At 41.4% G+C, this 57,671-nt stretch carries 49 protein-coding genes (2 of these 49 cut by a window edge); 33 read left to right on the plus strand and 16 right to left on the minus strand.

Annotation, left to right across the window (positions count from 1 at the left end; translation table 11 throughout):
- Together P2G54_RS07435 and P2G54_RS07440 are read left to right on the plus strand one after the other, a co-directional pair.
- Positions 1-671, plus strand: the 3' portion of a protein-coding gene (locus P2G54_RS07435; protein ID WP_275869757.1) for a DUF5777 family beta-barrel protein. 292 nt of this gene lie to the left of the window's left edge; only the last 671 of its 963 coding nucleotides appear in the window; the start codon falls outside the window, past its left edge; its stop codon occupies positions 669-671.
- Positions 668-1,216, plus strand: coding sequence for a YceI family protein (locus tag P2G54_RS07440; RefSeq protein WP_275869758.1), 549 nt, complete (start codon positions 668-670; stop codon positions 1,214-1,216). The genes P2G54_RS07435 and P2G54_RS07440 overlap by 4 nt, the downstream gene beginning before the upstream one ends.
- Positions 1,217-1,266: 50 nt before the next feature.
- On the opposite strand, the gene P2G54_RS07445 is transcribed toward P2G54_RS07440, so the two are convergent.
- On the minus strand, positions 1,267-2,484 hold the full coding sequence (locus P2G54_RS07445; protein WP_275869760.1) for a serine hydrolase: 1,218 nt from the start codon (positions 2,482-2,484) through the stop codon (positions 1,267-1,269).
- A 206-nt stretch (positions 2,485-2,690) separates the two neighbouring features.
- On the opposite strand from P2G54_RS07445, the gene P2G54_RS07450 reads away from it, so the two are divergent.
- A complete protein-coding gene (locus P2G54_RS07450; RefSeq protein WP_275869761.1) occupies positions 2,691-3,938 on the plus strand; it encodes an NAD(P)/FAD-dependent oxidoreductase in 1,248 nt (415 codons plus the stop codon).
- A gap of 98 nt (positions 3,939-4,036) precedes the next feature.
- Complete coding sequence (locus P2G54_RS07455) at positions 4,037-4,381, plus strand: zinc ribbon domain-containing protein YjdM (protein WP_275869763.1); 345 nt, start codon at positions 4,037-4,039, stop codon at positions 4,379-4,381.
- Between the two features lie 70 nt (positions 4,382-4,451).
- On the opposite strand, the gene P2G54_RS07460 is transcribed toward P2G54_RS07455, so the two are convergent.
- Complete coding sequence (locus tag P2G54_RS07460) at positions 4,452-5,378, minus strand: ThuA domain-containing protein (RefSeq protein WP_275869765.1); 927 nt, start codon at positions 5,376-5,378, stop codon at positions 4,452-4,454.
- An 82-nt stretch (positions 5,379-5,460) separates the two neighbouring features.
- On the opposite strand from P2G54_RS07460, the gene P2G54_RS07465 reads away from it, so the two are divergent.
- The 4 genes from P2G54_RS07465 (at position 5,461) to P2G54_RS07480 (ending at position 10,393) form a co-directional block, all read left to right on the plus strand.
- The gene (locus P2G54_RS07465; RefSeq protein ID WP_275869767.1) at positions 5,461-6,429 is read left to right on the plus strand and encodes a PmoA family protein; all 969 of its coding nucleotides are present in this window, start codon (positions 5,461-5,463) and stop codon (positions 6,427-6,429) included.
- A 29-nt stretch (positions 6,430-6,458) separates the two neighbouring features.
- Positions 6,459-7,829, plus strand: coding sequence for a Gfo/Idh/MocA family oxidoreductase (locus P2G54_RS07470; protein WP_275869769.1), 1,371 nt, complete (start codon positions 6,459-6,461; stop codon positions 7,827-7,829).
- Positions 7,830-7,885: 56 nt separating this feature from the next.
- Positions 7,886-9,271, plus strand: a complete 1,386-nt coding sequence (locus P2G54_RS07475) for a putative oxidoreductase C-terminal domain-containing protein (protein ID WP_275869771.1) — start codon at positions 7,886-7,888, stop codon at positions 9,269-9,271.
- 171 nt (positions 9,272-9,442) lie between these two features.
- On the plus strand, positions 9,443-10,393 hold the full coding sequence (locus P2G54_RS07480; protein ID WP_275869772.1) for an aldo/keto reductase: 951 nt from the start codon (positions 9,443-9,445) through the stop codon (positions 10,391-10,393).
- 33 nt (positions 10,394-10,426) lie between these two features.
- On the opposite strand, the gene P2G54_RS07485 is transcribed toward P2G54_RS07480, so the two are convergent.
- Complete coding sequence (locus P2G54_RS07485) at positions 10,427-11,092, minus strand: phosphoribosylanthranilate isomerase (protein WP_275869774.1); 666 nt, start codon at positions 11,090-11,092, stop codon at positions 10,427-10,429.
- A 45-nt stretch (positions 11,093-11,137) separates the two neighbouring features.
- Between P2G54_RS07485 and P2G54_RS07490 the strand changes: the two genes are divergently transcribed.
- From P2G54_RS07490 to P2G54_RS07535, 10 genes are all read left to right on the plus strand, one after another.
- Entirely contained in the window at positions 11,138-11,845 is a 708-nt protein-coding gene (locus tag P2G54_RS07490; RefSeq protein ID WP_275869775.1) for a hypothetical protein, read from the plus strand.
- Positions 11,832-13,487 carry a S8 family serine peptidase gene (locus P2G54_RS07495; protein WP_275869777.1) on the plus strand — a complete coding sequence of 552 codons (1,656 nt, stop codon included), beginning with the start codon at positions 11,832-11,834 and terminating at the stop codon, positions 13,485-13,487. The genes P2G54_RS07490 and P2G54_RS07495 overlap by 14 nt, the downstream gene beginning before the upstream one ends.
- Before the next feature lie 55 nt (positions 13,488-13,542).
- The gene (gene rpe / locus P2G54_RS07500) at positions 13,543-14,202 is read left to right on the plus strand and encodes a ribulose-phosphate 3-epimerase (RefSeq protein ID WP_275869779.1); all 660 of its coding nucleotides are present in this window, start codon (positions 13,543-13,545) and stop codon (positions 14,200-14,202) included.
- 112 nt (positions 14,203-14,314) lie between these two features.
- Complete coding sequence (locus tag P2G54_RS07505; RefSeq protein WP_345795465.1) at positions 14,315-14,836, plus strand: hypothetical protein; 522 nt, start codon at positions 14,315-14,317, stop codon at positions 14,834-14,836.
- Between the two features lie 96 nt (positions 14,837-14,932).
- Positions 14,933-15,952, plus strand: a complete 1,020-nt coding sequence (locus P2G54_RS07510) for a hypothetical protein (RefSeq protein ID WP_275869780.1) — start codon at positions 14,933-14,935, stop codon at positions 15,950-15,952.
- A 96-nt stretch (positions 15,953-16,048) separates the two neighbouring features.
- On the plus strand, positions 16,049-18,568 hold the full coding sequence (gyrA, locus tag P2G54_RS07515; protein WP_275869783.1) for a DNA gyrase subunit A: 2,520 nt from the start codon (positions 16,049-16,051) through the stop codon (positions 18,566-18,568).
- Positions 18,569-18,596: 28 nt separating this feature from the next.
- Positions 18,597-19,808 carry a tetratricopeptide repeat protein gene (locus tag P2G54_RS07520; RefSeq protein WP_275869785.1) on the plus strand — a complete coding sequence of 404 codons (1,212 nt, stop codon included), beginning with the start codon at positions 18,597-18,599 and terminating at the stop codon, positions 19,806-19,808.
- Between the two features lie 161 nt (positions 19,809-19,969).
- Entirely contained in the window at positions 19,970-21,085 is a 1,116-nt protein-coding gene (locus P2G54_RS07525) for an acyloxyacyl hydrolase (protein WP_275869787.1), read from the plus strand.
- A 94-nt stretch (positions 21,086-21,179) separates the two neighbouring features.
- On the plus strand, positions 21,180-23,642 hold the full coding sequence (locus P2G54_RS07530) for a PIG-L family deacetylase (RefSeq protein ID WP_275869789.1): 2,463 nt from the start codon (positions 21,180-21,182) through the stop codon (positions 23,640-23,642).
- Between the two features lie 102 nt (positions 23,643-23,744).
- Positions 23,745-25,448: a sodium:solute symporter gene (locus P2G54_RS07535; RefSeq protein ID WP_275869791.1), complete on the plus strand. Its 1,704-nt coding sequence runs from the start codon at positions 23,745-23,747 to the stop codon at positions 25,446-25,448.
- 69 nt (positions 25,449-25,517) lie between these two features.
- Here P2G54_RS07535 and P2G54_RS07540 read toward each other — a convergent pair whose 3' ends face one another.
- Positions 25,518-26,366, minus strand: coding sequence for a DUF2911 domain-containing protein (locus P2G54_RS07540; RefSeq protein ID WP_275869793.1), 849 nt, complete (start codon positions 26,364-26,366; stop codon positions 25,518-25,520).
- Positions 26,367-26,539: 173 nt separating this feature from the next.
- On the opposite strand from P2G54_RS07540, the gene P2G54_RS07545 reads away from it, so the two are divergent.
- Positions 26,540-27,460 (plus strand): glyoxylate/hydroxypyruvate reductase A, encoded by a 921-nt coding sequence (locus P2G54_RS07545; RefSeq protein ID WP_275869795.1) that lies wholly within the window; start codon positions 26,540-26,542, stop codon positions 27,458-27,460.
- Between the two features lie 9 nt (positions 27,461-27,469).
- The gene (locus tag P2G54_RS07550; RefSeq protein ID WP_275869797.1) at positions 27,470-28,312 is read left to right on the plus strand and encodes a universal stress protein; all 843 of its coding nucleotides are present in this window, start codon (positions 27,470-27,472) and stop codon (positions 28,310-28,312) included.
- Between the two features lies 1 nt (position 28,313).
- Here the strand turns inward: P2G54_RS07550 and P2G54_RS07555 are convergent, their stop codons facing one another.
- On the minus strand, positions 28,314-28,997 hold the full coding sequence (locus P2G54_RS07555) for a tetratricopeptide repeat protein (RefSeq protein ID WP_275869799.1): 684 nt from the start codon (positions 28,995-28,997) through the stop codon (positions 28,314-28,316).
- A gap of 123 nt (positions 28,998-29,120) precedes the next feature.
- Here P2G54_RS07555 and holA point away from each other — a divergent pair, with 123 nt between their 5' ends.
- From holA to trmB, 9 genes are read left to right on the plus strand one after another with little or no spacing between them, the layout of a single operon-like run.
- Positions 29,121-30,143 carry a DNA polymerase III subunit delta gene (gene holA / locus P2G54_RS07560; RefSeq protein WP_275869801.1) on the plus strand — a complete coding sequence of 341 codons (1,023 nt, stop codon included), beginning with the start codon at positions 29,121-29,123 and terminating at the stop codon, positions 30,141-30,143.
- Between the two features lie 16 nt (positions 30,144-30,159).
- Positions 30,160-33,147: a tetratricopeptide repeat protein gene (locus P2G54_RS07565; RefSeq protein WP_275869803.1), complete on the plus strand. Its 2,988-nt coding sequence runs from the start codon at positions 30,160-30,162 to the stop codon at positions 33,145-33,147.
- A gap of 2 nt (positions 33,148-33,149) precedes the next feature.
- The gene (locus tag P2G54_RS07570; RefSeq protein ID WP_275869805.1) at positions 33,150-34,850 is read left to right on the plus strand and encodes a TonB-dependent receptor; all 1,701 of its coding nucleotides are present in this window, start codon (positions 33,150-33,152) and stop codon (positions 34,848-34,850) included.
- Between the two features lie 58 nt (positions 34,851-34,908).
- Positions 34,909-35,820 (plus strand): SPOR domain-containing protein, encoded by a 912-nt coding sequence (locus tag P2G54_RS07575; protein WP_275869807.1) that lies wholly within the window; start codon positions 34,909-34,911, stop codon positions 35,818-35,820.
- A gap of 1 nt (position 35,821) precedes the next feature.
- Positions 35,822-36,511, plus strand: a complete 690-nt coding sequence (locus P2G54_RS07580; protein WP_275869809.1) for a MotA/TolQ/ExbB proton channel family protein — start codon at positions 35,822-35,824, stop codon at positions 36,509-36,511.
- Positions 36,511-36,900 (plus strand): biopolymer transporter ExbD, encoded by a 390-nt coding sequence (locus P2G54_RS07585; protein WP_275869811.1) that lies wholly within the window; start codon positions 36,511-36,513, stop codon positions 36,898-36,900. Before P2G54_RS07580 ends, P2G54_RS07585 begins: the two co-directional genes overlap by 1 nt.
- A gap of 3 nt (positions 36,901-36,903) precedes the next feature.
- Entirely contained in the window at positions 36,904-37,860 is a 957-nt protein-coding gene (locus P2G54_RS07590) for an energy transducer TonB (RefSeq protein WP_275869813.1), read from the plus strand.
- Positions 37,860-39,146 (plus strand): folylpolyglutamate synthase/dihydrofolate synthase family protein, encoded by a 1,287-nt coding sequence (locus tag P2G54_RS07595; protein ID WP_275869815.1) that lies wholly within the window; start codon positions 37,860-37,862, stop codon positions 39,144-39,146. Before P2G54_RS07590 ends, P2G54_RS07595 begins: the two co-directional genes overlap by 1 nt.
- On the plus strand, positions 39,146-39,808 hold the full coding sequence (gene trmB / locus P2G54_RS07600) for a tRNA (guanosine(46)-N7)-methyltransferase TrmB (RefSeq protein WP_275869817.1): 663 nt from the start codon (positions 39,146-39,148) through the stop codon (positions 39,806-39,808). The genes P2G54_RS07595 and trmB overlap by 1 nt, the downstream gene beginning before the upstream one ends.
- Here the strand turns inward: trmB and P2G54_RS07605 are convergent.
- Together P2G54_RS07605 and P2G54_RS07610 are read right to left on the minus strand one after the other, a co-directional pair.
- Positions 39,805-42,186: a hybrid sensor histidine kinase/response regulator gene (locus tag P2G54_RS07605; protein WP_275869819.1), complete on the minus strand. Its 2,382-nt coding sequence runs from the start codon at positions 42,184-42,186 to the stop codon at positions 39,805-39,807. The genes trmB and P2G54_RS07605 overlap by 4 nt on opposite strands.
- A gap of 304 nt (positions 42,187-42,490) precedes the next feature.
- Positions 42,491-43,258 (minus strand): glucose 1-dehydrogenase, encoded by a 768-nt coding sequence (locus P2G54_RS07610; protein WP_275869821.1) that lies wholly within the window; start codon positions 43,256-43,258, stop codon positions 42,491-42,493.
- Positions 43,259-43,381: 123 nt separating this feature from the next.
- Here P2G54_RS07610 and P2G54_RS07615 point away from each other — a divergent pair, with 123 nt between their 5' ends.
- Together P2G54_RS07615 and P2G54_RS07620 are read left to right on the plus strand one after the other, a co-directional pair.
- Positions 43,382-44,350 carry a zinc-dependent alcohol dehydrogenase family protein gene (locus P2G54_RS07615; RefSeq protein WP_275869823.1) on the plus strand — a complete coding sequence of 323 codons (969 nt, stop codon included), beginning with the start codon at positions 43,382-43,384 and terminating at the stop codon, positions 44,348-44,350.
- 81 nt (positions 44,351-44,431) lie between these two features.
- Positions 44,432-44,854, plus strand: coding sequence for a hypothetical protein (locus P2G54_RS07620; protein ID WP_275869825.1), 423 nt, complete (start codon positions 44,432-44,434; stop codon positions 44,852-44,854).
- Between the two features lie 142 nt (positions 44,855-44,996).
- On the opposite strand, the gene P2G54_RS07625 is transcribed toward P2G54_RS07620, so the two are convergent.
- From P2G54_RS07625 to trpS, 7 genes are all read right to left on the minus strand, one after another.
- The gene (locus P2G54_RS07625) at positions 44,997-45,584 is read right to left on the minus strand and encodes a tetratricopeptide repeat protein (protein ID WP_275869827.1); all 588 of its coding nucleotides are present in this window, start codon (positions 45,582-45,584) and stop codon (positions 44,997-44,999) included.
- A 71-nt stretch (positions 45,585-45,655) separates the two neighbouring features.
- Positions 45,656-47,008 carry a hypothetical protein gene (locus P2G54_RS07630; protein WP_275869829.1) on the minus strand — a complete coding sequence of 451 codons (1,353 nt, stop codon included), beginning with the start codon at positions 47,006-47,008 and terminating at the stop codon, positions 45,656-45,658.
- Complete coding sequence (locus P2G54_RS07635; RefSeq protein ID WP_275869831.1) at positions 46,990-49,170, minus strand: urea transporter; 2,181 nt, start codon at positions 49,168-49,170, stop codon at positions 46,990-46,992. Before P2G54_RS07635 ends, P2G54_RS07630 begins: the two co-directional genes overlap by 19 nt.
- A gap of 19 nt (positions 49,171-49,189) precedes the next feature.
- Complete coding sequence (locus P2G54_RS07640; protein ID WP_275869832.1) at positions 49,190-50,548, minus strand: alanine racemase; 1,359 nt, start codon at positions 50,546-50,548, stop codon at positions 49,190-49,192.
- An 18-nt stretch (positions 50,549-50,566) separates the two neighbouring features.
- Positions 50,567-51,607: an ATP-grasp domain-containing protein gene (locus P2G54_RS07645; protein ID WP_275869833.1), complete on the minus strand. Its 1,041-nt coding sequence runs from the start codon at positions 51,605-51,607 to the stop codon at positions 50,567-50,569.
- On the minus strand, positions 51,600-51,857 hold the full coding sequence (locus tag P2G54_RS07650) for a PqqD family protein (protein WP_275869834.1): 258 nt from the start codon (positions 51,855-51,857) through the stop codon (positions 51,600-51,602). The genes P2G54_RS07645 and P2G54_RS07650 overlap by 8 nt, the downstream gene beginning before the upstream one ends.
- Before the next feature lie 330 nt (positions 51,858-52,187).
- On the minus strand, positions 52,188-53,162 hold the full coding sequence (trpS, locus tag P2G54_RS07655; protein ID WP_275869835.1) for a tryptophan--tRNA ligase: 975 nt from the start codon (positions 53,160-53,162) through the stop codon (positions 52,188-52,190).
- 70 nt (positions 53,163-53,232) lie between these two features.
- Between trpS and P2G54_RS07660 the strand changes: the two genes are divergently transcribed.
- The gene (locus P2G54_RS07660) at positions 53,233-54,324 is read left to right on the plus strand and encodes a DUF1573 domain-containing protein (protein WP_275869836.1); all 1,092 of its coding nucleotides are present in this window, start codon (positions 53,233-53,235) and stop codon (positions 54,322-54,324) included.
- 58 nt (positions 54,325-54,382) lie between these two features.
- Here the strand turns inward: P2G54_RS07660 and P2G54_RS07665 are convergent, their stop codons facing one another.
- Positions 54,383-55,588 (minus strand): acyl-CoA dehydrogenase family protein, encoded by a 1,206-nt coding sequence (locus tag P2G54_RS07665; protein WP_275869837.1) that lies wholly within the window; start codon positions 55,586-55,588, stop codon positions 54,383-54,385.
- 116 nt (positions 55,589-55,704) lie between these two features.
- Between P2G54_RS07665 and P2G54_RS07670 the strand changes: the two genes are divergently transcribed.
- Complete coding sequence (locus P2G54_RS07670) at positions 55,705-56,667, plus strand: tryptophan 2,3-dioxygenase family protein (protein ID WP_275869838.1); 963 nt, start codon at positions 55,705-55,707, stop codon at positions 56,665-56,667.
- A 13-nt stretch (positions 56,668-56,680) separates the two neighbouring features.
- Here P2G54_RS07670 and P2G54_RS07675 read toward each other — a convergent pair whose 3' ends face one another.
- On the minus strand, positions 56,681-57,671 hold the 3' portion of the coding sequence (locus P2G54_RS07675; RefSeq protein WP_275869839.1) for a membrane dipeptidase. Its footprint extends 632 nt past the window's final position; the window shows 991 of its 1,623 coding nt (coding positions 633-1,623); its start codon lies beyond the right edge, outside the window; the stop codon is at positions 56,681-56,683.

The raw sequence follows: 57,671 nt of genomic DNA on the forward strand, positions 1-57,671 counted from the left end.
TCAGGTTGGGGCTGGAATATGGGATTACGGATCGATGGTTGGTGGGTGCAGGTAGAAGTTCAGTGGAGAAGACCTATGATTTCTATACCAAATACAAAGTGCTGAGACAGTCCAATAAAATGCCAGTAACTGTTACCGGGCTGGCAGGTATGGGGATCAATACCATGCCTACGGGTTATGTGATGGAATCCGGTGCTGAGATGAAATTCTTCTCCAATCCGGAGCGCTATTCATACTGGGGACAGGTCTTGATTGCCCGAAAGGTCAATGAAAACCTCTCTGTTCAGGTGATGCCTACTTTGGTTTATTACAACAAAGTTGAATCCCCGGCCATGTCAAACTCCCTGCCTGCAATTGGAATTGGGGGAAGGTATAAACTGACCAAGAGGTTTACGCTTTCCGGAGAATATTACAAGGCTTTTGCAGATCAGAAAGCTTATGAAAACCAAACAGGAAATCCCTATCCATACCATGACGCCATAGCAATCGGAGTGGATATAGAGACAGGTGGACATGTGTTTCAATTGCACTTCACCAATTCCCGTGGCATGATTGAAAAACATGTAATAGGTCAGACTACGGGGAATTGGATGGATGGAGATATTTATTATGGATTTAATATTTCAAGAACCTTCAGCTTTGAAAAAGACGCTAAATACAAGGACAAATGAGAGCCAAAAAGACCCTTTTATTAACCTATCTGTTCCTGTCTTCAGGACTGATCTTTGGGCAGAAACTATTGGGAACAAGTAGCGGAGAGGTACATTTCTATTCTGATACACCGCTCGAAACTATACAGGCGACGAATAAAAAGACTGCTTGTCTGGTAAATACAGAGTCAGGGGAAATTGCCGTACAGATGCGGATTGTGGATTTCATTTTTCCCAACAAACTGATGCAGGAACATTTCAATGAGAATTATCTGGAAAGCGAAAAATACCCAACCGCTCAATTTAAAGGGATAATTGCTGGTATTGAAGCACTTCAGGTCAATGGAATTCATGCCTTGCTTGCAGAGGGGAATCTGACCATCCATGGAGTAAGCCAGCCTGTAAAAGTCAAAGGAACCATTGAGAAATCTCAGGACCGGTATGAATTGAAATTCAGTTTTTTGGTCAGGCCGGAAGACTATAAAGTAGAAATCCCCAATTTGGTTTTAACCAAAATAGCAGAGGAAATAGAAGTCTCGGGTACCATGAATTTGACGGAGAGATGAAACAAAAAAGGAAGCCATGTAGCTTCCTTTTTTTTTGGTTTTGAATTATTCTATTTCGGAAGGCTTTCCAAAATCAGTTTCACCAATTCGGCCTTGTCACCATTTGGAATCCATCTGGCTACAATGACTAAGTCGTTTTCCTGATCCACATAGATCATGTTTGTGCCGGCTCCAATATGTAAAAATGCAGTTTTTGGGGCAGCGGGGACTTGTTTTAGATCCTCATTCAGGAAATAGTTCATAAATCCATAGCCCGGATTGGCTGGTGTAGGAGTTCGGGATTTCGCAATCCAACTTTCCGGGATCAACTGTTTTCCATTCCATTTTCCATTTCTTAGAGTCAAGTATCCAAATCGGGCCTGATCCCATGCAGAGAGCATCATTCCACCTCCCCAGTGGGAGCCGCCGCTGACAGATTGAACGATTTGACCATCCAATATCACGAAGGAATTTTCATACCCTGTCCATCTCCAGGTATCACTCGCTCCGATAGGGTCCATGATTTTTTCTTTCAATACTATAGGTAGGGGTTTTCTCCAGACATTCAGCAAGGCTAGAGCCAGGACATTTACCCGGGTATCATTGTATTCATAAACCGATCCTGGTTCGTTCTGGGCTCTTGCTCTCTTTTGAGCTACGCCTTCAGCCGGACGGTCGGCCCAATCGGGTTTTCCCCAAAGGGTTCCTTCCCAATCTGATGTTTGACGAAGCAAGTCATACCATCTGATTTTTCGGTTGTGCTCTGTGTCAAACAATTCAAAAACATCTTCCTGGTCCAAATGATCTGCTTTGTTCATCATGGCTTTGATCGGATCATAAGGATAAATAGGAGCCATATAAGGGTAGACCAAGTCCATTTCGTCTTTGATCAGACCTTCTTCCACCGCTAATCCAGCAGTAGTGGATAGAAAGCTTTTCGCTACACTGAAAGTCAAATCCACACGCTCAGGCTCTCCCCACTGTCCGACTACATAGCCTTTATAAATGATCAAACCAGTAGCAGGTCCCCTTCTTTTCATCGGGCCAACAGGATATCCAAAAGGCTCTCTTCCAAAGGCACTTTCGTAGTGGGCGATTTTCAAGTTGGGGTTTTGATCACTTTCATGGGTTTTCGCAAAGTCAATAGCCTGCTGGAGTTTAGAAGCGTCCATTCCCAGTTCCTCCGGAGTTTTTTGTTCCCAAGAGTTTTTTGCAGGAAAGTAAGTTTGTGCGGATACCGTGCTAGAAATAAGTAGGGTGAAAATCCAGAGTAAATTGAAATTTTTCATGATGGAATGATTTTGTGCGAGTTTAAGAATTAAATAAAAAATAGGGCAACCGCTAATGGATTTAAGCCAAAGAATCTTCATTTCCCTGTTTGATTTGATAAATTATTGCAAACTCTTTTGAAGATTCGTAGTTATCAAGGGTAATAAAAGCCAATACTTCGAATTATTGTGGCACGGCTTTTTTTACCCAGCAGCAAGTACACATTATGGAAGAAAAGAAAATTTATATTATAGGAGCAGGGATAGCTGGTCTGATTTCAGCCTTAGAGTTAGAAAAAGCCGGTTTTTCACCCATTATTTTAGAATCCACAGACAGAGTTGGAGGAAGGATGAAAACGGATGAAATGGATGGTTTTTTGTTGGATCATGGATTTCAGGTTTTAAATACGGCCTATCCCGAAGCACATAAATACTTGGACCTACAGGCCCTTAATTTACGGACCTTTGATCCGGGAGCTGTGATTTTTGACGGAAAAGAGTCTTACATTATTACCGACCCGATGAGAAATCCACTTAAAATTGTGGGAATGGCCTTCTCCAAGGTGGGTACTTTTTTGGACAAGGTGAAAATGTTTTCTCTAACCCAGGAATTGAAGAAAAAATCTTTGGAGGATATTTTCAATGAGCCTTCAAAACCAACACTCCAATATTTGAAAGAATATGGTTTTTCAGACTTAATTATTTCAAACTTTTTTAAGCCCTTCTTTAGGGGCGTTTTTCTTGAAAAACATCTAAACACCTCCAGTAGGATGTTTGAATATGTTTTCAAAATGTTTGCAATTGGTCAAGCCGCCATTCCAGAAAAGGGAATGGGGCAGATCCCGGAAATGATTCGCAGACAATTGAGCAAAACCCAAATTTATTTTAATTCCCCGGTCAAAGAGGTAAGGGGAAATGTAATCTATATGGAAAGCGGGGAAACTGTCGAGGCTGACAGAATAATCATAGGAGTGCAGCCAGACCGGGTTATGAAACAGCTGCAGGGACAATTTGCTCCTCCAAAATCAGTGACCAATCTATATTTTTCCCTTCAAAAATCCTTCATGGCTAGACCTATGCTCGGCTTAGTGACTGGAGACCATTTGGTGAACAATTTGGTGTTTATGGATGATGTCTCTAGAGCATATTCCTCTAGTGGCAAGTCCTTACTGTCTGTCACGGTTCTGGACTCTGATCTTGCTGAAAAGGAGCTGATTGCTAAAGTCCAGGAGGAACTGGAAGAGATTTCAGGAATTAAAGCAGGGTTTTTCAAACCGGTTAAAACCTATCATATTCCTTTTGCTTTACCAAATTCGGAAGATCTCAGATATAGTATTCCCATGACAGAGTGCAGGATTACCGATCAGGTTTTCTTGGCTGGAGATTATTTGCTCAATGGTTCCATCAATGCTGCTATGACTTCGGGAAGAATTGCGGCTGAAGCTGTAGTACATTCCTTTATGCCTACCTATTGATTGGAATAGATTCATTTGGGCGGCAGGCCATTAGTTAGTAATACTAATTTTAAACCCGATTTCCCCTGAAAAATAGAGGAAAAGGGCTATTTTTGCGCATGGAAAAATTACCACCTTGCCCAGCCTGCAACTCTCCCTATACCTATGAAATGGACGAAAAATTAGTTTGTCCTGAATGTGGGTTTGAATGGGTTGCAGAATCTGAAAATGAAGAGACTGCCGAAGAAGGTCTGATTGTAAAAGATTCAAATGGTGCTATCCTACAGGATGGTGATGCCGTAGTAATCATCAAAGACCTGCCAGTAAAAGGAGCTCCAAAACCAATCAAAGCGGGTACCAAAGTAAAAAGTATCCGATTGGTAGAAGGGGATCATAACATTGATTGTAAGATTGATGGATTCGGGTCCATGGCCCTAAAGTCTGAGTTTGTCCGAAAAGCCTAATCCTATTCGGGATAAAAAAAGCGGTTTGTGATTCACAGACCGCTTTTTTATGGGTGGTTAGCTGGCTCCCTTATTTTATTGGACTTTCATCACAAGCTACATCTCCGACAACATACTGCATTCCATCAAGGAAAAACCTGAGTAAATCAGGGTTTTCAAAACTTTGTGCATTATGGGAAGGGGAGGAGTACATGACTCTACCTTTGCCCTCGGCTCGAATCCAAGCTACGTAGGTTTTACCTTCTGTCAGGTTTTGGTTTTTTCTTTGTTGGCTGATTTCTGAATTATTGAAATAAAGCAAGGGATGGAAGTTCAATTCTCCATAAGCGTTTTTGTAGAAATAGGGCTCATCCACATGGTTGAATCCTTCTGCTGGGAAAGCCTGAACCAAAGGATGCTCAGGATCTGCCAACCGGACTTGAATGGCCTGCTGAGGTGGGTGATAGTCAAAACTAGCCCCAACCAATCTGCTGAAATCCCAGGAATTGTTTTGTGTAGTAACTGCCCCATGAAGCAACAATAATCCTCCTCCTTTTTTCACATAGTTCAATAGATTGGCTTCAAATTCCTGTGCCTTTTTCATCAAGGAGACTGAATCAGCATCGGATTCAGCTCTTAATTTATCCCAGAAAAGATTCCGGTGATCTGGCTTTGAACAGGTGTTGTTCAGAACAATAGCATCGTATTTCTTGAGATTTTTTGCTTCAAATTCCCGAATGTCGGTACTTGCCGAAACCTGAAAGGCTCCGCTTTTATCTCCCAAAATTTTGACCATTTCCTCTGTATGGGGAATCACCCAATGCTCAAATCCTGTAAATAGGGAAAAGACCAGTATATTTTTCTTTTTGCTTGAAGTTGGAAAAGTTGGCTTTTTGGGTGCCAGTGATCTGATTTTGTCTTTCCACTCCTGATTCAATTCTACTTCAGGCAAGCTTTGAGCCTGTGCAAACTGCAGGGAAATTAAGAAAACGATTCCGTAGAAAAACTTCTGTTTCATAGGTTATTGGGTTGAGCGGTTAAAGGGTTTCTGATGGATTTTGATAATTTCAAAAGTACAAGTCCAATAACCTGAATTTTCCATGAGTTTCAAAAGAAAATTATTTCTCCTGGTATTTGCCATTATTTTGAATTTCCCTGCTTTTTCCCAAAATGTTTCCTTAAAAGAAACTTCTAATGGGGTGGATTTTGTAATTGGAAATCAGCGAGTTTTGACCTATCAAACTGCAACAGCAGATGTGCCGGAAGGAATTAAAGCTGCATTCAAAAAATCGGGATTTATTCATCCTCTTACTTCTCCAAGCGGTCAGGTTTTGACCAGGATTCAGCCGCCGGACCACTATCATCACTATGGAATCTGGGGACCGTGGACAAGAGCTACCATAAATGGAAGAGAGGTGGATTTTTGGAATTTGGGAGATGGTAAAGGAAGAGTGGACTTCTCCCACATCATCTCCAAAAAACAAGCTGGTGGGGCTGCTGAACTCAATGTCAGACAAAATCACCTGGATCTAAAAGCTCCGGAAGCAGAACGCCTGGCAATATCTGAAGACCTGAGGATCAAAGTAAAGCCAGCTGACAAAGGACGATATATGGTGGATTATACCACAACAATATTTACCAGTTTGGAAAAAGGGATTTTATTGGATGATTATCGCTATGGAGGAGGAATTGGATTTAGGGCTACAGAAATGTGGGATCCAAGCAATAGTTCGGTTTTGACTTCTGAAGGAAAAAACCGGGTAGAGGCAGACGGAACCAATGCCAAATGGATTATTGTGAAAGGAAAGACAGCGGATAAATCAGGGCAAAGCGGGATTCTTTTAATGAGCCACAATACCAATAAATCACATCCAGAACCTCTTAGGGTTTGGCCTGAAGATTCAAATGGCGGCAAGGAGAATGTATTCATCGAGTTTTGCCCAATCCGTCATGAATCATGGGAGATCCTTCCCAATAAAAGGTACAGCCTCAAATATCGAATGATTGTTTTTGACGGAGAACTCAGTGCAGGAGAGGCGGAAGCCTATTGGAGAGCATTTGTAAAATAATAGACCCAGAATAAACCAGTTCTTATATCATGGAAAGAAGAGACTTTATGAAAAAAACTGCTTTGGCAGGAGCTGCTTTTGGAATTCCTACCATTGTCCCCTCCTCAGTTTTTGGTAAAAATGCCCCGAGTAACAAAATCAATATTGGCCAGATTGGATGCGGTAGAATAGCCCGGGAACATGACTTGCCAGGTACCTGGCGACATGATATTGCAAGGATTGTGGCTGTCTCAGATGTAGACAGCAAACGTATGGCAGATGGTAAAAAGCTCATTGAAGCTCATTACACCCAAAAAATGGGGCGTCCCTATTTGGATGTGAAGCAATATGGTGATTATCGGGAAATGCTTTTGGATAAGGATATAGACGCTGTGATTATTTCAACGCCTGACCATTGGCATTCTCAACCAGCAATGGAAGCAGCATTGGCGGGGAAGCATATTTATGTGCAGAAGCCGACCTCTCTGACAATCAAGGAAGGGAGACAATTGGTAGAAGTAGTCAACAAAACCGGGGTGGTGCTTCAGCTTGGGACCCAACAGCGATCCAGTGAGCAATTCCGGGTTGCCGCAGAATTGGTGAGAAACGGAAGGATAGGAAAGCTTCATACGGTGAAAATTGGCCTACCCGGTGATCCTTCTGGTCCAGAGGCTACTCCAATGCCTGTCCCCGAGAATCTGAACTATGAAATGTGGCTGGGCTCTACGCCTGAAATTCCCTATTCTGAGATAGGAGTTCACCCTCAAAATGATTACAGCAGACCAGGATGGCTGCGCCATGAAAATTACGGAGCAGGGATGATCACCGGTTGGGGACAGCATCACTTTGATTCTGCAGCTTGGGGAATGGATACTGAGCTTACCGGACCACGTTATATCCAGGCCGTTGCAGATTTTCCAAAGTCAGGGTTTTGGAATGTCCATGGGGATTTTATGGTCAAAGCTGAATATGAAAATGGAGTTACTATGTTGACTTCCGGAGGGTATCCCAATGGGATTAGATATGAAGGGACTGAAGGTTGGATTTGGGTTTCCAGAGGAAGTTATGTGGCATCATCCTCAGATCCAGTGGCTCAGAGCAATAATGCCAAAGCACTAGACGCTTCCGATCCCAGAATCCTTCAGTCCGAAATTGGCGAAAACGAAATACGCCTGACCCGAAGTACCGAGCACCACGGGAATTGGCTGGATGCAATCCAAGGAAAAGGAACGTTGCTGTCTCCGGTTGAAATTGGGCATAGGGCCTGTTCAGTTTGTCTTGTGACTCACATAGCGATGAAATTGGGAAGAAAACTAGAGTGGAATCCTACCCAGGAGGTCTTTGTTAATGACGTGGAGGCAAATTCGTATTTGAGTCGACCTCAGAGAAGACCTTGGGGGACAGATTATGTCAAGGTTTAGGAGGAATGAGCAGAGGAGTTAATTTTGGATCCTAATCCCTAATGAAATCAATAATTATGTATCGTAATAAAATTCTTCTTGGAGTTGTTTCAGCTCTTTTACTTCTCTCATGTGGCCAAGAAGCGATGAAAAACACGGAAAACCTCACGTCAAATTCAGATTCAAAAGTCAGGATTATGGCTCTGGACCCCGGACATTTTCATGCAGGTTTGATCCATAAATCCATGTATCAAATTGTGGATTCGACAATTTATGTGTTTGCTCCCGAGGGTCCAGAACTGAAGGATTATCTCTCCAGGATTGAAGGCTATAATACCCGGGAGGAGTCGCCTACTGCATGGAGTTTGGAGGTCTTTGTTGGGGATGATTATCTCCAGAAAATGCTTTCCGATAAACCCGGAAATGTGATGGTGGTTGCCGGTAAAAATGACCTCAAAATCGATTACATTCTTTCAGCCATTCAAAATGGATTGAATGTGTATGCCGACAAACCATTGGTAATCAATTCCGATGGGTTTCAAAAGTTGGTAAAAGCGTTTAAGCTAGCGGAGGATCAAAATCTGCTTTTGTATGATATCATGACTGAGCGTTTTGAGATCACAACTTTGCTACAGCGTGAACTCTCCATGATTCCGGAGGTTTTTGGTCAACTTGAAGTGGGAACTCCCGAGAACCCTGCAATCACCAAGGAAAGTGTCCATTATTTCTTCAAATATGTTTCAGGAAAGCCATTGGTCCGTCCTGATTGGTTTTTTGATGTGGAAAAGGAAGGAGACGGAATTGTAGATGTGACCACCCATTTGGTGGATTTGATCCAGTGGGAAGCCTTTCCTAATCAAGTTTTGGATACCGCAGACGTGCAAATGCTTTCTGCAAGAAGATGGGCTACCCCTATGACCTTGGAGGAATTTGAAAAAGTAACAGGGAAAGCTGAATTCCCTGATTTTCTGCAGAAAGATATTGACGATGATGAGGTGCTTCAGGTTTATTCCAACGGAGAGATGAATTATACCCTTCAAGGAAAGCATGCGAAAGTAAGCGTAATCTGGGGATTTCAGGCACCTGAGGGTACTGGTGATACTCATTTCAGCATGATGAGGGGAAGTAAAGCTAATCTGATAATCCGACAGGGTAAGGAAGAAAATTATAGACCGGTTTTGTATGTAAAACTCATCGAGTCAAGTGAAGACGAATTGAGTAAAGCGGTTCGGGAAACACTTCAGGGTAAGTATCCGGGAATTGATCTGGAAAAGCTCTCCTCCGGTGAATATAGAATAAATGTGCCAGAGAAATACCACAATGGGCATGAGGCTCATTTTGGTCAAGTTACCGAACGGTATTTGGAGTTTTTCCAGGAGGGTAAAATGCCTGAATGGGAGGTGCCAAATATGATTACAAAATATTATACCACCACCCAAGCAAGAGCTTTTGCCATGAAATAATAATTTATTAGTTTATTTTGAAAAAGGCTGACGGAAGCTCAAACTTCTAACAGCCTTTTTTTTATAAACTGGAGGGGATAGTTTATTCAAAAGAAATACAAAAAATGAAAGAGTTCCGGCTCAATGTTCTTAACTTAAAGAAAAAAGAGGGTTTATTGGATCTGTGACAAAATGAAATATTTGACTTTTAAAAATGGAGATCCCATTCCGATTTTGGGATTGGGTACTTGGAAAAGTGAGCCAGGTGAAGTTCGAAATGCCGTTTTTTGGGCATTGGAAGCCGGTTACAGGCATATCGATTGTGCGGCTATTTATCAAAATGAAAAGGAAGTAGGCCAAGGGATCAAAGATGCCATGTTGGAAGGCATAGTAAAGCGGGAGGAACTCTTTATAACCTCCAAACTTTGGAATGACTCCCATAGGTATGAGGATGTCAAACCAGCTTTGGAGAAAACACTCAATGATCTTGGTTTGGATTATTTGGACTTGTACCTGATCCATTGGCCGGTGGCTTTGAAGCACGGTGTTGGTTTTGCCCAAAACAGGGAGGATTTTTATACCTATCTGGACGTTCCGCTTACTCAAACCTGGGAAGCTTTGCAGGATGTTAAGGCTGCAGGCTTATGCCGTCATATAGGAGTTTCAAATTTTAACCGAGCCAAGTTATTGGAATTGATTGAGGCAGGAGGGGAGATTCCGGAAATGAACCAAGTGGAACTCCACCCGTTTCTTCCTCAGGACAAGCTGGTGGCTTTCTGTCGGGAACACGGAATATTACTGACAGCCTATTCTCCATTGGGAACTCCGGATTCAAGAAATGAACGGCATAAAAATGACCCTAGATTGTTGGAAAATCCGGTTGTCGCCGAGATCGCAAAAAAGCATCAGGCGAGTATGGGGCAGATTTTGATTGCATGGTCAATAGCAAGAGAAATTGCAGTCATTCCAAAATCTGTCAATAAATCCAGAATTATCGAAAATTTTGCCGCTGCTCAGATTGAACTGGATGCACATGACCTCATGGAAATTCGGGATATAGGCATCAGCCATCGGTTTTTGGACGGTTCTCTGCATACCAGTCACAACAGTCCATATAAGTCAAGTGACTTTTGGGATGAATAAAAAAAAGCCCTGATTTAGCATCAGGGCTTTGATTTAATCTTCAACTTCCAGGACTTCCAATATTTCGGCAAGTTCATCGAAGTCTTTCAATCCCGGCTTGATTTCTTCTCCACCTTCCAGTGCTATTCCTTTCAAATTGAGGTCTTGGATTAGTTCCTTCACGTTGTATTGAGTCAGGCCCGTTCCTAGGATCACATCGATTTCACTGGATATTTTCTTAACTGTTTCAAGTTCGTTTTCTTGAAGTTTTTTATGGTCGGAAGTCAGATGCAATAAAACTCCATTAGCCTTCAGTTTTGCGGCAAGTTCGGGTTCTATGTGAATGATTTCCTGGATATCTGCTTTGTAAATGAGCTTCTTTCCCTGATCCTGCAGACTCAATAGAGGGGCTAACCTTCTGTGTTCGATCCAGGTGATATTTGGGTATTTTTCGAGTTTTGCCTGAATGGTTTGCAAGTCATCAGTTTCAAATTCTCCAACCAGTTCAGTTCCTGCAATCCATCCTGTGATTTCAGAGAACTGTGTTGGTGAAACAAACTTTGGGGAGTCTTCTTCCAAAGAGAAGCCTAATAGATCCACATACATTCCCGAGCAATATCTTGCATCGCTGAGGTTGGTGATCCCACCGATCTTTACAAAGGTACTGAGAGCCATTTTTAGATTTAATTGAGGCGCTAAGGTAAAAAGGAACTGAGTCATGTTCCTAGTTTTTGGGTGTTCTTCCTGAAATAAGCCAAAGGATTTTTGCTTTATTCCGTTTATTTTTATGATTTTGAAGCGTATATGAAGGGGATTTTAAAACTATTTTTCTTGGGTCTTTTATTGATGGGCTTTGCTTGCAGCAATGATGAATCTCCTGTGCCTGATGCAGGCTATGATTTCCAGCCTTTATTTATTGGTGATTTTTGGGTTTATGAAGTGGATCAAACCATTTACTTCGGAACAAATGACTCTGAGCAGTCTTTTTTTTATTTCAAGGATAAAATCCGGACGGTTTATGTAAATGATGATCTTGATCAGGTTTTTATTGTGGAGCGAAGCATTTCTGAAGATCAATTGAATTGGTTCAAATCCAAGGAATATACGCTAATGATTAAAAATAATGCCCTCATCAGGACGGTGGACAATCAGCCTCTGGTGAGTTTGGTTTTTCCTCCGCAAAAAGGCAAGTCTTGGAATGGCAATGCTTATAGGAATGAAGGATTGGATGAATTTACCATTACCGAATCTGATTTTGGAGGCACCAATGAATTTAAGGTTGTTCAGGAAGAGAGCGATGATGAAATCACTTACAGAGACATTCGGTACGAAGTATATCAGAAAGGTGTGGGGCTGATTGAGAAATATGATGAGGTGCTGACCTATTGCTCCAGAAATGATTGTTTAGGTCAACAATTGGTGGACTCTGGGAGTAGAATTCATTTAAAATTGATCAACTATGGCAGTGAATAAGCTGTTTTCTCTATTTCTTGGTTTTTTTCTTTTGAATTTGTTCCAAGGGTTTGCTCAGGATAGATATGCTGTTTATTATAAATTCAAACCTCAGAGCGTTTTTTCACTGGATCAACCTCAAGAATTTTTAACCCAAAAAGCGCTTGACCGGAGACAAAGGGAAGGGGTGAATATCGACAGCTTGGATTTGCCTGTTTCCCAAATTTATATAGATCAGGTTTCCGCCAAATCCGAATACTTATTGTACCATAGTAAATGGATGAATGCCTCTGTCTTAGTAGCTAGTGAGGTTGCCGTTCAGGAAATAGCATTATTTCCTTTTGTAGAAAAAGTGGAATTGGTCGCGCCCGGGTTTTTTCCTATACCCGATGCCCGAGTAGAAAAAGAACTACCTTCCAAATTTAGACCGATTGAGGATTCGGAGTCCCGATTGTTGTCTTCCCAGGAAAACGCCTATGATTTTCAAAATGCACTATTGGGCATTCCTGATATGCAAGAAGCGGGATTTTTGGGAGCAGGAATTACCATAGCGGTTTTTGATTCGGGATTTCCCGGAGTTAATACGGCTTCCTCCTTGAAACATCTTTTCGACAATAATCAAATCATTGCCACCCGGGATTTTGTAAGGCCCTGGAATACCAATGTTTACCAGGATTATGAGCATGGTACGAATGTCCTGTCATTGATTGCAGCCAATGAGCCTGGTGTTTTGGTTTCAGGTGCTCCTGAAGCCAATTATTTTTTGGCCATGACCGAATACGTCTACACGGAATATAAAATAGAAGAATTCAACTGGACGAGAGCAGCTGAGTTTGCGGATAGTTTGGGGGTAGATATCATCAATAGCTCTTTGGGCTATTATGATTTTGATGATGTTTCCATGAACTACGGTTTTGAAGATCTGGACGGGGCAAGCACGGTAATTACCCAGGCTGCAAACATTGCTTCTCAAAGAGGGATTTTGGTAGTGAACAGTGTCGGCAATTATGGTCCAAATGAGTCCACCTTAATCGCGCCCGCTGATTCCCCAAATGTGTTGGCTATTGGTTCGGTCAAGCAGGACCAAAGTGTTTCAACCTTTAGTTCAAGAGGGCCCACTGCTGATGGAAGGATCAAGCCCGATTTGGATGCCTTGGGAAGTGGAGTTGTGATGTTGAGGCCAAGTGGAAATACCGGTTTGGGTAGTGGAACCTCCTATTCCGCTCCCCAAATCACAGCTTTGGCTGCAGGGGTTTGGCAGGCAAGACCGGAATGGACCAGAGCCAAGCTTATTCAGAATTTGCTCCGAAGCGCCAGCCAATATGAAAACCCGGATAATATTTTGGGATATGGAATACCAGGCTTTTTGAATGCCTATTTTGGGGAGATTCTTTCTGTTGAAGAAAATCCGGAACACTTGGAGTGGAAGGTTTATCCCAATCCGGTAACAGGAGGGGAAATTGAAATCCTATTTGGTCGGGAATTGGAAGCCGAATTGGTGCTTTTTGACTTAAGCGGGAGAGAAGTCCATAATTCCAGTTTGATCCGAAATTCTATAAAGGAGCCCTATTATTTGAATTTGAAGAACCTGAAACCGGGAATGTATCTAGTAACGGTACAGGATAGGAATACCGTGAAACGAAACAAACTTTTAATTCGATAAGAATTTTGGGCTCGGACAAAATTTTATTTGTTTTGCAAGACGAAAATTTCTCCCCATGAACCCAATCATCGCCCCATCCATTCTGGCAGCTGATTTTGCCAATCTTCAGAAAGAAGTTGAAATGCTAAATGCCTCCGAGGCTGACTACATCCATGTTGATATTATGGATGGAATGTTTGTTCCAAATATTTCTTTTGGGATTCCGGTTACTGAGGCCATCAATCACCATGCAAAGAAACCTCTAGATGTACATTTGATGATTGTGGATCCGGATAGATATCTTCAGGCCTTTAGAAATGCCGGTGCAGATATTATTTCCGTTCATTATGAAGCTTGTAACCACCTGCACAGATCCTTGCAAACGATCCGTTCACTGGGAGCCAAGACTGGAGTTTCTCTCAATCCTCACACGCCAATTAATGTATTGGAGGATGTGATTCAGGATATTGACATGGTTTGTATCATGTCGGTAAACCCTGGTTTTGGAGGGCAAAAATTCATAGAGAATACCTATACCAAAGTAAGTGTACTTAAGGAGTTGATTTTAAAAAAGGGAGCAGACACACAGATTGAAATTGACGGTGGTGTCAATATGGAAAATGCTCCAAAACTCTTGGCAGCGGGAGCGGATGTTTTGGTTGCAGGAAGCTTTGTTTTCAATGCACCAGATCCTGTCAAAACCATTAAAGATCTCAAATCAATTCAGGTAGTTTGATTTATTTCAAACTACCATTCATCATAAAATACCTTAAAAAGGCCTTTTTTACTTGATTTTTTGAGTGATAGGTATTTCTTTTAAAACTTATCTCAAACTAAATCCACAAAAGATGATGAAAAAAGTATTACTATTTGGGGCGTTTTTTGCGTTCCTCGGAATGTCTGCTTTTGCTCAGGAGGCTGCTGAAGAAGGAGTGACTCAAGAAGACCTGACCAAGTTCGCAAATGTAGAAGTGATGACTGCTGTATTTGTTGAAAACAAGACGGAGGAACTCAAAAACATGATCCTCAAAAATGAAGTAATTGAAGGAGGAGCACGATATAATGAGATTAAAGCTGCTTGGGGGGATGATGCCAAAATGGCTGAAGCTAATGTAACTGACGAAGAGAAGGCAGCATTTCAAAAAATTCAGGACTTTCAGGGTTCCCTTCAAAAAGGAGCAATCGAATACAAGACTGAATTGATTAAAAACGATTCAATTCTTGGTGTTTCCATTTACAACAAAGTAAATGAAGCAAGAAAGTCTGATCCATCTGTAAAAGAGCAATTGGATGCATTGGTGGCTGAATTAAAAGCCAAAGCAGATGCTGAGAAAGAAGGTACTGCTGAAGATGCTTCTGATGAGAAATAAGCCAGCATTTTGCATCTAAATTTGAATTAAGCCTCCTTTTGGGAGGCTTTTTTTATAATTTCACACCAATCGTTTTTTGTATTCGTTAGTACAGTTATGAATTGGAATAAGACAGTCCTTACAATTTTGTTGTTTGCCTTAGGGCAATCTCTTATGGCCCAAGATGATGATATTTTTGGGATCAGCAGAAAAGCCAAAAATCCAAAAAGTGAGTCCGGCCTTGGGAATACTTATAGGAATATCTTGGAGCAGTTTGCCATAGAGTTCTCAACTGGTGCGGCCTATCATCAGATGGGAATGGACTTTTTCTCAGAAACTCCACAAAACTATCCGCTCACACAGGTTCAGAACTTTGATAGCCCTTTGGATATCTCTGAGGAAAATCCTTTGGCTTTAAAGGCCAATGACTGGGCCTTTCCTTTGGCAAATGCGGGAGTAAGACTCAATCTCTTCAATATTTTGACCGTTGGTGGTAGATATGGAAGAGAATGGGGACAACTCAGTTCCATGAAGGGAGGAGATTTCGAATTCCCTTTTGAAGGAGCCAGTTACCAAGCCAGTAAGCTTTATGGGACAGTAGGTCTGGTGCTTTGGGATGCTGGCCGCAGGGCAAAATATCTGAAGTGGAGGTACAGAAAATATGCTTCTGCCAACCTGTATATGCAGTCAGAACTTCGTCAGAGAGTCAGACAAATTTATCCTTGGCGATTTATTTTGGAGGGAGAATATGGAAGGCTTAACCTGAAAAAAGTCTATGATCCTGCTTTGGATTCGCCCGGAAATCCATATTTGTCGAGATTGACGGATGCAGGTAATCCTTACTATGGTTTGGGATTGAGGCTTGAACGGGACTTTTCCGAATACACCAAGTTGTTTGTAAAAGGGGGAGTGGATATTCGGAAATTCACCTATTCGTCTTTTGATTTTACTGAGGTTCAGGATATTGAGCAGCGAGTATATGCCTTACAACTTGGACTTGCCATTAAAATACCAGGAACCAAGAGATGTAAGGTTGCCGGATGTGGAGTTGTCATGAAGCATTCGCACAATGGAATTGAATACAGAGGAAGTTCAATTTTCAGGCTTCAAAACAGAAAAATCGGGCAGTGGTACTGATGTTCCACTGCCTTTTTTGTAAGCTGAATTTCTCTTTTCAAAGCACCTCCTTTTTACTATCTTGCAGCCTTTATCATACCCCGTGAATAGCATTTTATGGCTCAAGGAGAAAACGAGAACATCATACCCATTAACATTGAAGAGGAAATGCGTGGTGCCTACATCGATTATTCGATGTCGGTTATTGTTTCCAGAGCACTTCCAGATGTCCGTGACGGACTCAAACCAGTTCACAGAAGAATCCTCTACGGGATGCAGGAGCTGGGAGTATTGCATAATAAACCCTATAAGAAATCAGCCAGGATTGTCGGTGAAGTACTAGGTAAGTATCACCCTCATGGTGATTCTGCCGTGTATGAGACGATGGTAAGAATGGCCCAGCCATGGTCCCTTCGTTATCCATTGGTGGATGGTCAAGGAAACTTTGGATCCATTGATGGTGACAATGCCGCTGCGATGCGTTATACCGAGGCAAGGATGAAGCGGATTGCTGAAGAATTGATGACTGATATCAATAAAGATACGGTTGATTTTCAGTTCAACTTCGATGATTCCCTAAAGGAGCCAACCGTTCTTCCTGCGAAGGTTCCAGCCTTGCTTTTGAATGGTGCATCTGGTATTGCCGTAGGTATGGCTACTAATATGGCGCCTCACAACCTTGGAGAAGTTATTGATGGGATTATCGCCTACATAGACAATCGTGAAATAACGATTTCGGAATTGATGGAGCATATTGTAGCCCCGGATTTTCCTACTGGAGGCATTATTTATGGCTACAATGGAGTAAAGGCTGCTTTCGAAACGGGAAGAGGTCGGGTAGTACTTCGTGGTAAGGCAAACATTGAAACCAAAGACGGTGGAAACAAGGAGATGATTGTCATCACCGAGATTCCTTACATGGTCAATAAGGCAAGTATGGTGGAAAAAACCGCAGCCTTGATCAACGAAAAGAAAATCGAGGGTATTTCCGCCATTAGAGATGAATCCGACCGATCCGGGATGCGGGTTGTCTATGAGTTGAAACGAGATGCCATTCCAAATGTGGTGCTTAATAATCTCTACAAGCAGACCCAACTTCAGACTTCATTCTCTGTCAATAACGTGGCCTTGGTTAAGGGCCGTCCTCAGACCTTGAATCTAAAAGATCTGATTGTTCATTATGTGAACCACAGGCATGAGGTTGTAGTCCGTAGAACTGAATATGAACTGAATGAGGCCGAAAAGAGGGCTCATATCCTCGAGGGTTACCTGATTGCCTTGGATCATTTGGACGAGGTGATTTCCTTGATTAGAAATTCAGCAGACCCTGAAACAGCCAGAAATGGCTTGATGGAAAAATTCCAGCTCAGTGAAATACAGGCAAGGGCGATTCTGGATATGAGATTGCAGCGTCTCACCGGCATGGAAAGAGACAAAATCGTTCAGGAATACAAGGAGATCATGGCCTTGATCGAGGAACTGAAAGAAATCCTTGCCAACGAAGATAAGCGTATGGATATCATCAAAACCGAACTGACTGAAATGAAAGAAAGGTATGGTGATGATAGACGTACTGAGATTGAGCATAATGCAGAGGACTTCAGCTATGAGGACATGATTCCGAATGAAGAAGTAGTCATCACTGTATCTCATCAGGGATATGTGAAGCGTACTGCTTTGACAGAGTACAGGACTCAGGGAAGAGGGGGAGTAGGATCCAGAGGTGTGAGTACCAAAGAGGATGACTTTACCGAATATCTATTCACAGCGTCCACTCATAATTACCTTTTGATCTTTACTGACAAAGGGAAATTATTCTGGTTGAAAACTTATGCAATTCCTGAAGGAGCCAAGACCTCTAAAGGAAGACCGATCCAAAACCTGATCAATATTGACACGGATGATAAAATACGTTCAATTATCCAGGTCAATGATCTGAATGATCAGGATTACATCAATAATCACTTCCTCGTGATGGTTACCAAGCAAGGGGTGATTAAGAAAACCACCCTCGAGCAATATTCCCGTCCAAGAACCAACGGTATCATTGCCCTCAATATCAGGGAGGATGACCAATTGGTGAATGTGGATATGACGAATGGGAACCAGCACATAGTAATTGCCGCTAAATCGGGTCGTGCCATACACTTCCATGAGTCTGCTGTTCGCCCAATGGGAAGGACTGCGACAGGCGTGAAAGCCATAACCTTAACAGATGTTAATGATTATGTGATTGGCATGGTATGTGCATCCGAAGAAAATGCAACCTTGCTCGTAGTGTCTGAAAAAGGGTATGGAAAACGATCTGACCTTGGAGAATATAGAATCACCAATCGGGGAGGTAAAGGTGTGAAAGCAATGAATGTCACCGATAAAACCGGAGCGCTGGTTGCAATTAAAGAAGTGGTCGATACCGATGATTTGATGATTATTAATAAGTCTGGAATCATCATTCGACTTGCAGTGGATGAACTGAGAGTGATGGGTAGAGCCACACAGGGTGTTCGTCTGATAAGAGTAGGGGAAGGGGATGAAATCTCCTCCGTTGAAAAGATTTCAAAAGAAGAAGAAGAAATCAAAGATTCTACTGAAATTGCCAATGAATCTTCAGAATCATCCGAAGAAACAAAAGAATAACCAAACAATTAAGTTAAAACGCTAATAAATGAAGAAGCTAATTCTATCTATGATCCTGGTTGGAGCAACGTCCTTGGCTTTCGGACAAAAGAAAGTAGTTCGCTCCGCTGAGAAAAATTTCAAATCCGGTGATTTGGCTACAGCAATGTCTGAAATCGAAGCTGCCATTGCCAATCCTGAGACAAGCTCTGATCCAGCTACCTACTTGCTAAAGGCAAAAATCCAGTTGAAAATGTTTGGTACTGATTCAACCAATACTATGGAGACTTTAGCCAAAGGTGAGGCTTCTCTTGCTACTTTCAACGAAACCTTTGAAATGGCTGGAAGTAATAAAGAGGAAGGTGTTGGAAAAGAGATTTATGAGGGTGATATCCTAGGAGTTCCTGACAACCTTCGTCCTTATTCCCTAGAAACTTTAAAAAACGTGTCCTACGACAAAGCTCTGGAAAGATACAATGAAGGAGAAATGGATATGGCCTATGAGTTCTTCAACCTTTCTAGTGAAATTGATAAGACTGATACCCTTTCCAATTACAATGCGGCATTTATTGCCAATGACTTGGGAAGATTTGAGGACGCTAAAAAGCACTTGAATTATCTTTTGGAAGTTCCTGACTACAATGGGAAAATCAACGTTTATTACATGTTGATTCCTATTTTAAGTACTGAAGAAAAGAATCCGGAAGCTGCCTATGAGACAGTGACTAGAGCAAGAGCGGAATTCCCTGAAGAAAAGACCTTTGCTGAATTTGAAATCCAATTGCTGCTTCAATTGAACAAGATGGATGAGGCGATGGCTCAAATCCAGGAAGCTTTGAAAACTGATCCTAACAATACTTCTATCTTGCTGAGATCTGGATATCTGAAAGAAAAATCAGGTGATATTGATGGTGCTTTGGCCGATTACAAAAAGTCTGTAGAGGTTGATCCTAATTTCTACGAAGGAAATTATTATGCCGGAGCCCTGATGCTGGAGAAATCCAGATCAATTTTGGCTGAATTGAATTCTCTACCTGATGATGAGTGGGAAAAAAGATCCAAGTCAATGGGAGAAGAAGCTAATCAGTACTACACTGATGCAATTCCTTACTTTGAAAAAGCTTTGGAATTGAGACCAGATGATACAGATATCATGTCTATTCTGTACCAAGTTCATGTGATTTTGAAAAACGATGCGGAAGCTGAAAAGTATAACAAGAAATTGATAGAACTTCTTGGTCCAAACTGGATGGATCGTTAAGATTCTGATCATTTAAATAGAAATGACCGTCATTTTGGCGGTCATTTTTTTTTGTAGGTTAATATTAGGTTGAAGCAGTTTATTAGGGTTTAATTATCTTTTTTAGTCATTCGCTCTTAGTTTTTTTCCGTATGATAAATTAGGGTTTTCAAAAGGTTGTCATGAAAGTTCAACATCTTCTGATTCTTTTGTTTTTTTTGGGTTTTTCCAACATTGTCAAAGCCCAAACCCGCTATCAAAAAAGCGTGGAAGTTTCTTACGAAGCTGGTTCCTTGCTGGGAAATGGGAAGGAATGGTCTGAGGAGCTGAATCGCATTGTGGATTATCATGGAATTGATTTCAAGCTGGGCTGGAAAGGACTTTCACCAAAAACTTATCAATATCTCTACCGCTATCCGACCTTTGGTTTGGGGTTCAACACTGCTTTATCCTATTACCCAGAAGTGGGCAGGCCCCAAGCTTTGTATATGTTTGGGGAGTTTTCAATAAATCACCACTCAAATTTCAGAAGCTTTCAGTTAAGTTATTTCTTTCAGATCGGACTGGGGTTTAATATGAATCCCTATGATCCCAATCTAAACTCCATCAATCAATACATCGGGTCAAATCTAAATGCCTATGTGAATATGGGCTTTAAGGTGAACTATAGGCTTTCTGACCGAATCCAAATTTTTTCAAACCTTGGGTTAAAGCATTTTTCAAACGGAGCAACCAAAAAGCCAAATGCAGGAATTAACCTTACCCCTTTGGCATTTGGAATAAGAACGGTATTGGGAAAGGAAATAAAGCATATCCCCCAGGAGGTACCAGAAATTACTCCGATCTCCAATAGGACTTTCGTCAACCTTGCTGTTTATACAGGTTTTAAAAATTATGAAATTGGCATGCCTACCTATTTTAGAGGTGGTTTGGGCTTGAATTATCTCTGGGCCGTCAATTATAAATACAACTTTGGTTTTGGAACAGACGTATTCATAGCTCCAGGAATGAGTGAGCGAAACCCAAGTGGAGATTTTGGTTTTCTCGACCTGATGTCAGTGGGTTTGGTGTCTTCTTGGGAGTGGAAGGTTAGCCAAAAAATCTATGTCCCGATCGGGCTGGGTGCTTATCTCAAGCGGAATGAGTTGAATGACGAGCTTACTTGGTTTTACGAGCGGATAGGAGTGAGGTATAGGTTTGAAAACGACTTGTTTGCCGGTTTTCAGATCAAAGCACACAAACTAAAGGCGGATTTCTTTGAGTTTACCATCGGTTATACTTTGCCTGTCAAGTTGTAGCTTCAATGGATCGCAACATTCAAATCCACTGGTCAAAATATATTTTCATTTAATCATTGCTTATTCTAGTTTAGGGAATCCTTCATATTTGTGTATGATTAAAAATTTACGCCTTATCGTAATTGGACTGGTTTTTTGGGGATTGTTTAATCCTTTCGCTCATGCCCAGTCCTTGACCTCTTCCGAACTTTTTCATCAATTGCTCAAGCTGAAAGAAACCAAAAGAGTTTTGTATGTAGCAGCTCACCCTGATGATGAAAATACGCGATTGATAGCTTATCTGGCCAATGAAGAACGTGTTCAAGTCGCTTATTTGAGCCTTACCCGTGGTGATGGAGGGCAAAATCTTATTGGGCCAGAATTGGGGATAGGTTTGGGACAGATCCGAACTCAAGAGTTGTTGAAGGCAAGGGAAACGGACGGTGGAAGACAGTTTTTTACCCGTGCAAAGGACTTTGGATACAGTAAAAACCCGGATGAAACGCTTGGGAATTGGGAAAAACAAACAATTCTTTCCGATGTGGTTTGGGTTATTCGCTCCTTTCAGCCTGATATTATCATCACAAGATTCAATACCACTCCTGGGGTAACACATGGGCATCATACCACTTCAGCTATATTGGCAGAGGAAGCTTTTAATCTGGCAGGTGATAGTCTTGCTTTTCCAGAACAATTGAAATATGTAAGTACATGGGCTCCTAAGCGGATTTTTTGGAATGCCTACAATTTCAGAGGTGAGTTTGTCCCTTTAGAGGGGGAGATTTATCATGAATTTCCAACTGGATCGTTCAATTTTCTTTTAGGAGAGAGTTACAGTCAAATTGCTGCGGACAGTCGTACCATGCACAAATCCCAAGGTTTTGGAGCAACTCCTGAAATCGGAGCAGCAGTAGATCACATCCAGTTTCTAAAAGGAGCTCAATTTGAAAGTTCGCCTTTCGATGGAGTTGAAGATAGGTGGAAAAATATAGCGGGGGGAGAAGAGGCAAAAGCCTTAATTCAAAAGTTGATAGGTGATTTTGATTTTGTAAACCCCTCCAACAACTATCCTCAATTGGTAGAGATCCGAAAAATCATCCATGGGCTGAAATCCTCAGAGCCTTGGCTTAAGGAAAAAAGGGAAGGAATTGACCGACTCCTGATGCAAAGTTTGGGCTTGGATATGGAGTTCAATGTGAAAAAGGAAACTGGATTCCCTGGGTCTGATGTCCGTGGAGAATTGGTATTGAACAATCCTTCCTTAATTCCTGTGGAGGACCTATCATTTGAGATTTTTGGGCAGAAGTTAAGTTTTGAAGATCAAAAAGCGGCTAGTAACGAACCTGTGAAGGAAATGGTTGATTTTTCTTTGCCAATAGATATTCCTTATTCTCAGCCTTATTGGTTGAAAGAATATAAAGATGGCCCCATGTACCCAATTTCCAATCAACTGGAAATTGGAAAGCCATTTAATGAACCCAGTGTATCTGGAATTTTGAAGTTTTCTGTGTCAGGGGAGGAGTTTCAAGTGACCCTACCTCTCATGTATAAATATAATGACCAAGTTGATGGGGAGGTAAAACAGCCCTTTTCTGTTGTACCTAAAATTGACCTGAATGTCTCTAAAAGCACCGTTTTTCTAGTAGAAGGCGCAGATCCTAGTATTGTAGTAACAGTGAATTTTAGGGATAAGATGGAAAACGGGGAGCTGGATTTTGAGGGGATTGATGCAAGCCAGTATAAAATAGAAAGCGTGGAAGATGTCCCCTTCCAGAAAAAGAGAGTTTACCGGGTTTCTTTTCTTCCAAACGGCAATGGGAAAAAAGTCATTACAGCTAGGTATTCTACTTCTGAGGGAAAAGCATTTGATTGGTCTACCAATAGGATTTCTTATAAACATATTCCCAACTTGACTTATTTCCTTCCGGCTTCATTCAATTTGATTCAGGAGGACTGGAAAGTTTCGGGAAAGGAAATTGGCTACATTCCGGGTGCCGGGGATGAAGTTCCCCAAGTTTTGGAAGCTTTGGGCTATCCGGTGACATTCATCAATTCCGGGGATTACCATGTGGAATATCTGAATAAGTTTAAGGCAATCGTGGTCGGGATCAGAGCCTATAACACCAATGAGGATTTGGCGGCGAATCAACAGGCAGTCATGGGCTATGTCAAAGCAGGTGGCAATTTGATTGTGCAATACAACACTTCATCACCTCTGCTCACCAGTCAGTTAGGCCCATTTGACTTTACCATTTCGAGAAATCGGGTGGCAGTTCAGGATACCCCTGTGATTGCAGATTATTCAGACCCTATTCTGTCTAATCCAAATCAGATTACAGCTTCAGATTTTGAGGAATGGGTTCAGGAGAGAGGTTTATATTTCGCTTCCAATATGGATGAAAATTTCTTTTCTCCACTCAGCATGCAGGATCCGGGAGAAGAAGCAAGTAAGGGGTCTTTGATCTATGCGAATTATGGACAGGGAAAATTCTTTTATACAGGAATTTCCTTTTTCCGCCAATTGCCCGCCGGGGTTCCTGGAGCTATTAAATTATTTATTAACCTGATTGAGCAGTAAATTGGAAAAAGAAGCAAACAACTGGAAGAGTTTTTATATAAGTCTTTTGATAAGCCTCGTGGGGATGATCGCATTGTTTTATTGGCTAATGAACTCCTACTCATGAGTACAATTGATTGGATAGTCTTATTTGGGACATTGGGCTTGATAGCTTCTTATGGTGTGTATAAAACCTTTGGACAAAAGAGTCTTGATAGCTATTTGAGAGGAAAAAACACCATGAATTGGTGGACTATTGGCCTGTCTATCATGGCAACCCAAGCTTCGGCAATTACTTTTTTGAGTACTCCCGGACAGGCTTATGAAAGCGGAATGGGTTTCATCCAGTTTTATTTCGGATTGCCGATCGCCATGATCATCATTTCAGTCAGTTTTATTCCGATTTACTATAAGCTAAAAGTATATACAGCCTATGAGTATCTGGAAAATAGGTTTGACCTGAAAACAAGGACCCTAGCAGCCTTATTGTTTATAATCCAAAGGGGACTAGCGGCAGGAATTACCATTTATGCCCCTGCAATTATTCTTTCGACTTTGTTGGGTTGGAACCTGACCTGGACCGTGATCTTTATTGGCGCGGTTGTAATCATTTATACGGTATCAGGTGGTACAGAGGCGGTTTCTATTACTCAGAAACAACAAATGACAGTGATGATGGGTGGGATGATTTTGGCAGGTATGATTGTTATTCAGCTCTTGCCGGTATCATTTCAGGAAGCACTTCATGTAGCCGGAAAAATGGACAAACTCAATTTGGTGAGTTTTGAATTTGACCCTGCTGACCGGTATAATGTCTGGTCAGGAATGACGGCTGCGGTGTTTTTGTTTCTGTCCTATTTTGGAGCAGACCAAAGCCAAGTTCAGCGTTACCTTTCTGGCCAAACTTTGGCACAAAGCCGTATGGGTTTGATTATGAATGGCTTTTTGAAGGTGCCGATGCAATTTATCATACTCTTCATTGGGGTAATGGTTTTTGTGTTCTACCAGTTTTTTCAGCCACCAGTGGTCTTCAATCAGGTTCAGACTGAAAAGCTGGCTCAAAGCCGATTTGCAGGAGAATATGCAGAACTTGAAGAAAGGTTTAGCAGGAATTTCCAGGAGAATAAGAACAATTATTTGGAGATGCTGGAGGCGATCAAGCATGAGGATATTGCCAAAGAACAGGAGATCAAATCCCGTATTCAAGGACTGAAAGAGGAGCAGCAGACCATTCGAAGTGAAGTAAAAGAATTGATCCTGAAAAATGACCCGGTGGCAGAAACCAGGGATACGGATTATGTGTTTATGCGTTTTGTTATGGATCACCTTCCAAAAGGGATCGTGGGTTTGCTGTTTGCTGTTATTTTCTCGGCGGCCATGTCCTCAAGTGCCTCAGAGCTTAATTCCTTGGGATCGACGAGTACTATCGACCTCTATAAAAGGTCCATTAAAAAAGAAGCCTCGGACAAACATTATCTGAATTCTTCCAAAATATTTACAGCCTTTTGGGGGATGGGGGCCATTCTGTTTGCCATTTACGCCTCCCTTTTTGAGAATTTGATCCAGGCGGTCAACTTATTAGGATCCCTTTTTTATGGAACTATTCTGGGAATTTTCATGGTAGGTTTCTTTATGAAGTGGATTCGAGGAAAAGCAGTATTTCTAGCAGCTTTGCTTTCACAGGCTTTAATCCTACTTGTTCATTTTAGAAACGGTGAAGGTTTGTTCGGATTTGTTTGGGATATTGGATTCCTTTGGTACAATGCCCTGGGTTGTCTTTCGGTGATGCTTTTTGGTATGATCATTCAAAAGTTTGTGAAGAATTAATGTAAAGAATGGAAACGAAAAAAGCCGACAGGAATAACTCCGGTCGGCTTTTTTCGTTTTGAAGGTGTCTTACTTCAAAGATTTGATCAGGCGCTCATTCAAAGCTATGTAATCTGGATTTTTTGCTTCTTCAGCCATTTTCATGGATTGTTGTGCTGATTCAATTGCCTCAGTTTTCATTCCTAATGTGGCTTCAATTTTTGCTTTTAAGTGTACTGTCCAATATTTAGGATCAGATTCTACGGACTGTTTGATCCAAGCATAAGCCAAGCTCATATCCTTGGTGTTGGTATAGTAATAGTTAGCAGCCGCGTAGAGAAGGCTTGGGTTTGTGGTTTTTGCGTCTATGACTAGTTCCTTTATTTGAGCCATGACGATTGGGTCTACTTCAGTTTCGATTCTGAAATCTACACGGGTGTTCTCCCATTTCATGGAAAGGTCAGCCCCTGTATCAGTCATATTGTTGAAGCTGATTTCAAATGTTTCATATTTTCTGCTCAGCTTGTTTGCATCAACTTCGAATCTTAGTATATCATCATTTGAGTTATACCCAATTGCTCCCCAAAGTTCTGTGTTTTTGGAAAGGACAATAGTCCATGAGGTTTTTCCAGGGATGCTATAAAGCGCATATTTTCCAGCTGGAACGTTATTTCCTGCAATGATGACATCTGTGGAAAAGGATAGGGTAGTGGCAGCATTGGCACCGGTTCTCCAAACCTGTCCAAACGGAACAAGTTCACCAAAAATCTTTCTGCCTTTGGTACTTGGTCGGGAGTATTCCACTGATACATCCGTTAGTCCGATTTTTTGGGAGATTTGCGCCGAAGGAGAAGCTTGTGGCATTTGGATTTGTTGGGCAAAGCTCCAGGTGCTTACCATCACCATCAATGAGGCAAGTAAAAACAATTGTTTTTTCATGATTTGTAGTAATTGAATGTTGGAATTAAAATTGATTAGTACTTTTTTCATTTCAGCTGCAAAATGAAATATTTTCAATCAATTTGGGTCTGAATTTACTGCTTTTTTGATCAACGGGCCTTTGTGTCCATTTAAGATTTTAAATACCTGAAATCTTTGTTGAATTTTGTAGTATGAGTTTAGCAATAATTTGTCCTGGTAAAGATCCTCAACCCTGGATCCAAGCAATTTCCAAACTTGATCCTGAATTGAACATTCAGGTTTATCCCTCAATTGAGCGTCCCGAAGATGTTGAGGTGGCCTTAGTTTGGCAGCACCCGGAAGGAATACTTTCAGATTTTCCCAATCTCAAATTGGTAAGTTCCATGGGGGCTGGAGTAGACCACATTCTCAGGGATTCCGGAATTCCGGAGCACTTGCCTATCGTCAGGATAGTGGATGAAAAGCTCACCTGGTCCATGACGAATTATGTGGTGATGGGAGTTTTGAATTTTCACAGACAAATCACACGCTATCAAGCAGATCAAAAACGAAAAGTCTGGGACATGAGTAATCCCGAGATCGAAGTGAAAGTTGGGGTAATGGGGGTAGGTGCCTTGGGCTATGATGTTCTTGAAAAATTAGACTTTATGGGATTTCCGGTTTTTGGTCTGGGATTCTCTGAAAAGAAAGATTTTCCATTTCCTTATTATACCAAAGATCAAATGGAGCTGTTTCTTGACCAAGTCAATGTGATCGTTTGTTTATTGCCTTTGACTCCTGATACAGAGGATATTCTTGATCTTGAATTTTTCAAGAAATGTAAGAAAGGCACTTACCTGATCAATGTTGCAAGAGGGAAACACTTGGTAGAAGAGGATTTGTTGGAAGCTTTAAATAGGGGGTATTTATCAGGTGCTATGTTGGATGTGTACCGCACAGAACCTTTGCCGGAATCGCATCCTTTCTGGAATGAAGAAAGGATCACAATGACTCCTCATATTGCCAGTGTGACCAATCCTTCGGCTGCTGCTCCTCAGGTAATTGAAAATTTTAAGTTAATAAAATCAAACAGTCCGCTTAAGAATCCCGTAAATCGAATCAAAGGTTATTAATTTTTAAAAATGACGAGATTATTTACTGTACTTTGCCCCACAGATTTTTCTGAATGTTCTCTCAACGCGATTGAGTATGCTGCACGTTTGGGAGAAAAATATCAAGCTAGATTGATCCTCTTCCATGTGATCAACAGGGAGGATTATTTGAAGCTTTCCCCAGCTGATGTTGAGGGTAAATACCAAATGAATTTTTTGAAAGATAAGTTGCGGAGCCTTCAAAGGGCGGTAGAAAAAGAAAGCTTGGTAAAGGGGTTGAAATCCTGTGAAATCGAAATCAGAGAAGGGGAAATTGTGCAGGGAACCTTGGATTTCGCGAAGGAAATTCAGGCTGATTTATTGGTGGTTGGGACCGAAGGGATGAATGAATTGCGGGAGAAGATCATTGGGTCACGGGCAAGTCAAATGGTGGAAAAAGGAGATCGGGATACCCTGGTAGTGCCAAGAAGAGTTTTTTTCAAAAAGCCTAGGAAAGTGGTTTATGCAAGTGATTATCTGGAAGAGGATAAATTGGCTATTCAAAAAATTGTCGAGTTTGCTTCTTTTTTTGATTCTGAAATTGACTTGATCCACATCAGTCCTAGTATGAAGGCTTTGGATAAATCCCTGCATATGCAAATGGTCGAGGAGGTTCGGCCTTTTATCAATTATGAGAAAGTAAACTTCGTTTTAAGGTCTTTCAGGGATAATTTGGCATTGGGATTGGAAAATCACCTTCAAACTTCCAAGGGGGACATATTGGTGACCTTGAGTAGAAAACGTGACTTTTTTGAGCAGATTTTTACGAAAAGTGTTTCAAAAAAAATGGCTTATTTCATCAATAAGCCACTTTGGGTGATCAAATCATTTTAAGCTATTTTCCTGAAATCAATTTCTTGACAAAGACCGAAAACTCCTTTCTGGATTTGGTGTCGGTCAAAACGGACCCTAAGGTTTTTAGGTAATACGTAAAGGTCAGCTTCTTACTTGCTTTCTGGGGTTCTGCTTGTGGAGCAATGGTTTCCTTAGGTTTTGCAGCTTCTTGTTTAGGAGCCTGATAGCCGGTTAAGGCATCTGCTTTTTCAAAGCTCCTTTTGGATTTTTCCTGATAGCCAAGCTTCTCCTCTACGAGTCCTTTATTGTTGTAGGCTACGGCATCTTCCGGATCTAACTCAATGGCTTTTTCATAATCTTCAATCGCGCCTTGAAGGTCTCCGATTCTATCCTTGAAATATGCCCGGCTACTATACCGATAAGGATTGTTGGTGTCTAGATTGGCTGCTCGATCAAATTCTTCCAATGCTTCCTCGTTTCTTTTGAGAAGATGAAGGACTACGGCTCGGTCACTGATATAATTTGTGTTGAAGGGCTCTAGTCTGACTGTCATGTCAAAATCCTCCAAGGCCAATTCCGTTTTACCCATTCTTGACAAAATCCTTCCCCGATACAGGTGTAGCTCAGCCTGACCGCTTTTAGATTCTATCAGCTCATTGAATATATTCAATGCATCTTCAAATTTCCCTGATTTATAAAACTCTATTCCAGCTTCAAAACTCATCTTTTCAATCTTTTCTATAATACAAAGTTAAGCCCGCTTTAGTTTAACCAAGAATCTTTCTTCTCTTTTTGCAGGCATTTGGGTCCTACTGTTATCTTTAAGGGCGAAGATTTCCACCATACTATGCCCCAGACACCACAAGCTGTTTTTAAAGAGCTGAAAGAGAAAAAGTTTGCCCCTATATACTTTTTGGAAGGGGAGGAACCTTTTTACATAGACCTGATTACAGACTTCATCGAGAAGAATGCTATCCCGGAGCACGAACGTGGATTTAATCAGGTGGTCTTGTACGGAAAGGATGCCAATGTTGGCCTGATCCTTAACAATGCCCGTAAATTCCCAATGATGGCTGAGCGTCAGGTGGTCATTGTAAAAGAAGCACAGAGTATTCCGGATTTGGGTAAAGAGGAACAGCAGAAGCTATTGATCAATTATATCCAAAATCCGCTTCCGAGTACGATTTTGGTTTTTGCGCACAAGTATAAAAAACTGGACGGAAGACTGGCTTTGGCCAAAGAGCTAGACAAAAGAGCGATTTTCGTAAGATCTGATAAAGTGTCGGAATACAAATTGACCGGCTGGATAGATGAATATATCCGGGATTTGGGGCATACTATTGAACCCAAAGCCAGCCAGTTACTAGCAGATTCCATTGGCAATAATCTGGAGGTCTTGACCAATGAGGTAGGGAAGATGCTAATCAATTTCCAGGGCCCTACCCAAATCACCACTCAGCACATATCCCAATACATAGGGATCAACAAGGACTACAATAACTTTGAGTTTTTGAAAGCCATAGGATTTCGTGATGTTGGTAAAGCAAATAAGATCATTCATTATTTTTCACAAAACCCCAAAAACCATCCGGTTATCCCTTTGTTCTCACTGATTTATACCTACTTTACCCGAATTGCGATGGTACATCAGGCAAGTGGGGCTTCAGAGGCTCAGATTGCGAGTATGATCGGATTGCCTCCTTTTGTAGCAAAAGAATATCTGGCGGCGGCTAGAAACTATAAAATGGGCAAGGTAATTGAGGTGTTCAGATACATCAAAGAGGCAGATCTTCGCTTTAAAGGAGTCGACTCCGGAAGTATGAGCGATGCAGAAATCCTCCGAGAACTTGTGTATAAAATTTTGCACTGAACACTAAAGCCAATTTATGAAATACTACCTGGTGCTTGTTGCGAGCCTAGGGCTAAGTTTGGAGGCTTTTTCACAATCTTCCCTATATCAAACCGGCCCTCAGCAACCTCTGGACCATCAACTGGAGCTTTTTGATAAGCAACTATTTCCTGCTGCACTTTATGACAGTAGAAAGTCCAACCAATTTCTCCTCTCCGTAGATCAGGAAAGGTCATCTCAATTGAGTGCTGCTATGGCTGCCCTCAAATTGGAAAGTCCCGATGGTCCTGGCTTGATGAAGAATTACATCTTTGAAAACCGGAATCACCCTTCAATGGCCGCTGCAGGTCAGTACCTTGGTGACCACTTTTTTTACAAAAGAAATTACAAGGAGGCAATTGAGGCCTTTGAATTGATATCAGCCGAAAAGCTTCCTTATGAACAGCAGGCCGATGTCTTTTTTAAATTGGGTTATTCCCATTTCCAGTTGAAAAACTATCCCCAAGCTGCCGGGTATTTTGACCAGGCCAAAAAACTCAACCAGCCCATCAGTTTGGATGCGTTTTATTACAGTGGGTATTTGGCAAAGGAAAGCGGAAATACTTCCAAGGCAATTGCAGACCTAAATGCAGCCTCCAGGTCTTCCTTTTATGCTGCAAAAGTTCCCTATTTGATCACCGCTCTTTATTATGATCAGGGAGATTACGATCAGGTGATCAAGTATGGAGAGGCACAGCTGTATGCTCAGAAGTCACTGGATCGACAGGAAATGATCCATCTCTATCTTGCTGAGGCCTATTTTGCAAAAAAACAATTTGGCAAATCAGCTGAAAACTACGATGCCTTTATCAATTCCAGAAAAGGAGAGTTGACACAGGAGCAGGTTTACAAAGGAGGGATTGCCCAGTTTGAGTCGGGAAATTTCAAAAGAGCTACGGATTATTTTAAAGTTTCGGCTTCCTCTTCCAGTGAAATGGGACAAGCCTCCAGTTATTACTTAGGGCATGCTTACCTGAAACTCGAGAATTATCAGTTTGCTGGCACAAGTTTCAAGGCGGCATCCAATTCAAACTACAATGCTGCTATTCAAGAAGAATCCCTGTTCAATTTTGCCAAGGTAAATCTTCAAAACGGGAGTTTTCAGTCTGGAATTTCCGGGTTAGATGATTATTTGGATAAATATCCGGCAGGAAAATATAGAAGTGAGGCAGAAAGCCTGCTCTCGGAGGCTTTGATCAACACGAGTGATTACCTCCGGGCCATTGAGCAAATGGACAGGATCGGTAATAAATCGGCAAGAATTAAGGAGGCTTATCAAAAAGTCGCTTTTTATCAGGCAATGGTTTATTTCCGGGACAAGCGATATCCTGCCGCCATTTCTTTCCTGGATAAATCTTTGGCTTACCCTGTCAATAGGGATTTGGTGCTGGAATCTCACTTCTGGAAAGGAGAAATTTATTCAGCTTCCGACCAGCTGTCAAAAGCTATCCCATCCTATGAAAAGGCATTGGATTTGGGAAAAACTACTTCCAGTGCCTATTTGACCAAAAGTCTCTATGGTTTGGGTTACGCATACTTTAATTCCCAGCAATATTCCAGAGCGGAGCAATATTTTAAAACCTATACGGATCGCCTTTCTCGAAGAGACAACAAAGAAAACTATGACGATGCTCTTCTAAGATTGGGTGATTGTTACTATGTACAAAAAAAGTTTGGAGATGCTGAGCAGATTTTTCAGCGTGCTATTTCCGAATATAATTCGGGAATAGACTATGCTTATTTCCGCTTGGCGGTAGTCCAAAACTTCCAATCCAACAACAATGCAGCATTAATTCATCTGGACCAGTTGATTAGCCGCTATCCCAACAGTTTGTACATGGAAGATGCTTTGTTCCAAAGAGGACAGATCTTCATGGAAGAAACCAGATATAATGAAGCTTCTTCGGGTTTTTCAGATTTGATCAGTCGAAAGCCCAATAGTCCATTCGTGCCCTATGCACTGGAGGGGAGGGCTGTGGCTAATTTCTCCATGCAGAATTACAATCAGACCATAGAAGATTATAAAACCATTTTGGACCGACATCCCAATGCACAAAACTCAGAAATGGCATTGAAGGGTTTGCAGGAAGCTCTGGCACTCCAGGGAAGATCAGGGGAGTTTTCGGATTATCTGGATCGGTACAAAGGTTCCAATCCATCTTCTGGAAGTGTTCAGGCCTTGGAGTTTGAAGCTGCCAAAAGCCTGTACTTTGACAAGAAATATTCAGAGGCAAGTAGAGCTCTTGAAAAATATATGAGAAGTTATCCTCAGTCTGCTCAGAGATTGGATGCTCTCTATTTTCTTGGGGATTGTTATTTCCAGTTAGGAGACGAGGATCAGGCTTTGGTCCAGTTTAAAATGCTGGAAAAGGAGCCTGCTTCTCCTCAACGAATCCGTGCAATGCAGCGAATCGGTAGCATTGAACTTGGAAAAGGGAATTTTGATCAGGCTATTCCATATTTGGAAACATCTGTTCAAAATGCCAGAAACAAAGTGGAAGAAGCCGAAGCATTGGAAGGGTTGCTTTTGGCATATTTTGAAACCAGGAAATTCAATCAGGTGATTACAACTTCAGACCGCTTGATGACATTGGATGGAATCCTTCCTGAAAGTACACCTAAGGCAATATTGAATAAGGCAAAGGCCCAGTTTGCTTTAAATAGAAGAACCGAAGCAGAGTCCACGCTTTTAGATTTGGTGAATGAATATAAGACGGTCCAGGGGGCAGAAGGCTTGTATTTGCTTGCCAATTCCTTCCAGGAAAAGGGAGATGTGGAGCGTTCCAACGAGACCATATTTGATTTTTCAGGACCTTATCTGGACTTTGATTATTGGTATGGTCGAATGTTTCTCCTGCTCTCCGATAATTATATCAAGCTAGGGGAGGAGTTTCAGGCAAAGGCAACTTTACAGTCGATTGTAGACAATACTCCGAATAATGAGATCAGGGAGATGGCTCAAACTAAACTTCAAACGCTGCAATAATTATGAAAAAACTAAGTGCTTATATTTCATCAGCGGCAATTGTTTTAGGTTTTGTGGGAAACCTTCAAGCCCAAACACAATCGAGAGGGGAAGTTCAGGATCAGGAATTTGTAATCCGAAAAGACCGCGTTTTGACTGTTCCTGTCCAGCCCAGAGTTTTCGAGAAACTTCCAATATTGCCACAGCCAAAAGGCCTGGATCAATTTTCCTATACGGTCAATTTTTACGAATTGAATCTTCCTCCTGTTCAATTGGAAGCTAGCCCAGTTCAAAAATCCTTCCGTCCCGAGCGCCTGGATCTCTATCCCGGATTTTTAAAAGCCGGATATGGGAATTTTGCCTCTCCTTTGGTTGAAGCAGGGTTTATGGCTACTGAGGTAGTGGATTTCAATTATGCTCTTCAATTAAGGCATCAAAGCTTTGGAAAGGGGCCTGTATTAGGAGAACAGTCCAATGAGTCTCATTCCAATGCTTCCTTCGATGGCAGTTACTTTACAGACCAAGTTGAAATATTTGGGGGATTGGGTTGGAAACAAGACAGCTATTCCTTCTATGGCATTGACACTTCTGTTTTGAATGATCCCCGTATTGATTTTGCAGGTATCCAGGACAATGTTCTCAATACTGTGCAAGTACATGCTGGGATTCGGGATATTGAAAAGGTCGGACCTGTTTCCTATGAAGCGGAACTTGGTTTTCGAAATTTCAAAGACAGTTACTTAGTTCAGGAAAATCAAATATCAGGAAAAGCCAAGGGCATTTTTCGTCCGGCAGACAATTGGTTGGGGAAAGTTGGGCTTGAATATTTCTACACCGATCCAGTAGATAGGGATTATGATGTGACAAGAACCTACTTTGCAATTAGGCCTTCGGTTGGGTATTCAACCGCTGATTTTTCTGTCACTGCGGGAATAAATGTGGTCTCTGAGAATGATCCTGTTCCGGGAAAATCCAGTGATTTTAGAATTTTTCCCAATTTCAAGGCAAGCTACCAGTTTGCAGAGGAATTTGGTTTTTATGGAGAGTTTTCAGGCGATGTCCAAAGAAATACTTATTACAGTTTTGTTCAGGAAAATCCATTTATGGGTCCAAGTGCCCAACTTCTTAATACCATTAACAATTACAAAGTTGCAGGTGGGATAGAGGGACAGTTTCTGGAATCTTTTAATTATCGGGCAGGAATTGATTTAAGTAGGTATAACCAGTATCACTTTTTTGTGAATACTCCAGCCGACACGTCAAGATTCAATTTGGTGTATGATGATAAGGTAACAGTAGCTAACCTCAATGCTGAACTGGGTTATTCCTTTTCAGACATGTATAAGCTTACATCGCGCCTTGACCTGTTTAAATATGATTTGAATCTTCAGCAAGAGGCATGGCATCGTCCTATTTGGAAGATGGGACTCAATAACCAAATTACACCGATAGATCAGCTCTTGGTGCAGGTAAATATCAATCTGATGGGCGGGGTAAAGGCCAGAGGGAATCTTATGGAAACAAATGTCGAAGAACCTCAAGAATATGAAACAATCAAGCTCAAGACAATCACGGATCTTCATTTGAAAGCTGACTACAAAGTCTCTGATAGGATTGGAGTTTTTGCGGAAGGCAACAATCTGCTTAATAGCCGGAATATGCGCTGGCTGAATTATCCGGTTAGGGGAGTTCAATTGATCGGTGGAGTATGGCTTAAATTCTGATTGATGGGTTTGGCTTTCCCTTCATTTCCATTAGTTTCGTAATCACCGATCTTAAAAAATGGCTGAAAATTCACCTAAAGAAAAATCATGGACTGATCCCAAGGATTTTGGGCTGCCTTTTGTGGAAGTGAAACCCCTTAAGGAGCCTGAAGAATCTTTGGAAAAGGCAGAGCCAGTAGAAAAATCTGTATCCGACACTGAACCTTCTAAGGAAGTGGCAGCTCCTGTTGAAGCTCCTGAAATCCAGGTGGAATCCAGTAGTCTGGAACAGGAAGAACCCAAGGTTGAAGCTATTTCTGAGCATCAGGAAGAGCCTATTGTGCAGGTCCAGGAATCTGATGATTTGCCTGAGGAAGAGTCTGCCGCAGTGGAAGAGGAACTCGTTTCTGAGGAGCCACAAATGGCTGTTTCACCTAAAAAATCAAAGACTTGGATCATTTATGTAATGATCTTTGGCTTGTTGTTGGCTTCTGCTCTTGTATGGCAATTCATGCAGGAAGAAAACCCCTCAGTTTCAGAGGCTGAAAAAGAAGAGCCAATATCTCAGGTCGGTTCCTCAACTGAGTCTGAGGAAGTCCTAGAAAATGCCCAAAGTGAAGAAATTCAAAGTGTTGAAAATCAGGGTGATATTTTGATTTCCGATTCCCTTCCCTCTGAGTCTACAGAAATTCCAGAAACTGGTACAACTATTGAGCATAAAGAGGATAGAACCTTGATTCGGGTTGAAAACCGAGGAGCCAGCCCTCAATTTTTCATTGTGGCAGCCAGTCTTCCTAATGAACGGATTGCAACCAGAGAATCAGCTCAGTATTTTGACAAAGTGGAAAATGTGTATTTGATTTTGCCATACGAAGGAGTTGAAAACTATCGTTTGGCAATAGGTGCCTTTTCCTCGTTTACCCAAGCAAAAGCTGAGTTGGACAGGATTAAGGCCGATTACAGTGAAGCATTATGGATTTTGAAATATTAATATGATTCTTCTTCAAACCCTTTCGGCGGATACTCTTTCTGCCTCAGATAGCTTAATGGCTGCGGCCGGTGGCCAAAATATTGGTTTACTGGACTTATTAATTAAAGGAGGCTACATGATGGTGCCTCTTTATTTACTGTTTATCTTGGCAATATTTATCTTTTTTGAAAGATTGATGACCTTGAAAAAAGCTTCAAAAACTTCTTCCCATCTTATGGATCAAGTGAAGATTTTGGTTTCCAGTGGACAGATAGAAAAGGCAAAAATTCTTTGTGCAGGAGAAAAAACACCCGTCGCCAATATGATTGCAAAAGGAATTGAACGGATAGGTTCCCCTTTGAAGAATATTGAGGTCAGCATTGAGAATGTAGGGAAAATTGAAATCTACAAATTGGAGAAGAATCTAAATCTACTTGCAACAGTATCCGGCGCGGCTCCAATGATTGGTTTTTTGGGTACAGTAGCCGGTATGATTCAGGCATTTATTGCCATTGCTCAGGAAGAGGGGATGGTTTCCCCTAAACTGCTTTCTGAAGGGATTTATGAGGCCATGATTACAACGGCTGCCGGCTTAGTTGTGGGTATTTTGGCTTATTTGGGGTACAATTATTTGGTTACCCAGGTTTCAAAATTGGTGCATAGTATGGAGTATTCCTCTATTGAATTTATCGAACTTCTACAGGAAAAATAATGGCACTTCAGTCAAAAAATAAGATAGAATCAGCATTTAGCATGTCTTCGATGACGGACGTGATCTTTTTGTTGTTGATTTTCTTTATGCTTACCTCTTCGTTTATCACTCCTTCAGGCTTGCCTGTCAATCTTCCTTCCAGTGAGACCTCGGATATAGTGATGCAAGAGGTGACGGTTTCTGTGACCAAAGACCTTCGCTACTCTGTTAACGATAGGATTGTGTCCAGAGAGCAAATCAAGTCAGAGCTGACTAATTTGTTACAGGATAAAAAGGGACAGGTGGTCCTTCATATTGATAAGGAAGTTCCGGTAGAGTACTTAGTGGAAATTGGTGGAATCGCTGCTGGATTGGAAGCTAATGTTTCCATTGCCACACAACCCTATTGATTCATGGAATTTTGGGACGCCGATAAGGTAGAAAACCAAAACAAGAAACGGGCAGGTTTGATAACTCTGCTCATCAATCTACTGTTGCTGATTGCGTTTTATTTTATTATTGTTTGGAAACAACCTATACCTCCATTACCAACTTTTGGATTGGAGCTCAATTTGGGTTTCACTCCAACAGGCTCTGGGGATAGAAATTCTCCTAACGCCCCTTCAGAAGCTGTTACTCCAGTTACGGAAGCAGCGGCTCCAGGGGAGGTTTCTCAACAGGTGACGCAGGCAACAACTCCAACATCAAGTCCCAAAACAGAAGTAGCAAGGCCTAAAACATCATCTCAGCCAGCTGTCAATCAAGCGGTAACAACCAACCCTTCCCCTATAAAAGGAGAAGAAAAAGCTACGGAAAACACCAAAAAACCGGATCCGGTAAAAACTGAACCTACGAAAGCGGTAACAACTCCTGCTAAAGCAGAAGCTGAAACAACTACCCAAAAAGCTCCCGAGGAGCCAAAAATTGATCAAAGAGCCATTTTTGGTGCTGGAGGAACTAAAGGAAAGGGAACCCAACCCGCTTCCGGTGGAGCCCAAGGAACCTCTACTGACAAAGGAGATGCCGGAGATCCTACCGGAACTGTTGATGGACGTGCAATCATGGGGCAGGGATCTGGACAGGGGACTAATTCCGGTTCAGGATATAGTTTGGATTTGGCAGGATGGGATTTTGCAGCTAGACCGAGCATCAATGACCGTGTTTCTACAAGAAACGGTAAAATAGTGTTTAAGATTACTGTGGACGATTCCGGTAGAGTGGTTCAGGCAATACCTGACCAGTATAATGTCTCCAATGAAGTTTTGGCATATTACCGCCAGGTCGTCAATCAGATTTCCTTCAAAAAGCAAGGAGGGGCTGTTGCCGATTATTCCACCGGTAAAATAACTTTCATTATTCAGGTTGACTGATGAACTATCAGGAAACACTTGATTATCTCTATCATGCTCTTCCCATGTTCCAAAGGGTTGGTGCATCCGCTTTCAAAAAGGATCTGAGTAATACAATTGCACTCTGTGCCCATTTAGGGAATCCTGAGAGGAAGTTCAAATCAATTCACGTCGCAGGAACCAATGGAAAGGGAAGTACTTCTCACTCTCTAGCGGCTATTTTGCAGTCCGCAGGATACAAGGTAGGACTTTATACTTCTCCTCATTTAAAGTCCTTTACAGAGAGGGTTAGGGTGAATGGAAAGGAGATTTCGCAGGAAGCTGTAGTTCGCTTCGTAGATCAGAACAAATCTTTTTTGGATCAGCTCAAGCCTAGTTTCTTTGAAATGACCGTTGGGCTGGCTTTTTGGTACTTTGCTGAGGAGGAAGTTGATGTTGCAGTGATTGAAGTAGGAATGGGGGGGCGCCTTGACAGTACAAATGTGATCAGCCCAGTTCTGAGCGTGATCACCAATATAGGTTTTGACCACATGCAGTTTCTTGGGGACACACTTCCCCTGATTGCTGAAGAAAAGGCAGGTATCATTAAGTCAAAGGTACCAGTTGTTATTAGTCAAACCCAAGAAGAAACCAGTCCAGTTTTTTTGAAAAAGGCCAATGAGCAAGGAGCCCCAATTGTTTTTGCAGATCACCATTGGAAGGTGGAAAAGATTAAAGAAAGGGAGGGGAAAGCCATGTATAAATATAGCTCGACCGAAAAGACTGGTGAACTCAATTTTGGACTTTTGGGTAATTACCAAAGGTTTAATCTTCCGGGAATCTTGGAATCAGTAGTCCAACTTCAAAAAGTTGGTTGGCTTATTACAAAAGAGGCCGTCGAAAATGGATTGGCCAATGTTTCTGAGTTAACTGGGCTTAAGGGTAGGTGGCAGATTTTGGGCCAGACCCCTTTGGTTATTTGTGATACAGGACATAATGAACCGGGAATCCAGGAAATCCTGCAGCAACTCAAATCGTATACTTTTCAGAGACTTTGGATGGTGATCGGGATGGTTCAAGATAAGGATATTTCCAAAATCCTGATGCTGTTGCCAAAAGATGCCCACTATGTTTTTTGTCAAGCTTCTTTACCCCGGGCATTGGCAGCCAGCTCGCTGGAAGAAAAAGCCCTTGAGTTTGGTTTAAAAGGGACTTGCATTCCCGATGTAAATGAAGCTTTGAACTTTGCTCGAAAAAATGCTGCTCCAAATGACTTGATTTTTGTAGGAGGCAGTACTTTTGTGGTCGCAGAAATCGACGAGCTTTAATGAGTAGAAAAAAACTGGTTCGCTTCAAGGAAAATGAGCAGAACCCTAATGTAGTCCAGACCGGTAAACCCATATTTGAGGAAATCAAAGGACACTGGAATGAAAAACAGTTTCAAAATTCCAATCCTATCGTGGTTGAGTTGGCTTGTGGAAGAGGGGAGTTTACAGTAGGACTCGCAAGAGTGTTCCCAGGTCAAAATTTCATTGGGGTAGATATCAAAGGTAGCCGGATATGGAAGGGAAGTTCCACTGCTACTTCGGAAGGAATCCATAATGTGGCTTTTTTGAGAACTCAGATACAACAATTGGATCAGTTTTTTGGAGAAGGGGAAATTTCAGAATTGTGGATCACATTTCCAGACCCCTTTCCAAGAGATGGCGATGAGAAAAGAAGATTGACTTCTCCCAAATTCTTGGACATGTATAAGTCTTTGGTGAAAAAGGGTGGAGTGGTTCATTTCAAAACCGATAATACTGGCCTCTTCGACTACAGTTTGGAACTGGTTCGTTCACGTGAGGATATCGAGTTAATTGGATCCACTCATGATTTTTACCAGAGTGAGTGGAAAGACGATCATTTTGGGATTCAAACCCGATATGAAAAGATGTTTTCTGATAAGGGTGAAAAGATCAAATACCTGAAGTTTCGGTTTATCGATTAAGGGTACTTTATCTCAACTTTCTCCAAATAAAAAGCCTGTAATACTTTTTCCAACAAAACATCTGAATCAACTGGCTTAGTCATGTAATCGTCCATACCCACTGCTATTGCCCTAACTTTGCTTTTTTCCATGGTGTCGGCTGTTACGGCGATGATTGGTATGGACATGTGATGATTTCCTGCCTTGCCTGCCCGGATGGCTTCTGTTGCTTCATACCCGTCCATTTCTGGCATTTGGAGGTCCATTAAAATTAAGTCTGTATTCCTTGTATTTAGTTTTTCCAATCCTTCCAATCCATGGTTGGCAAAATCAAAGGAGATACCTTTCCATTTTCTCAGGATTGATTTAATTACCAATTGATTAACTGGGTTGTCCTCTATTACCAAAATATGTTTTCCATTTAAAAGCTCTTCTTTGTGCGATTGGATTATTTCCACTTGGTCTTTTTCAGCCTTTTCAAAGGTGATTTGAATTCTGACAAGCGTTCCTTTTCCTTCCTCACTTTCAATTTTTACACTTCCTCGATAAAGGGAAGTAAGTGCTTTTACAATACAAAGCCCGAGGCCAAACCCGCCGAACTTACGTTTGTCATCGATTTGTTCCTGAATAAATGATTCAAAAATCCGATCCAACTTTTCCGGTTTGATTCCGACCCCTGTATCCTGGATTTTGAAGCCGATTTTTACTTCCTTCTCAACTTCTATGCACTCATCCACTATTAATTTAACCTCTCCCTCAGGGGTGAATTTGATGGCATTTTGAATCACATTCATCAGGATTTGCCTCAATCTTGGAGCATCTCCAATGACTTTTTGGGGTAATGAAACTTTTTCTTCATAGCTAAAAGTCAGTCCTTTGTCCCTTGCTTGTTGATAAGTAAGCACTTTGACTTGCTGGATGATTTTTTGGAAATCAAAGGGTTTTCTTTCAAGGTTAAGTTCACCTTTTTCGATTTTAGAATAGTCAAGAATATCCTCGATGGAGGAAAGTAAGGAAACTGAGGAATATCGGATCATTTCCAGATTGTTCTTGATTTTATCATCCTGAATTTCATTCATGATCGACTGTGAAAGCCCTAAAATTGCATTCAATGGGGTTCTAAGTTCATGACTGACATTGGAAAGGAAAAAGGACTTGATTTCATTGCTTTCTTCAGACCGTTGCAGTGCAACTTCTTGAGCCTTTTCTTTATCTGTTCGTAAAATCCGAATTCGGTTGGCCATTGAAAGGGAAAGAAACAAAATCTCCAAACCAGTGCCCAGTTTGGCTGAATTTTCAGTTATAAATGAATTCTCTATCAATGAAAAATTATTGAGGATAAAAGTGATGAATCCAATGGTTAAGGAAGCTATACCTAATGCAAAGAAGGGATCTACGGGGTGTTTTTTAATGTAACTTAAAATTACGCCTAGGATACATAATAAAATTCCTATAAAAGCTATGGCGTTTACAAAGGGATAGTAAAAGGTTCTACCTGCATCCAGAAATAAAATAGCAACTGATAACAGAATCATAGATCCTACCATTGCATTGATTGACATGTTAAGTCCCTTTGAATATTCCCTGACCCGAATGTATACTTGGGTATATCGGCCAAAAAGAAGAGCGGATATGGCAGCAAAAAGCAAGACACTTCGATCAGCAAACCAACTTGGTTCCTTCCAAACGTATTTGAAAAAGTATCCGTCCAAGGAAGCATGTAGCATGGCTACTGAGAATACATAGGCTACATAGAGGATAAAGCTTCGTTCCTTTATTCCAAAATAGAAAAATAGGTAAGTCAGACCTGCTAAAAGTAGAATTCCATAAAATATTCCAAAGACCAATTGGTCATTAAATGTGCTTTGTATTAAGGAATCTCCATCATAAAGTGTCAATGGTAGGTTTATTACTTCTCCGTCGCTGTGAAGGTGAAGAAAAAATCGGGTTTGGGAATTAGCCGCTAGAGTAATTGGGAAAATCAATTTTCGGTGCCTGCTTGGCCTGTTTTCAAAGGCCATCATATCACCATTTTTTATAACCTCGAATTCTCCAGGAGAGGTTTCATAGTATAAATCAGCTACATCTGTGATTGGTCTTCCTGTTTCAAGGAATAAATTGACGGGAAAGTTTTGGTCGTTGTTTAATGAAAACTTAACCCAAAAATGATGGTTAGTAAAACCAAGATTGGAATTGGGGTTAGAAAGGGGATTAAATTTAAGAGAGTTTTCATTTCTGAGTACCTCTTGTAAAGGAGTAAACTCATTTCCCATATCCAAAATTTGAGCATCCGTATAGATGGATTTGGGATAGGTATTGGAAAGGTTTTGTGCAAAAGTTGACAGAGGTAAGATAGCAATCCAACAAATCAAAACTGTTGCGATGGGGTAAATTCGCATTTTTGTGAGGGTGATAGGGTCATTTGGTGATTACAACCACTAATAAACTAATTTGGAGCTGAAATGTTAGTGAAAATCGGATTGATAAAATTTTCTTCCTAGTTCTCAGCACCCAATAAAAGATAAGGATGAAAAATCCCGGGTTATTTAACCTTTTCTCGAAGTTGTAGGAGAATGGTGCGAAATAGACTTTAAACCAACTTTAATTCCTTTGGGAAAAGTTTTTGTCCTAAAAAATACTTGACATTCCAAGGGGAATGTTTATTATCTATCTAGTGGTAATTTTTACAAATTATCAAGGAAATTAAATCGTAAAGCCTCCGTCTGCTACATAAACACCACCTGTAACGTAAGAGGATGCATCAGATGCGAGGAAAAGCGCCAAAGCCCCGATTTCTTCAGGTTTTCCGGCTCTCTTAATTGCTAATTGCTTCATGGCTTGCTCCATGATTTTTTCATTGGTCCAAATGGCTTGTGAAAATTTGGTTTGAATCAACCCCGGACAGATGGCATTAACTCGGATATCCGCTTCTCCCCATTCTTTTGCATATACTTTGGTCAAAGAAATGAGCGCTGCTTTGCTTACTGAATAAATCCCCAATTTAGGTTCAGGCGAAATACCTCCTATGGAACTGATGTTGATGACAGACCCTCCGGATGATTTTCTCAAATAAGGAAAGCAAAGACGGGTCAGTTCAAAAGGGGCCTTTACATTTACGGTCATAATCTTATCGAAGGCATCTAAACTTACTTCATGAACAGGTCCAAAGACGGGGTTAGTGGCTGCATTATTCACCAGAACATCGATCCCCCCATAGATTTTCACTGTCTTTTCCACCAATAAAGGTAGTTCTTCCAAGTTTCCCACATTGCAGGCTATTCCTGTAGCTTCATAGCCACGGGCTTTGAGTTTATCGGCCATTTCGTCTACGGCCTCCTGTTTTCGGCTACTGAGTACGACTTTCGCCCCTGCCGCCGCAAAAATTTCGGCAATCTCAAATCCAATTCCTTTGCTTGCCCCGGTGACTATTGCCACCTTTCCATCTAGAGAAAAAACTTGTGATAAGTCCATTTGAAAAGGGTTTATTTTCTATTTCAATATAGGAAAAAACAAGGTAGATTGGGATTTGAAGGGGAAATATCTCCCTAGTTTTAAAGCCTAAAACCCTTAAAAAACAAACCAAAAGACAATTCAATGATAGAAGTCATATTTGAACAAACCGGATCTCCTCTTGATGTTTTAATGCTGAAAGAGTCTGAAATTCCATTGCCTCAGAAAGATGAAGTTTTAATCCGGGTCACAGCCCGAAACATCAATCCTTCGGATTTGCTTTTTATCCAGGGAATATATGGAATTAGCCCTAAACTGCCGAGCAGCGCCGGATTTGAAGCCTCTGGTGTAGTGGAAGAAGGGGATCTTACAGGGAAATTTAAAAAAGGGGAAAGGGTGATGTTTACCACACTTGGGACTTGGAGAGAATGGGTTTGTGTACCTGTTGCTTGGGTTGTCCCAGTTCCGGATGGAATGCCCGATGAAGTAGCCTGTCAGGTTTTGATAAATCCCTTGACAGCCTATGGAATGTTGGAGCAATCAGGTCTTGGTGAGGGGGATTGGTTATTGATTACGGCAGGAGCTTCCGCTTTTGGAAAGTTTGCAGTTCAGATGGCCAAAGCTAGGGGAATTAAAGTAGCTATGACTGTTCGCCATGAAGAGCAAAAAGAGCTTTTAATGCATTTGGGAGCAGATCTGGTCATTAACACCGAGAAGGAAAGTCTTCAAAAACTCATTTTCCAAAAAACAGAAACCGGGGTACAGGTGGTATTCGACGCAGTTGGAGGGATTCTTGGTGCAAAGGCTTTTTCATGTCTCAGCAAAAACGGAAAAATGATTGTTTTCGGTTCTCTAAGTCTTGAAAATATGCCGGTAAACAGTGGTTTGTTTATTTTCAAAAATTTGAAAATGGAAGGATTCTGGTTGAGCACTTGGCTGGAAGGCTTGGATACTCATGAAAGAAGAAAGATGTTCCATGAGGTATTTGAATTTCTGATGAAGGAGGATTTTCAAATCAATATAGAGGGGAAGTTCCACTTGGAAGAGTTCAGAAAAGCGATAAAAGCCTATGAAAAGCCTGGAAGAAACGGAAAAATCCTTCTGGTTAGTTAATTTCTCGAAAATCCTTCTGCATAGACAAAGGGAATAGCCATCTTTGTAAAACAAAACCAAATTCAAACAAAAAGATTAAAAATGAACTGGGATAAGCTGGATAAGGAGCTCACCGAAATTGTTGAAAAAAGGAATCAATTGGCTGAAATGGATTATAGTGATGCTCACTATGATGACCTAGAGGAGGAGATACATGATTTGGAAGATGATTTCAATGAGGAGTATGAAGAGCTTCTCGAAAATGAACTCGAGAAGATCTATGCCGTTCTCAAGTCGGATACTGATATCCTTTTGCCTACCGCTTACATTGCCAATAAGTACAAGCCTTTGCTTGCAGATGCCAGGGGAATTGTGAGTTATGAAGTTCAGGGACAGGAGGGAGTTCCGATTGAATCAGATCAATTTGATAAACTGGATGTTCGAATCGTATTGATTCCCAATCCGGTTAGATTTGTGATGCTTATCAATGGTCAGCAAATGAAAGATCTTTGGAGAAGTAGATAAAATTAAGAGAGCCTAATACTAAATGCCCCCAATAAGTGTCTGACTTGTTGGGGGCATTTTTATTAGAAGAAAAATCAAATTAGGAATTGAACTCGCAGAATCTTCCCTTATTAGCTTTTGTTGGATGCATTTTCAATAATCCTTATTTGATAAGTTCCAGTCCTTCTAAAGCAGACGTATCACCTGGATTGTTCATCAGGACTTTTTGGAACAGTACTTTCGCTTCTCTGGTTTTTTGAAGGTTGAGTTTATTCCAGGCTAACAGGATCAACCCATCATAATCAAAGGGGTAGAGATTGACGACTTTTTCCAAGTAGGGATCTGCTTTGTTATAATTCTCCCGGTTGTAATAAATCAACCCCAACCTGTAATTAATTAAGGAATTTTGGGGATCAGTTTTCAGGATTTCCTCATAAAGCCCAATGATTTGATTCCAGTTTCCCTGCATGGACAGAGGAAATGCCAAACCCAGTTTGGGTTCAATGGCATAGGGTTTCAGGTTGACTGCTTTTTGGTAATAATCAACTGATTCGGGTAGCTGTCCTGACAGGTAATGGAGCCAACCTAAGCGTAAATTAATCTCGTAGCCATCTTCCTGATAAACAGCCTTTAATTTTTCAGCTGCTGTTTTGAAATCACCTGTTTTTTCCAAGTCATAACTTTGTTTGAATGCAGCTATGACATTGTCCTGGGCACTTGAATTAAATGCCACCATTAGTGCTAAAGTCATTAAGAATGGCTTCAAAATCTTGAATAATATGCTAGAATTAACTGTTTTGAAACCTATGCTTGGGGGGGATGTTAGAATTTCCATGATGTTGTTGCAGTTAACGAATGAAGTTGGTATTTCTTAATGTTATAATCTTCTCCGGTAAAGGGAGTTTGGATAAACTGGCTTTGATTGGAAAGGTAGGTATAGTCCAATGTGATCTTCCATTTAGGATTTGGGAGCAGGATCAAACGCCCACCCAACCTTTGTTTCACAACATCCATTCGGTTGTAGATGACCAAGCCGTCTTTTAGGAAAAAATTGTCCATTTCCCCAAAGGTGGCATAGCCTTCCAACCAAAGCCAATCAGTTGTTTTCAGTCCGACCTGTTGGTCAAGCAATACCCTGTTGGTGACATTCCCGTCTTTGAAATCTTGATTTTGGTAGGAAGCAGTTGTGAGGGTATATAGATTTAGATTTCCCAAGGGATAGGTGAATAGCTTGAAGTCAGTCTGATTCTGAATGAAATCAGCGATGCTTCCCCTATAATAACCTGCCCCAAGTGTGATGTACTCAAATCGCTTTTCAAGTGAAATAAAGCCAACAAAATCATTATTGCTTACCCGGGAAGTCACTGATCTAATGATTGGGCTATTTCCCGATCCGCTAGTTGTTGAGGTTGTTGCTTGGTAGCTTGAATTGACAAAATGCAAACCTCCCGAAAGGCTAAGCCCTTTGGCTATCAACACTCTAAGTGCTGCATAATATTGATTCAGATCCGACTTAAAATCATTATCTGTGAATGTCTCACTAGAAACCTGCGTGTATGTCAGGTGGCTGATTTGCAGGTTGGAATAGCCATGATAAAATGAAATTCGGGGTGAAAAACGATGTTGAAGCCCTACTAAGAAGTAGTGTTGCTGATTTGGAATGAATTGGGCACCATCTCTGTCCAATGGAACATCCGCAGTAAAATTGTCTATGATTTCAGGTTTGGTGATACTTGTATAATTGTAGGACAAGTCCAATCCCTCAATGAAGGTCTGCTTATCTGTAGCTGTTTTTCGCTTAAGATCAGGAGAAAACCCAGAAGCAACTAGTAGGGCTTCATCCTGTCTACCGGCCAATAAATACGAATAATACAGGTATTCTTCTACGTAGACCTCGCTGCTATTCATTTCCAAAGCCTTCTCTAAATGCTTTGCTGCCAAATGAAAATTTTGTTTTTCATAATAGGCAATGCCTAATCTTACTCTTAAGTAGTAATAGTCAATGCCGTAATTCAAGGCTTTATTACCTTCCGTGACTAAGTCATCCCAGTTTTTTTGTTGGTATAACTCATAGGTGACCCTATCCACTTCGGTTAGGCTAAGTTGTTGGGCAAGGGCCGGACGGGCCCAAATGAGTATCAGTATGATACCCATGCCTATAATGCTTCTATCCATGATGCTTCAGAGTTTGAATGGGTGGATTGAAATTGAAATCTTTTGATTCCAGAATTGTCGATGATAAACTCAAAGGAAGAAGTCTTTGTGGTTCTGCCGAAGGAACTTTTGATGACTTCGCCTTTTAATTCAAGGGGCTTAAAGAATAGTCCCTTTCCGTTTTCCGGATACCTGAGCCGGTATTCGGCTTTCAGGTATCTATAGAATGGGGCAATAAGATCTTGTAGAAAGATTTTTGAAGGATGATAGACTATGTTGATAGGAAAACTGTCCGATAGTTCCAATCCGCTAGTATAGCCAAAGCTGATTTTGTAGGCCGCCAAATAAAAGCGGTACAAAAGGGATTTGCGGCTTCCCTCAAAATGGGTAAAATGCAGCATGGCCTCATCCAATTTGAAATAGGCTTTTGCTCCGGTTGCTTCACATTCCAGGAATCTGTTGAGGAAATAATCCCGCTTGACATTCCAGATGATTTCCTGTCCCTCTTTGGTTTTGAATTTTAATTGCTCTCCGATGACGAATGAAAATGCCTTTTTCAATGAGGTATGCGGAGCCAGGGAAGTGACCAAAGCCTCTTCTGGAGGGTTGGCTACTGAGAGCAAGGAATCTTTTCCCTTGTAAAGCATCCAAACATCTGAGATCGGATAGTCAATTGTTTTGGACCCAATGTAGGGAGTGGCTTGCAGTTGGAAATGTAAGTGGGGATAGGGGGAGTTTCCCGAATTTCCCAATCTGGCAATGATATCTCCTTTTTTGACTCGGTCTCCTCTTTTGGGAATAATGCTCCCTTTTTTCAAATGGCATAATTTACTATACAAGAAATCTGCATGCTTGATGATGATGGTGTTTCCCCAGTTTTTCTCAAGGTTTCTTATACCGATAGGGTTGTCCTCAATCTCATTGACCACTTCTTCTACAGTTCCGTCGGCTGGAGCCAGTATGTTTTTGTCGTAGCAATAGTAATCGGAAAGGAAGTCGCCTTCATCTTTATATGTTTTTCCCTCTTCGTCCTTGATTTCAAAGTCCCATGCGTGCCTCCATTCATCTTTGTGCGTGTAGGAGCCATTATGTCCCTGGGTGACCGTCCATTTCCCAAAAAATGGCAGGTAAATAGGAGTGGCACTGGATTTTCCAAAGCGCTCCATGAAATTGACGTGGTGATACAGATTCTTCTCAGGGGAATTTTGTTGCCAAAATATAGTGCTCAACCCAATGCGGTTATCTACCCGGAACTTTAATCCATACAAGAAAGTCAGTACCGCCAGGTTAAAAGGAAGGGAGTGGACAGGAAGGTAAAACAGATTGAAGATTTCCTGAATGGAAATACTCAATACGACCAACATAGGTATCAGGACCAAAAGGCTTGCAAATGAACTTTTGTTGGGAATGATGAAGAATCCACCCAAGGCAATGGCAGTCAAAATAAAATTGAAGCCGATGTAGCTGTAAGAGATTTCGGTAAAAGGAACTCCCAGAACGAGGTAAAACACATATGCGATGTAAAATCCCAACAAGGAAAGTGTAAACCCTATTCTGGAATAAATAAGCAGGCCGATTGCAGCAAAGACTCCGGCAAAGACATTTTGCTGAAAGAAGATAGCGCCTAAGGAAAGAAAATAGGTTTTCAGAGAAGGTGGAAATTGTACTTGATTCCACCATTCATACATGTTCACCAGAATGTTTCCTCCCCAAAAGTAAAGATCATTGAATACATAAATTCCTCTTTCGCTTAGCCCCAGAGCCATGAATTGACGGGAAGCAAGACTGAGCAGCAAAAAGACCGTAATGAATGGCATGCTCAAAAATGGAAGTCCGTATTTGCCTAAAACCCCTTCAAAGGCCAGGGAAATAAAGAGCGTAAATACACCCGAAATCACAATTAAAAAAAGAAGCAATGGGCTAGGTTGGAAATGAATTGCTAAGCCAACTCCTACAAGTAATGAATTGAAACCATAGTACCCCTGACGGATATTATACTCATTAAGACCAATGAAATATCCTGTCAGGAGTGCTGTGGAAACAGCTACAAAACCATATAGTCCCACATAAAAATCCACGAAAGTCAACAAGAGCAAGATCAGTCCAAACCATTTGTTATTGGAAAAGAATACCTGTGCATAACTATTAAACAGGGCATTTGTAAACCATTCCAGCTTTTTCATGGATTTGGGCTTGGCCCATTTAGAGGTTGAAACTTCTGAGATGTTCAGGTGTCACTTCTTGATTATTTATGGTCTCCAAGGTTTCGGCTTTTCTGATCAAATGGGTTTTTCCATCTACATCCAGCATCACGATATTTGGACGCATATTGATGAATTGAAGCCACTGGGTGTTGTTATAAGCACCAACTCTTCGGATGACATAATGGTCACCTTTTTTAAGCAAAGGAAACGTGATATTGCTTCGGACCACATCGATGTTCATGCATAAGGGACCATATATGATTGTGTCCTCAGTTTGCTCCGAAATAGGCTCGATTGGACGAATTTCATGTTCGTACCAGAAAGCCGTAAAGAGCAAATTGACACCTGCATCAATAATAGTAGCTCTTCTACCGTCAGACAGCCTTTTATTGGCCAAAACGGTTCCTGCCAGATATCCGGCTTCATCGATCAAGGCCCTTCCCGTTTCGAGGATCAACATGGGAAGATGACTCGGTTTGATTTCAGAATTCATCAATGCTGTGGTAATTGCCTCAGCAAAATCATCAAAAGAAGGGGCTGTGTCTGTACCCGGATAATAAGCTCCACGGAGCGTGTTTTTGGAAGCAAAACCACCTCCCAAATCAATGTATTGGATGACATGCCCATGTTTTCGTTCCAAACTGACTGCCAGATGAGCAAGTTTTGAGGCTGCCACCCGGTAAGCTTCAGTGGTCATCATATAGGTGCCAATGTGAGTATGCAAACCGATGAGATCCAGGTTTTTGCTGCCCATGATCCTGTTGAGTGCATCCCAGGCTTCCCCATTTTCAAAGTTAAAGCCGAAGCGGTCCCACTTTGGATAAACCCCCACATCCATGTTTACCCTAATTGCCACCTTTGGTCTCTCCTTTATTTCCTTTGAAATATGGATGATGTCATAGAGTTCATCAAAATGATCAATATGGATCAAGGAACCGTTGTTGATCGCTTTTTTAAGGTCTTCTCTACTTTTATCCGGGCCGTTGAAAATGATCAATTCTCCCGGAACCCCATTAGCAATTGCCTTGTCATATTCGAACCCTGAAACTACCTCAGCCCAGGAACCCTCCTGATGGAATACATTACACACTGCGTTGAGATAGTTGGTTTTATAGGACCATGCAAACTGGACATTGGGATATCTGGAGCTAAAGGCTCTGTAGGCTTCCTTGTAGGTTTTTCTAATGGTGGACTCTGATAGGATAAATAGGGGAGAACCATATTCATCCATCAGGGACTTGATGGGGACCTCATCGATATGAGAGATCGGTTCCAATTTTCTCGAAATCCCATGTTTGCTGGGCAATCCGGCATTGATTCGTTGTATAATTGGTCTTTCAAAAGCTAACTTTTCCATGGCAATTAGTCTTTATTTCTACAGTTCACCCTTGGTGGACAGTTGTTCGAATTCGTGTAATTCAGTAATCATATCGTAGGAGTATCGGATAAACATTTTTCCTGATTGGTATTCTTGAAAAGGTTCTACCTGTTCTCCTAAAGCGAGTCTAACCAAGGCTTCGGGAAGGTTTTGTCCAGCCGCTACTGCGAGGTAAACCCAAGCCGGCAATCTGGGGTTGATCTCAATTAGGTAAAGCTCATTCTTGGCAGTCCGGATCAGTTCTAGTTCCATGCCTCCTCTCCATTGGGTTTGGGAGATGATTTTAGCTGTCAATTTCATCATGGAAGGGTCTTCCAATGTGATACCTCCCCAAGCTTTTCCTTTGTCGGTGATGTAGGTTTTCCGCATGGGAACTGCTCCGATAGTATTGCCTTTGCCGTCACCCAGTGCCACTACATTGACTTCTGTTCCTATGACAAATTCCTGAATCACGATGGGAAGCCCCCATTTTGCCGCGATTTTATTGAAGTACATATTGAGCTGATCCAGGTCATAGGCGATATATGCATCATAAAACTTACCCTTTACCACGACAGGAAATTCAAACTTATCCTTGTGATTCATAAAATCCTGTACGCTGGTGATGGGTTCGCTATAGGGTACTTTCACCCCGTATTTTTCTCCAAATTCCGGTAAGTTGGCTTTATGCCTTTCTTCAAACTGTTTGAGGGTGGGCAGAAAGGTTTGTATTCCCATTTCCTGAAGGATTTTTTCAGACTTCATGAAGGTGAAAAGTTCCGCATCAAAATTTGGGATCATGACATCAATCTGTTCCTTTTCATGAATATACTTCAGGCGCTCGAGTAGGGGTTCTACCCCATCGGAGGGATAAGGAACCTTGTAAGTTTTATCTACTAATTCATGCATATAAGCCCCTGGGTCCAGATTTTCATAGGCCAAACCAATAATTCTGGCATCCAGGATTTTTGAGTCTCTGATCCCGCGAATGACAGGTATCCCGGGGCCAGGACTATCGATGTTGTTCAGCCCGGATAGGGCAATGGTGAGCTTAGCCATGACTAGTTGATTCCAAGAGATTAAATTGCTTGAGGGTAGAGATAAAATCATAGAAATACCTGTCGAGTGTTTCTTCATCGACTTGGTATTTATCCAAAATGACTTTTGTTATCTCTTTAAAGTTGTTCCCGTTTTTGATCAACTGGATTATTTCCAACCCTATGGGGTTTAGAGAAAAGGACTCTCCGGACATGGGGTCAAACACAAATCCCGAGTCACTGATGGCGATGTTTTTCCTGATCTTGAGCATGACTTTAAAAGATGTAATTGCTGACTTACTACTACAATTAAATTTAACCATTGACCATGAGGGATTTTATGACCTTTGTCACTTCAAAAGAAGTTAATTGCTTGAAAATCCTTGGATTTTGAAGGGGTTTTGGCAATTCCTGAACAAGACTTGTGTGGTACCCATGTGAACCTCGTGTGTTTCAGCAGGATTACAGATTAAACAATTATTCTTCTTGCCATTTCAGCGGATTTCCTGCCTCGTTAAGGTATGAGATAGGGCATATGAAAAAATCTTTGGAGGAAACGAATAAGCATAAAAAAGCCCGGTCAATGCCGGGCTTTTTTATGCTTATCTGAAACCAAGTTTTTCTCGAACAGTATTCAAAAGTTTTTCTCCTACTGCTTTCGCTTTTTCTTCTCCAGCAGCAAGCTTTTTCTCAATTTCCTCAGGATTGCTCATAAAGTAATCAAAGGCTTTCCTCTCCTCAGCAAACTTACTGAGAATTAATTCCATGAATTCTTTTTTGGCATGTCCATAGCCATAATTGCCTCCCTGATAATTGGAGCGCATTTGGGAAATTTGTTCTTCGGTAGCTAGCAGGCTGTACAGCTTGAATACGTTGCAGGTATCTGGATCTTTGGGCTCCTCTAGTAGGGTGCTGTCTGTTACAATACTGTTGATGTTTTTCTTCAGCTGTTTTTCAGGAAGAAAAATGTCTATGTAGTTATTGTAGGATTTGCTCATTTTTTGTCCGTCAGTTCCTGGAATGGTTTTGACAGATTCCGAAATTCTGGCTTCTGGTATGGTTAGAATATCCTCTTCCATTATTCTGTTGAAGGTTGAAGCAATATCCCGAGTAATTTCAAGATGCTGGAGCTGGTCTTTGCCAACAGGTACCAAATCTGCCGAATACAACAAGATATCAGCAGCCATCAAAACGGGATAGGTAAACAGACCCGCATTCACATCGGCTAGACGCTCTGATTTGTCTTTGAAGCTGTGCGCATTGGCAAGCATGGGAAATGGAGTAAAGCAGTTGAGGTACCAGGTGAGCTCAGCAACTTCTGGTCTGCGGGACTGTCTATAGAATACGGTTTTTTCAATATCTAAACCAAATGCCAGCCATGCAGCTGCTACTGCAAGTGTATTTTCCTTTCTTAGTTCACCGTCTTTGGAACTGGTAAGGGAATGAAAGTCCGCAATGAAGATGAAGGATTCTTCCTGGTTTTGCTTTGCCAATTCAATAGCGGGAATTATTGCACCTAAAATATTTCCCAAGTGGGGTCTTCCGCTACTCTGAATGCCTGTAAGTACTCTTGCCATCAGTCTGATTTTAGCGCAAATTAAGTAAATCGGCCTATAATACGTCTGAATTTATGCGTTATTTGCGGGTATGATCTTCCTAAAAAACCTGACTCTAATTTTAGCAATTGCCCTTTCATTGACGCAACTCAGTCATGCTCAGGAAACTGTGACGCCCAAGATTATCTGGGAGGTAAATAAAATCGAGTTAGGGACTATTCTTGAGGAAATGGGAACACAGGTAGTGGAGTTTCGTTTTACCCATACTCAGGACTCACTTTTTTATATTGAAAAGGTCTGGACCGATTGTGGTTGCACCACTGTGGAATATACTCAGGATACCCTTGAAGTGGGAGGAAAGGGTCGCCTTCAGGTTTCTTTTGATCCAGCAACTGCTGCGGGAAACTTCAGCAGACTGGTGGTAGTAAAGGGCAATTTGTTTGAAACTCAAGATACCCTTTACCTGGAAGGGACAGTGATTCCATACCCTCAAAATCCCGAAAGAGAATATCCTTTTCGTCAGGGTGATATTGGGCTGAGACTTCAGAAAGTCAATATGGGAGATGTTTTTACCAATGAACCTAAAGTGAAGGATTTTGAGATTTTCAATTTTAGTGATCAGGTTTTGCACGCAGACAGCCTCACTAAATTTGGTCCAGAATACATTCAGGTTCGACAGATTCAACAGATGATCCCCTCTAATGATAGAGGACTTATACAGCTGATCTACTCTGGTGCTGAGAAAGATGACCTGGGGTTTTTCGAAGACCCGATGGCGATTTCTTGGTCTGACAGTATCACCCTTCAATTGGATGTGGTAGCCAATGTGTTTCAATATTTCCCTCCTTTTTCCAAAGAGGAGTTAGGGGCAGTACCCAACCTTGCCCTAAGTACTAAGGAAATTGATCTGAAGGAAATCAGCGCCAATTCTATTCAGCATGAGGTTGTTACTTTGACCAACAAGGGAAGACAGGTACTCGAAATCCTTAAAATCCAAGGGAATTGTTCCTGTTTGAAACTGGAATTGCCCACCACTAGTGTGAATCCAGGAGAATCAATTGAACTCAAAATTACATTTGACCCAAAAGGAAGAAAAGGAATTGATCAACGGAATATTTATATTTTCAGTAATGATCCCCTGAATCCTGTGCAGGGACTTGTAATCAAATCGAGGATTAAATAATCCAAAATACCCCTTGAATGAAGAAGCCTCAAAATCTACTTTTGAGGCTTCTTTATTTTTATTTGAATGCTGGAATTCCAGTAATCTCATGACCTAGTATTAGAAGATGGATGTCGTGAGTTCCTTCGTAGGTGACTACAGATTCCAAATTCATCATATGGCGCATGATAGGATATTCTCCTGTGATTCCCATACCTCCATGCATTTGTCTTGCTTCTCTAGCTACTTCCAAAGCCATTGCGACATTATTTCGTTTTGCCATAGAAATATGTACTGTTTTGGCTTTACCTTCATTCATCATTTTGCCTACTTTCCAAGCCAGTAACTGGGCTTTGGTGATTTCTGTAAGCATTTCAGCTAACTTCTTTTGCATCAATTGGAAGCTTGCGATGGGTTTGTCAAACTGAATTCTTTCTGCTGCATACTTTCTAGCAGATTCATAGCAATCCATGGCAGCACCAATAGCACCCCATGCGATTCCAAATCTGGCAGAATCCAAACACATCATGGGAGCTCCCAGACCGGATTTGCCCGGAAGTAAGTTTTCTTTAGGTACTTTCACATTGTCAAAAACCAATTCTCCTGTACAGGAAGCCCGAAGAGACCATTTGTTATGGGTTTCCGGAGTAGTGAAACCCTCCATTCCTCTTTCTACAATCAGGCCATGAATTCTTCCTTCTTCGTTTTTGGCCCATACCACAGCAATGTCAGCTTTGGGAGAGTTTGAAATCCACATTTTCGAGCCGTTGAGGAGATAGTGGTCTCCCATATCCTTGAAGTTGGTGGCCATTCCACTGGGATTGGATCCATAATCCGGCTCCGTTAATCCAAAACAACCAAGCATTTCACCGGAGGCGAGCTTCGGAAGATATTTTTTACGTTGTTCTTCCGAACCGAATTTATAAATGGGGTACATTACCAAGGATCCCTGAACAGAAGCGGTTGAACGCATACCAGAGTCTCCTCTTTCTATTTCCTGCATTATCAATCCATAGGCGATGTAATCCAGTCCACCTCCGCCATATTCTTCTGGTATTTGAGGGCCGAATGCTCCAACATCTCCGAATTTCTTGACGATTTCCTGAGGGAAATGGGCTTTTTGTGCCCAATCCTCTATGTAGGGAGATATTTCTTTTTTTACGAAATCTCTCATCGATCCTCTGATCAGTTTGTGCTCATCAGTCAGCAGATCATCAATATTCAAAAAATCCACGCCTTCGAATTGGTCCTGCTTTAAGGATTTGTTGATAGTTACCTCCTCCATATTAATTTTTTTTTTTGGATAGAATCAGACAATTTTGTCGGGATTAAAAGCACTCCCAGCCGATTCGAATTAAATAGATCGGCAACTAAAAAACTACCCTTTTTCAAAAAATCCCCATGCACAAAGCTGATTTTGATCCGAAGATTCTAGAGAAAATCCATCAACTGGAAGAGAAGTTCAAAGCTTCCGGACAGGACATGCTTTCATATCTGGAAGGTTTGCTTTACGCCGATTATTTAACCTACTGGGAATACATCAATTTGGATGTTTTGCTTTCTCTTCAGCAACCCAAAACTAGTTTTAAGGACGAGAAAATTTTTATCATTTATCATCAGATCACGGAGTTGTACTTCAAGCTAATCATCTCTGAGATGGAGCAGATAGCCGAAAAGGAACCGATTTCCAATGATTTTTTTGTAAAAAGGCTGGAAAGGATTCTGATGTATTTTGATCATTTGATCAGTTCTTTTGCGATGATGTGGAAAGGGATGGAAAGGGAGCAGTTTCTGAAATTCAGGATGTCTCTTTTGCCTTCTTCGGGCTTTCAAAGTGCACAGTTTAGAGAAATAGAGCTGATGGCAACCGATGCCTACAACTTGGTGACTATGGAAAAAAGAGGAGAGTTTGGAGCACATTCACCGGCAAATTCCTTATTCGAGCATTTGTATTGGCAGCAAGGGGCTATTGAATTGGCCACAGGTCAAAAGACGTTGACTTTACGAAGTTTTGAAGAAAAGTATGGGAAATTCTTAACAGAACTCATTGATTCATACAGAGATAAGAATATCTGGCAGCGTTACTTAGAGTTAAAAGAAAAGTCTCCAGAACTGGTGGAACTCATGCGCCAGTTTGACCTCAAGGCAAATGTGTTCTGGCCTTTGGCCCATTACAAATCAGCTGTCAGATATCTTCAAAGAGATCCTGTGGATATCGCTGCTACAGGGGGGACCAATTGGCAAAAGTATTTGCCTCCACGTTTTCAGAAAGTGATTTTCTTTCCTGAGCTGTGGACCCAAGAAGAAATGGAAGAGTGGGGGAAAGGCTGGGTTGTCAAGGAGATTTTTGGAAAAGAAGATTGAAAAAAGCGCAGATTTAGGAATCTGCGCTTTTTGGTTTTTTGTCCGGAAAGTTTTCCAAAACAAAAGACTCTGAATTGTTGTAGCAGAAATCATTTACTGCTTTTTCCACATCTTCCTTGGATTTCAAATGTGCCAAATGCGCTTTGCCCGCATTCCTTCTTTCTTGATCGATAATTGAAATCAAATTTTCTGAGAATTGCTCAAATTCCAGAGCGGTGGGATAGGGGTTGACAGGATCGATCAAGCCTTCAAAATCAGTTCCTATGGTCAGGGATTTCCAAATTTGGCGTTTTTCTGAGTCGCTAAGATTTGGATTCTCAAAAGCACTTTTTAGAATTCCTTCAATGTTTTCCCAAATCAATTGGATTCCATTTCGGCTTGTATTTTTGTCTTTTTTGGTGATTCCCAAGATTCGCTGGTCAAAGGATAGACCGAATAGGCCACGGGTTTGGGCTATGATCTCGATGTCCTCATCACACATATTGATATTCCAAGCATTAAACTTGCCACTAGGGTCGGTGTAATCGTCCTTTTCTTTTCCTTCCAGTTCTATGTGTTTGTCCAAGGTGCTGATTCCGGAATAACCGCAATGAGATGCGATTACCGGGATTCGGTCGCCTTTGGCAAGGCAGTCTTTGACCATGGCATAATACTCCTGTCTTGACCTTGCACTCATGTGTTTGACATCGATCAGGGTTCTGTAACCCAATTCTGTGTCCTTTTCCAGATGATTGTTCAGTCCTAAGATTTCTTTAATTATTCTTCTCCCGTTATTGTTGAAGCCTTGGTTCATTCTTTTCCGCTGATTGAGAAGGAGTTTTCCGCTATCAGGAATAGAATGCGCATGGCCACAAAGCTTATTATCAAAATGATGCGCAAAAGTGATGAAAAAGACAGGGTAGTCCCATTCCTTTTTCATGTGCTTTATTCGATCGGAGACTTCCTGAATGGATTGGACCCGGTCCGTACCAAAGGAATGAGCACCTTCTATGGAAAGTACCATG

The sequence above is a fragment of the Algoriphagus sp. CAU 1675 genome (genome assembly GCF_029222925.1).
Lineage (GTDB): Bacteria > Bacteroidota > Bacteroidia > Cytophagales > Cyclobacteriaceae > Algoriphagus.

Excerpts from the sequence above, each read along its gene's own strand:
- P2G54_RS07645 (WP_275869833.1), bottom strand. The coding sequence starts at position 51,607 with ATGGCTAAGCTCACCATTGCCCTATCCGGGCTGAACAACATCGATAGT.
- P2G54_RS07535 (WP_275869791.1), top strand. The coding sequence starts at position 23,745 with ATGAGTACAATTGATTGGATAGTCTTATTTGGGACATTGGGCTTGATA.
- holA (WP_275869801.1), top strand. The coding sequence starts at position 29,121 with ATGCCCCAGACACCACAAGCTGTTTTTAAAGAGCTGAAAGAGAAAAAG.
- P2G54_RS07620 (WP_275869825.1), top strand. The coding sequence starts at position 44,432 with ATGAACTGGGATAAGCTGGATAAGGAGCTCACCGAAATTGTTGAAAAA.
- P2G54_RS07450 (WP_275869761.1), top strand. The coding sequence starts at position 2,691 with ATGGAAGAAAAGAAAATTTATATTATAGGAGCAGGGATAGCTGGTCTG.
- P2G54_RS07555 (WP_275869799.1), bottom strand. The coding sequence starts at position 28,997 with ATGAGTTTTGAAGCTGGAATAGAGTTTTATAAATCAGGGAAATTTGAA.
- P2G54_RS07565 (WP_275869803.1), top strand. The coding sequence starts at position 30,160 with ATGAAATACTACCTGGTGCTTGTTGCGAGCCTAGGGCTAAGTTTGGAG.
- P2G54_RS07440 (WP_275869758.1), top strand. The coding sequence starts at position 668 with ATGAGAGCCAAAAAGACCCTTTTATTAACCTATCTGTTCCTGTCTTCA.
- P2G54_RS07670 (WP_275869838.1), top strand. The coding sequence starts at position 55,705 with ATGCACAAAGCTGATTTTGATCCGAAGATTCTAGAGAAAATCCATCAA.
- gyrA (WP_275869783.1), top strand. The coding sequence starts at position 16,049 with ATGGCTCAAGGAGAAAACGAGAACATCATACCCATTAACATTGAAGAG.
- trmB (WP_275869817.1), top strand. The coding sequence starts at position 39,146 with ATGAGTAGAAAAAAACTGGTTCGCTTCAAGGAAAATGAGCAGAACCCT.
- P2G54_RS07465 (WP_275869767.1), top strand. The coding sequence starts at position 5,461 with ATGAGTTTCAAAAGAAAATTATTTCTCCTGGTATTTGCCATTATTTTG.
- P2G54_RS07625 (WP_275869827.1), bottom strand. The coding sequence starts at position 45,584 with ATGACTTTAGCACTAATGGTGGCATTTAATTCAAGTGCCCAGGACAAT.
- P2G54_RS07660 (WP_275869836.1), top strand. The coding sequence starts at position 53,233 with ATGATCTTCCTAAAAAACCTGACTCTAATTTTAGCAATTGCCCTTTCA.
- rpe (WP_275869779.1), top strand. The coding sequence starts at position 13,543 with ATGAACCCAATCATCGCCCCATCCATTCTGGCAGCTGATTTTGCCAAT.
- trpS (WP_275869835.1), bottom strand. The coding sequence starts at position 53,162 with ATGGCAAGAGTACTTACAGGCATTCAGAGTAGCGGAAGACCCCACTTG.
- P2G54_RS07510 (WP_275869780.1), top strand. The coding sequence starts at position 14,933 with ATGAATTGGAATAAGACAGTCCTTACAATTTTGTTGTTTGCCTTAGGG.
- P2G54_RS07540 (WP_275869793.1), bottom strand. The coding sequence starts at position 26,366 with ATGAAAAAACAATTGTTTTTACTTGCCTCATTGATGGTGATGGTAAGC.
- P2G54_RS07520 (WP_275869785.1), top strand. The coding sequence starts at position 18,597 with ATGAAGAAGCTAATTCTATCTATGATCCTGGTTGGAGCAACGTCCTTG.
- P2G54_RS07485 (WP_275869774.1), bottom strand. The coding sequence starts at position 11,092 with ATGACTCAGTTCCTTTTTACCTTAGCGCCTCAATTAAATCTAAAAATG.
- P2G54_RS07455 (WP_275869763.1), top strand. The coding sequence starts at position 4,037 with ATGGAAAAATTACCACCTTGCCCAGCCTGCAACTCTCCCTATACCTAT.
- P2G54_RS07475 (WP_275869771.1), top strand. The coding sequence starts at position 7,886 with ATGTATCGTAATAAAATTCTTCTTGGAGTTGTTTCAGCTCTTTTACTT.
- P2G54_RS07460 (WP_275869765.1), bottom strand. The coding sequence starts at position 5,378 with ATGAAACAGAAGTTTTTCTACGGAATCGTTTTCTTAATTTCCCTGCAG.
- P2G54_RS07610 (WP_275869821.1), bottom strand. The coding sequence starts at position 43,258 with ATGGACTTATCACAAGTTTTTTCTCTAGATGGAAAGGTGGCAATAGTC.
- P2G54_RS07590 (WP_275869813.1), top strand. The coding sequence starts at position 36,904 with ATGGAATTTTGGGACGCCGATAAGGTAGAAAACCAAAACAAGAAACGG.
- P2G54_RS07585 (WP_275869811.1), top strand. The coding sequence starts at position 36,511 with ATGGCACTTCAGTCAAAAAATAAGATAGAATCAGCATTTAGCATGTCT.
- P2G54_RS07605 (WP_275869819.1), bottom strand. The coding sequence starts at position 42,186 with ATGCGAATTTACCCCATCGCAACAGTTTTGATTTGTTGGATTGCTATC.
- P2G54_RS07575 (WP_275869807.1), top strand. The coding sequence starts at position 34,909 with ATGGCTGAAAATTCACCTAAAGAAAAATCATGGACTGATCCCAAGGAT.
- P2G54_RS07665 (WP_275869837.1), bottom strand. The coding sequence starts at position 55,588 with ATGGAGGAGGTAACTATCAACAAATCCTTAAAGCAGGACCAATTCGAA.
- P2G54_RS07570 (WP_275869805.1), top strand. The coding sequence starts at position 33,150 with ATGAAAAAACTAAGTGCTTATATTTCATCAGCGGCAATTGTTTTAGGT.
- P2G54_RS07530 (WP_275869789.1), top strand. The coding sequence starts at position 21,180 with ATGATTAAAAATTTACGCCTTATCGTAATTGGACTGGTTTTTTGGGGA.
- P2G54_RS07580 (WP_275869809.1), top strand. The coding sequence starts at position 35,822 with ATGATTCTTCTTCAAACCCTTTCGGCGGATACTCTTTCTGCCTCAGAT.
- P2G54_RS07615 (WP_275869823.1), top strand. The coding sequence starts at position 43,382 with ATGATAGAAGTCATATTTGAACAAACCGGATCTCCTCTTGATGTTTTA.
- P2G54_RS07650 (WP_275869834.1), bottom strand. The coding sequence starts at position 51,857 with ATGCTCAAGATCAGGAAAAACATCGCCATCAGTGACTCGGGATTTGTG.
- P2G54_RS07550 (WP_275869797.1), top strand. The coding sequence starts at position 27,470 with ATGACGAGATTATTTACTGTACTTTGCCCCACAGATTTTTCTGAATGT.
- P2G54_RS07640 (WP_275869832.1), bottom strand. The coding sequence starts at position 50,548 with ATGGAAAAGTTAGCTTTTGAAAGACCAATTATACAACGAATCAATGCC.
- P2G54_RS07630 (WP_275869829.1), bottom strand. The coding sequence starts at position 47,008 with ATGGATAGAAGCATTATAGGCATGGGTATCATACTGATACTCATTTGG.
- P2G54_RS07445 (WP_275869760.1), bottom strand. The coding sequence starts at position 2,484 with ATGAAAAATTTCAATTTACTCTGGATTTTCACCCTACTTATTTCTAGC.
- P2G54_RS07545 (WP_275869795.1), top strand. The coding sequence starts at position 26,540 with ATGAGTTTAGCAATAATTTGTCCTGGTAAAGATCCTCAACCCTGGATC.
- P2G54_RS07505 (WP_345795465.1), top strand. The coding sequence starts at position 14,315 with ATGATGAAAAAAGTATTACTATTTGGGGCGTTTTTTGCGTTCCTCGGA.
- P2G54_RS07635 (WP_275869831.1), bottom strand. The coding sequence starts at position 49,170 with ATGAAAAAGCTGGAATGGTTTACAAATGCCCTGTTTAATAGTTATGCA.
- P2G54_RS07495 (WP_275869777.1), top strand. The coding sequence starts at position 11,832 with ATGGCAGTGAATAAGCTGTTTTCTCTATTTCTTGGTTTTTTTCTTTTG.
- P2G54_RS07595 (WP_275869815.1), top strand. The coding sequence starts at position 37,860 with ATGAACTATCAGGAAACACTTGATTATCTCTATCATGCTCTTCCCATG.
- P2G54_RS07470 (WP_275869769.1), top strand. The coding sequence starts at position 6,459 with ATGGAAAGAAGAGACTTTATGAAAAAAACTGCTTTGGCAGGAGCTGCT.
- P2G54_RS07525 (WP_275869787.1), top strand. The coding sequence starts at position 19,970 with ATGAAAGTTCAACATCTTCTGATTCTTTTGTTTTTTTTGGGTTTTTCC.
- P2G54_RS07480 (WP_275869772.1), top strand. The coding sequence starts at position 9,443 with ATGAAATATTTGACTTTTAAAAATGGAGATCCCATTCCGATTTTGGGA.